Source organism: Spirillospora sp. NPDC047279 (assembly GCF_040643285.1).
In the GTDB taxonomy this organism is placed as follows: Bacteria; Actinomycetota; Actinomycetes; order Streptosporangiales; family Streptosporangiaceae; genus Spirillospora.
Genome location: NZ_JBEYUA010000001.1, coordinates 209,829 through 265,468, shown reverse-complemented (window position 1 = coordinate 265,468; position 55,640 = coordinate 209,829). Strand labels below are relative to the sequence as shown.

Here is a 55,640-nt window from a genome sequence, read left to right as displayed (position 1 = left end):
TCAGGTCCCGCGCCGGCGACCGGCTGGTGCTCATCTCCGTGGGCGGCATCGAGACCGCCGACGACGTCTGGGAACGCCTCCGCGCCGGCGCCACCCTCGTCCAGGGCTACACCGGCCTGATCTACGGCGGCCCGTTCTGGCCCCGCACGATCCACCGGGACCTCTCCCGCCGCCTCCGCGGCAGCGCCTACCGCACCCTCGGCGACCTCGCCCCCGGCCCCGACGCCTCCCCCTGACGCCGGGTCCGTCACGCGTGGCCCCCGTGAGCCCCCGGCCCGGCACGCGTGACGGATCGGGCGGTCAGCCGGCCAGCCGGGCCTGGTAGCCGATCACGGCCACCTGGACGCGGTTGCTGGCCTTGAACGTCGAGATGAGGCCGCTGACGTACCCCTTGACGGTGCCTTCGCTCATGTAGAGCTCACCGCCGATCTCGGCGTTCGACCTGCCCGCGGCGAGGAGGTCCAGGACGGCGCGCTCCTTGTCGTTCAGCCGCTGGAGCCGTTCCGAATGGACCTCGTCCAGAATTCCGCCGGCCTGGCGGATATAGGCGTCCGCGAGTTCGCGCGCGGCCATCGGGGCCAGCACGACACCGCCATCGACAATGGAATGGATCGCCCCGTTCAGAACGTCCGGCGGCGAACCCTTGAAAAGGAATCCGGAGGCGCCCCGGCGCAACGATCCGCAGACGCGGCCCGCCGCGGCGGGCGAGGTGAGGACGAGCACGCGCGGGCCCCGGCCGAGGAGATCGGCGGCCCCCGGCAGGCGGACGTCGACCAGCATCATGTCCGGCGAGAGCTCCCTCATCATGGATTTCGCGGTCCGCGCGTCCCGCGCCGCGCCGGTCACCTGGATCCCCGGATCCCCTTCCAGGGCGGTGGCCAGCCCGCTGCGAGCGGCTTCCTCGCCGTCGACGATCAGTACTTCGATCACGCTTTCCCCCGTTCCGGAGTTCCGGCCGAACGAAGGAACTTCTACCAGTCCTCGCCAAACCGGCCAATTTTCCGAAATTCATGCAAGCCCGTGCGGAAACGGGAGGCCGCCGCGTTTCTTTGCCCACCGGCGACGGCGATTATGGAGTCGGCAGACCCGGACGGCGGCACGGTGCAGGTATGCCCGAGCAGTCGATCTCACGCGGGACCCTGGCCACCCGGGTCGCCGTCACGCTGGCCCTCGCCCTGCCCGCGGTCGTCCTGCGGCTGACGGGCACGCATCCGGCACCGGTCGCGGGCATGATCATCTTCGGGGCCGGGGTGCTGGCCGCCGCCGTGCTGCTGATGTGGGCGGCCGAGACGGCGCGCCGGGACATCTCCGGCGCCCTCGCGCTGGCCCTGCTGGCTCTGATCGCCGTCCTGCCCGAGTACGCGGTCGACCTCTACTACGCCTACCGCGCCGGGTCGAAGCCGGAGTACACCGCCTACGCCGCGGCCAACATGACCGGTGCCAACCGGCTGCTGGTCGGCGTCGGCTGGGCGCTGGTGGTGCTGGCGTTCACGCTCGGGGTGCGGCAGCGGGCCAGGCGCGGCGAGCCGGTGCCGGACCGGCGCGACGTGCACCTGAGCGTGCACCACCGGATCGAGCTGGGCTTCCTGGCGCTCGCCGCGGTCGTCGCCTTCATCCCCGCGCTGGTCGGCGAGATCGGCTGGTACATGTCGATCGTGCTCATCGCGATCTACATCGCCTACATCGTGCGGATCGCCCGCATCGGCGGCGACGACGTCGAGCAGCTGGTCGGCGTCCCGGCGGTGCTGGCCGAGCTGCCCACGGTGCCGCGCCGGGTGGCCACCTGGGGCGGCTTCGCACTGGGCGCCGTGATCGTCTTCGTCTCGGCCGAGCCGTTCGCCGAATCGCTGGTCGAGGCCGGATCCAGCCTGGGCATCGACGAGTTCCTCCTCGTGCAGTGGCTGGCGCCGCTCGCCTCGGAGGCGCCGGAACTGATCGTGGCCGTGGTCTTCGCCTGGCGGCTGCGCGACAACGACGCGATCGGGGCGCTGCTGTCCAGCAAGGTCAACCAGTGGACGCTGCTGGTCGGCACCCTGCCGCTGGCGTACAAGGCGGGCGGCGGCGGCTGGTCGCTCCCGCTCGACTCCCGCCAGGCCGAAGAGGTGCTGCTGACCGCCGCCCAGACCGTCCTGGGCCTGGCGTTCCTGATCGACCTGTACTTCAGGCGGTGGGAGGCGGCGCTGCTGTTCTGCCTGTTCGCGGTGCAGTTCGTGCTGCCGGACGAGACGGCCAGGTTGTGGTTGTCGGGCGTCTACCTGGCGATCGGCTTCTCGGTGCTGATCGCGCGCTACCGCGACCTCGGCCGGGCCATGGCCATGGTCGTCATCCCGCGGCCGCACCGCGGCTGAACGCCAGCCGCGCGGCGCCCCGCACCGCGGCGTACACCGGGTCGGCCGCCACCCGGACCGGCATCCCGGTCTCCGCCGCGACGAACTCGGCGAGGCCCGGCATCCTGGCGGCGCCGCCGGTGAGCGTGAGCCCGGACGCGAGCAGGCCGCCGGCCAGGTCGGGCGGGCACGTCGCGAGAACGTCGACGATCGTGTCCACCACGGCCGTCAGCGGAGCGGCGACCGCCCGCCGGACGTCGCCGGAGGTCAGCAGCACCTCCTGCGTCCGGCCCGGCCCCGGCCGCGCCTCGGGCCGCAGGCAGGGCACCCGGACGCGGGTCGCGCGGCCCGCGTCGCCGGGCGGCACCACGCCGACCGTACGGCGGGCCCGCTCGGCGGCGGCGGGCGAGAGCGCGACGTCGTAGCGGCGCAGCGCGTACGCCGCGATCGCCTCGTCCAGCCGGATCCCGCCGACGCGGACCACCCGCGCGCTCACCACGGTGCCGCGGCCGGTCACGCCGACGTCGGTCAGCCGCGCGCCGATGTCGGCCACAAGCGCGAGGCCCTCGGCCCGGCTCGGCAGGACCCCGGCCCCGACCGCGGCGGCGAACGGCTTGGGCACCAGGTCGACGCGCCTGGCCCCCGCCTGGAACGCCACCTCGCGCACGGCCCGGCTCTGCACCTGGGTGAGGGAGCTCGGCACCACGACCGCGATCCTCGGCTTGGCCATCACGCGAAGCCGATGGTGGGCGTGGATCATGCGCCGCAGCAGGATCTCGGCCTCCACGGCCTCGGCGGGCACGCCGTCGCTGATCGGACGGACGAGGGCGACGTCCCCGCGGCGCGCGGCGAGCTCCAGCGCGCGCACCCCGAACGCCAGGACGCGGTCGTTGCCGACGGACCTGGCCAGGACGGCCGGTTCGCTGGCCACGACGCCACGCCCGCGCACATGCATGCGGACGGTGCGACCGCCCAGGTCGATCGCGGTATCACGGCAGAGAAGCCTCATCGCACCCGCTCGTTCGGGCAGACGGGATCGGGTGATGGCCGCCGGACCTCGACCGGACGTCGCGACCACCACCCGGTGACGGGTTGGAGCTGCCTCAGCCTCCGGAGCTGCCGTCCATGGATCCCCCCTGATTCGTCGGCGGCGACCGATCGTCACCGCTACGGGGAGGATTCCCACGATCACCCACGGTCGAATCCCGACTTTCGGCCGGATCAGGCGAGCGCGAAGAAACCGTCCGCGATCAGTTCGGGCAGGACGGCCTCCGCGTGCGCGCGCACCTGGGCGGGATCCATCCCGGTGAGCTGCGCGATCGCGTCCAGCAGGGGGCCCAATGGCAACGTTCCGTCGCAGACTCCCGCCAGGCCCGCCTCGACCGTGCCGACGCCGGCCGCCCGGCGCAGGCCCGTCGACTGCCGCAGCAGGATGCGCTCCGGGTCCTCGGCTCCGGGCGGCCCGATCTGCTCCTGGACGAGCCCGGCGGCGGCCCGGACGCGGAGGCCGGCCGGCGCGCCGTCCTTGGCGCAGGCCGTCGAGAAGTCCTCGGCCTGGACGGCCCCGGTCAGGATCTCGTCGACGTAGGCCCCGACGGGCTGGTCGACGGCATGCCGGAGCTCCTCGATCCGGACCGCGGGCCGGGCGTCACCACGCCGCAGGGTGATCCAGCCGAACCCGATCCCGGTCACCCGCTGCTGCTCGAAGTAGGCCAGCCACGCGTCGTACCGCGCCGCGTACTCGGGCGTGCCGGCCTCCACCGAGTCGCGCAGCCACAACTCGGCGTACTCGGCCGGATCCTGGACGTCGCGCTGCACCACCCAGGCGTCACACCCCGCCTCGCGGATCCAGGCGCCGACGCGGTCCTCCCACGGCACGCCGTCGACGTGCAGCCAGTTCGCCAGCAGCTGGCAGGTGCCGCCCTCGTTGAGCCGCGCGGGCGCCCCGGTCACCAGCCGGCGGCAGAACTCGTCCCCGTGCAGCCCCGACTCCCGGTAGACCAGGCCGCCCCGGGGCGGCGCGATCACGAACGGCGGGTTGGAGACGATGAGATCGAACCGCCGGTCCCGCACCGGCTCCAGCAGCGACCCTTCGAGCGACTCGACGCCCTCGAGGCCCGAGAGCTCGAAGCTCATCCTCGCCAGGCGCAGCGCCCGCGGGTTGACGTCCGTCACCGTGATCCTGCGGGCCCGTCCGGCCAGGTGCAGCGCCTGCACCCCGCACCCGGTGCCGAGGTCGAGCGCGTCGCCCACGTCCCGGTGGACGACCAGCTGGGCCAGGTTCGCCGACGCGCCGCCCGCGCCCACCACATGGTCGGGCCGCAGCGTCACCCCGGCCCCCGGCCGCGCCTTGAGATCGGACACCGCGTACCCGGCGTGCCCGGCCGCCTCCAGCGGCTCGACGTGCAGCAAAGCCCGGAGCTCGCCGGCGGAACGTTCGGCCAGGCCCCTGGCGACGAGATCATCGGCGCAGTCGCGCAGGCCCGCCTCGTCCACGGGCACCTGCAACCAGAACAGCCGGGTCAGCGCCTCCAGCGGCGACCCGCCGCCCGTCGCCCGCAGCGCGGGGACGATCTCGTCGCGCGCCAGCGCCCCGCCGGCCACCGGGCCGAGCAGTTCCCGCACCGCCGCGACGGTGTAGCCGGCCCGATCGAACGGATTCACCCGCCCATCCTGCCCGATCAGCCGAAGTAGGTGGTCAGCCCCGCCACGAACGACTCGGCGATGCGCTGCCGGAAGGCCCCGCTGGACAGCTTGGCGGCGTCACCCCGATGGCGCATGTTGCCGGTCTCCACGAAGATCTTCGGCACCGTCGAGAGGTTGAGCCCGCCCAGATCGTCACGCGCGTCCAGGGCGTTCTTGCCGATGTAGTTGGAGTACGGCATCCCGGTGCCGCTCCTGTAGGCGTCCCGGATGGCCCGCCCGAGCTTCCGCGAGGCCGGCACCATCGTGGAGTTCTGCCCCTTCACCGGCAGCGGCTCGATGATGTGGAACCCGTGCCCGCTCGACGGCGCGCCGTCCGCGTGCACCGAGATCGCCGCGTCGGCCTTCGCCTTGTTGCCGATCGCGGCACGCTCGGTGATGCAGGGCCCGACGCCCGAGTTGCCGGTGCGCGTGAGGACCACCTTGGCGCCCTTGGCCCGCAGCAGCTTGGTCAGGCGCTCCGACACGTCCCACGTGAACGCGGCCTCGGAGTAGCCGGCGTTCGTCGCGGTCCCGGTCGTGTCGCACTCCTTGCGCCCGTTGCCGATGTCGACCTGCCGGTTGATGATCTCCGGATGCCTGGCGTTGCCCCCGTTGTGCCCCGGATCGATCAGGATCACCTTGCCCCGCAGTGACCCCTCGACCCGCTGCGGCGCCGCGGCGGCCGACGAGGACACCGCGACGGGCGGCGGGGCGTTCTCCCCACCCGCCGTCTTACCGGACGAATCCCCGTCGCAAGCCGAGAGACCGCCGAGGCAGAGGGCAAGGCCCACGGCCGTCGTGCCGCTTCGGTGGAATCGCAAGATCCGTCCCCCTGTGATGACTTCGTTACCGACCCTGCCAGTCTGCACACCGGCTGGAGTTCGTCAAACGATGTCACCAAAATGCAGCCGCGGCCGTGCCCTCCCCTGTGAGGTCACACGGCCGCGGCTACGTCCCCTGGAAAACGGTCAGCGGAACGGGTCCTCCTTGCCGAGGAGCGCGGCGAGAGCGCGCGCCTCGTCCGCGTCGAGGCCCAGCACCACGCGGGGTCGCCCCCACGGATGATCGATCGAGTGGGCCACGTAGCTGGCGACGGACTCCGAGACCTGTTCGGCCAGTCCGCGTGCGTGACGCCATTCGGTCCACGCACGCTCCAACTCACTAGCCGCGCGCTGTGCGCACGACACCAATTCCGGATCACGCACGGAATGAAACCCCCCTGGGTGAACATGATCCTTCTCCGTGTCCACTCGGCGGAGTCCCCAGCCGGGCCGTCTCCCCCGAGACCGGCCCGATCATGCGGTTCCCCCGACCCGCCGAACGGTGGAACCATTAACGCCCCGCGCACGCCCCGGGGCCCGCCAATTGCGGCAGGCTTGGCCAGCCCCTTACCCGAGCCCCACCTCTCCAGGGCATTGATCGACCTCGTCTCGACCCGGAGATCGACCAACCACCACCGCGAGCCCCACCGACCGCCGCGCGGAGCGGCAGGACGCAAAGACGCGCAGGAGGCGGGCGCGAGCGCGGGAGGCGTGGGACTGCGGGCGCGCGTGCGGAGACGCGCGTGCGGAGGCGTGGAGGCGCGCTGGAAGCGTGGGGCGCACCGGGAGGCTCGGTGCGACGTGCCTGACTCGAGTGGCGGGGGGACGCGGCGGAGGCGCGGCGGGGCGCGGGTCAGGGCTTGGGGGCCGGGCCGGTGGTGGAGCGGACGACCAGGTGGGGGACGACCAGGTTCTGGCGGGCGGCGCGGGCGGGGTCGTCGATGCGCGCGGTGAGGAGCTCGGCGGCCACCCGGCCCATGTCGCGGCGGGGCTGGTCGACGCTGGTCAGGGAGATGTGGCGGATCGCGGCCAGGTGGGTGTTGTCGTAGCCGACGATCGACAGGCTCTCGGGAACGGAGAGCTCCAGCTCGTCTGCGGCGGACAGGGCACCGGTGGCGACCAGGTCGTTGGGCGCGAAGATCGCGGTGGGACGGCGGCCGCGGTTGAGGAGGGCGCGGGCGGCGCGGTAGCCGCCCTCCTCGGTGAAGTCGCCGGGCTCGCAGACGACCTCGTCGGCCAGGCCGTGGCGTTCCATGGCCTTCTCGTAGCCGGCGCGGCGGTAGCGGGCGGTGGTGGAGGGTGCGCCCTCGATGTGGGCGATGCGGCGGTGGCCCAGCTCGACCAGGTGGTCGACGGCCAGGCTGGCGCCGAGCTCGTCGTCGTCCACCACGATGTCGACGCCGGAGACGTCGCGTTCGCCGACCACGACCACCGGGACGCTGGCCGCCGCCTCCTTGAGGGAGTCGGGGACGACGCTCAGGAGGACGAGGCCGTCCACGCGCATCTCCAGGAAGGCCTCGACCGCCTCGGCCTCGAAGAGGGGGTCCCAGCGGCCGCTGCCGACCAGCATGCGGAGGCCCTCGCCGTGCAGGCTCTCCTGGAGGCCGTCCAGGAACTCGGCGAAGAAGGGGTTGTGCAGGTCGGCGACGATCGCGCCGATGAGTCTGGTGCGGCCCTCGACGAGGCTGCGCGCCACCGCGTTGGGGCGGTAGCCCAGCTCGCGAGCCGCCTGGAGCACCGCCTGCCGGCGGCGTTCGCTGACGTGCGGCGACCCGCGCATGACGAGCGAGACCAGGGATTTGGACACCCCCGCACGTTCGGCGACATTGCGGATCGTGGGCTTGGGGGGCCTTACGTCACCAGCTGACATGGCACTCCGTCCGAGGGGCCTTCGGGACTTGCCGCCAGGGCGTTCCGAAACCGTCTGGTACGGGATGGAACGCCTTCCCCACTCGGGGGGAGATGCCATGATGCCTCGCCTTCACCCCATATCGTCGCAACAGTGAGTAACGGGCAGCCGCCAATGCCAGTTCGGGCCTGTGGTGTCCTGGATCACAGGGTCGATCACGGCATAAAACGCCGCTCCCGGGACACCGCCCGCGCCGATCCGGCGCGCGGGCTCGGATACGCTGCCCACGTGGGAGATCGTGCAGTGGCAGGCGGCAAGGCGCGGAGCGCCCCGGCGGGACCCGGCGGGCGAGGCCAGCGCGGCCGGCGCCGGCTGAGCGTCGACGAGCGCCGGGACGAACTGATCGAGGCCGCGCTGGAGCTGTTCAGCACCAGGTCACCCGAGGACGTGTCGATCGATGACGTGGCGGCGGCGGCCGGTGCCTCTCGCGCGCTCGTCTATCACTACTTCGGCGGGAAGTACGAGCTCTACATCGCGGCGCTGGGCAGCGCGGCCAAGCAGCTGTCGGTCCTGCTCGAACCGCCCACCGAGGGTTCGCCGATCGAACGCCTGAGGATCTCGCTCGAGCGTTACTTCGACTTCGTGGAGAGCCACGCGCCCGGGTTCACGGCGCTGCTGAGGGGCGGGCCCGCGGACCGTTCGGGCGAGGTCGGCGAGATCGTCGACGGCATCCGGCAGCTGCTGCTGGGCCGGATCCTGCACGCGATGGACGTCGAGACGCCGACGCCGGTGCTGCGCATCACGTTGCGCTCGTGGATGGCGTCGGTCGAGACGGCCGGTCTGGACTGGCTGGAGAATCGCGACGTCACCCGCGAGGAGCTGGAACGCCTGCTGGTGGATCACCTGGTCGTGCTGCTGCACGTGGCGGGCCAGCACGAGCCCGCCATCGCGGCGCTGTTCGACCGGCTGGCCCAGGAGGAGCTGCCTCCCGAGGCCTGAAAGAGCACAATGTCCCGCTCGCCGGTTCGCGAGCGGGACATCCGTTGCACGGTGCTCGGCCCAGGGCGGTGATTCTCGGATGATCACAGCCCTGGACCTTCGTCCAGGGGACCTCTGAACAGGACTTCCACCCACTGCCGGGTGCGAGGTTGTTCAGCGGCCTCCTGGTCGCCCCCCTATATTTCGCTATGTGCGTCCGGCGAGCTCCCTTACCTGCCCGCCGGCCGGAGTCTGCTACTCCGAGCGCTGCTGCGGGATACCCGCCAGCAGCGCACGGACCTCAGCCTCGCGGTAGCGCCGGTGACCCCCCAGGGTGCGGATGGACGTGAGCTTTCCGGCCTTCGCCCACCGCGTGACGGTCTTGGGGTCGACGCGGAACATCGTCGCCACCTCTGCCGGCGTCAGCAGGGGCTCAGCCTCTGGCGTACGTGCTGACATTTGTGCGGCCTCTCCTCCGTGGACCGATGACAGCGATCCTGCGATTGATCCTCGCGCGGTCACTGATGTCCCCTATGGCCCGAAAGAGCCACTATGACATCACAACGTGTAACCTTGCCACCACTCAACGCAACAAGCAAGTCCCTGAGCGTAGTTGCGTGTTCAGTGGTGACTGGGTCACGCTGCGTGATTCTAGCGACACGTATAGTCGTATCGCGCGCGGATTCGGGAAATTTGTTCAGTTCGCCGATTCAAGGGCCCGTACGGGCCGCCAGCGGGCGAGGAGACGCTTGTACATCGCGACCGCGAGCTCGGCTTCACCGCGTTCCATCGCGGCCAGGGCGACGCCGACCTCTTTCACCGACTCGTCGGCCCGCAGCGTCCGGTCGTCCAGCAGATGAACCAGCCCGCCGTAGTCGAGCTCGACCAGCGCCCGGGGATGGAACTCGCCGAGCCAGAGCCCGAGCGACTCCACCCGCCCGGCCGAGAGCACGGTCGTCTCACCGGTGCCCTCGCCGAGGTTGTCGCGGACGACGCGGAGGGCCGCGGCGACCCTGCGCCGCGCCTCGGCCATCGCCGTGACGTAGATGAGGGTACGCGTCACCGCCGCCGTCGCAGGCACCCGACCTGGGTTTTCCCCGATACAGGGGGTGGATTTACGTTCCGCCGTCGCCGGCCGGCCCAGCAGCAGGCATCGCTCCGCCGGGCCGAACGCCACGAACCACGCCAGCGGCACGTGCCAGGTGCTCGACAGGATGTGCGGCCGCAACGTGCGCCCGGTGGCCTTCCAGCGCCCGAAGTCGTCCTCGACCCGGTCGGCGACCGACGCCGGCATGAACGCGTCCGCCACGCCGGCCGGCAGCGTGGCCTGGAACCGGTCGAACGCCAGCCACGACCGCAGCCGCGTCTCCCACGGGCACACGTAGATCATGTCCGCGGAGCGCCGGACGTAGGCGTCCCGGCTCTCGTGCTCGGGCACCGGCCGCGGCGGCGACTCCGCGAGCCGCCTCGTGGCCTCCCGCTGCTCGGCGCCGAGCGCGTGGATCCGCCGGGGGCGCCGCCGGGAGTCGGCGTAGGCCGTCCACAGGGTGCGTGCCGGTTCCGGAAAGGCGGTCACCGGTTCGTAGACCCGCAGGTACGCCGCGTACGGAAGCACCACCGCATCGTGACATGGGACAGGCCGGGACAACGTGGTGACGACCCCACCGAGATCCCCGTGTTACCTGCAGACCCGCCCGTGCCGCCCAGACCGGTTCTAGTCTGATCCTTAAGACTGAGAGGAGGGCACTACCGTGCCTAACGTCTTCGGGTCGCCCCACAAGGGCACAGAACCCCGACACGAGCAGGTCGTCTTCTGCCAGGACGAGGCGAGCGGCCTGCGAGCGATCATCGCGCTCTACTCGACCGCGCTCGGCCCCGGGCTGGGCGGCACCCGTTTCTACCCCTACGGGTCCGAGGAAGAGGCGCTCACCGACGTCCTGAACCTGTCCCGCGGCATGGCGTACAAGAACGCCCTCGCCGGGCTGGACCTGGGCGGCGGCAAGGCCGTGATCATCGGTGATCCGGCCACCGACAAGTCCGAGGCGCTGCTGCGCGCGTACGGGCGCTTCGTCCAGTCCCTCAACGGCCGCTACTACACCGCCTGCGACGTCGGCACGTTCAGCGAGGACATGGACGTCGTCGCCCGCGAGTGCCGCTTCGTGACCGGCCGGACGGTCGCCCACGGCGGTGCCGGCGACTCGTCCATCCTGACGTCGTTCGGCGTCTACCAGGGCATGCGCGCCGCCGCCGAGCACGTCTGGGGCGGCCCCTCGCTGCGCGGCCGCCGGGTCGGCGTCGAGGGCGTCGGCAAGGTGGGCCACCGGCTGGTCGAGCTGCTGCGCGAGGACGGCGCGGAGGTCGTGATCTGCGACGTCAGCGAGGCCGCCGTCGAACGTGTCGCCGAACGGCACCCGGGCGTGGAGGTCGTCGCCGACAACGCCGCGCTGATCCGCACCGAGCTGGACGTCTACGCGCCCTGCGCGCTGGGCGGCTCCCTCGACGACGACACCGTCCCCGCCCTGACCTCCAAGATCGTCTGTGGCGCGGCCAACAACCAGCTGGCCCACCCCGGCATCGAGAAGCAGCTGGCCGACCGCGGCGTGCTCTACGCCCCCGACTACGTGGTCAACTCCGGCGGAGTGATCCAGGTCGCGGACGAGATCGAGGGATTCGACTTCGAGCGCGCCAAGGCCCGGGCCACCAAGATCTTCGACACCACCCTGAAGATCTTCGCGCTGGCGGACGACGAGGGCGTCCCGCCCGCCGTGGCCGCCGACCGCCTCGCCGAGCAGCGCATGTCCGAAGTGGGCCGGCTCCGGAGCATCTGGCTCTGAGGCCTTCTCCCGTCGAGGGCCGCCGGGCTCGGAACCCCTGCCCGGCGGCCCTCGGCCGTACGTCCGGAATCGGGCCGCCCGGCGCGTGTCGCCCCAGGTCGGTGAACTCACAATCACCCGATACACTGGGGTTCTCCGCAACGAACGCGCCATCACCGTACTGACGATGTACCGAGCCGGGCGCAAAACGGGTACGGTTGTATCCGTGACTGAACCATGGCTCATCAGGCACCGGTTCGTGTGGACGACGCGCGCGTTGATGGGCCCACGAAAGCCCTGACCATCGAGGGGGTCGAGCCAATGGGTCGCGGCCGAGCCAAGGCCAAGCAGGTGAAGGTTGCCCGCCAGCTCAAATACAACAGCGGCGGCACGGACCTCGACCGCCTGAAGAGTGAGCTGGGTGTCCCCGACTCGACGGAGACAGACCCGTACGACGAGCTCGCCGACAAGTACGCCGACTACGCCGAGGAGTACGGCTCCTCCGAGGACGACCGAAAAGACGGAACGTCCGGCTGACGCTCGAGGAGAATGACGCCCGCAGACCTCGTCTGCGGGCCTTCTCTTGTCTGAGGGTCACCGACCGTCCCGGGGCACGACCGTCTCAACGGCGCGGTCCGATCACGGTCCGGCGAGGGCCCGGCGCACGCTGGGCTCCACCGGGCCCAGGTGAGTCGGGTCGGGCTTAACCACGACATCCGTCATGGCCTTGAGCATCGCCACCGGCTCGCGGACATAGCCCTTGACCGTGACCCCGATCCTGACGCCCATGCTGTCGTCGCCGACGCCGTACGCGTCCAGGCCCGCCGCGCGGCAGAGCGCGACGGCCCGGGGCAGGTGGAACTTCTGGGTGACGACCGTCAGCCGGTCGACCTGGAAGACCCGCTTGGCACGGGCGCAGGAGTCCCAGGTGTCGAGCCCGGCGAAGTCGCGGACGATCTTGCGTGCCGGGACGCCGTGCGCCACGAGGTAGTCGCGCATCGCGGTGGGCTCGTCGTACCCCTTGATGCGGTTGTCCCCCGAGACCAGCAGCACCTTCACCTTGCCGCGCCGGTAGAGGTCGGCGGCGAGGTCCAGGCGGCGGGCCAGCAGGGTGGACGGGGAGTTGTCGCTCCAGATCCCGGCGCCCAGCACCAGGGCCACCGGCGTGGCCGGCACGTCCGCCGGGCCGGACCGGTAGGGGGCGGTGTTGGCGTACGCCCCGCCCAGCGGCGCCACCAGCAGGTATCCGCCCAGGCACACCAGCCCCGTCAGCGCCGGCGCCAGCCTTCGCAGCCTGCGCCGCCACGAGCCGCCCAGCCCCGACAGCCCGCTCCGCCAACTGCTTAACGTTCGAGTCACGATCGCGATCACGATTACTGTGACGCGTGAGTCTTATGCGAGGTTCGCCTGCCCGGCACCCTCGATGATCTCGCCCAGGATCCAGGCGGGGACGTCGCGCTCGCACAGCAGGCGGACCGCGGCGTCGGCGGCCTCCGGGGCCACGATGGCGGCCATGCCCACGCCGAGGTTGAACGTCCTGTCCATCTCGGCCTGCGGCACCCGCCCGTACGCCGCCAGCGCCTTGAAGAGCTGCGGGACGTCCCAGGACGACCGCTGCAACAGCGCGTCCGCGGTGGGCGGCAACGAGCGCGCCAGGTTGGCCGCCAGGCCGCCGCCGGTGATGTGGGCGAACGCACGGACGCCGCCCGCGTCCCGCAGGGCGAGGCAGTCCTTGGCGTAGATGCGGGTGGGGGTGAGCAGCTCCTCGCCCAGCGGGCGCTTCAGGTCGGCGAGCTGGGTCTCCAGCGTGAGGTCGGTCGTGGCCAGGATGTGCCGGACGAGCGAGTAGCCGTTGGAGTGCACGCCCGAGGACGCCATGCCGATCACCACGTCGCCAGGACGCACCCGGTCGGGGCCGAGGATCTCGTCGGCCTCGACGACGCCCGTCCCGGCGCCGGCGATGTCGAACTCGTCGGGCTCCAGCAGCCCGGGGTGCTCGGCGGTCTCGCCCCCGATCAGGGCGCAGCCGGCCAGCGCGCACGCGTCGGCGATGCCGCCCACGATGTCGGCGACGCGTTCGGGGACGACCTTGCCGCACGCGATGTAGTCGGTCATGAAGAGCGGCTCGGCGCCGCACACGGCCAGGTCGTCGATGACCATGCCGACGAGGTCGTGCCCGACGGTGTCGTAGATCCCCAGGCGCCGGGCCAGGTCGACCTTGGTGCCCACGCCGTCGGTGGACGTCGCAAGCAGGGGCCGCCGGTACTTGAGGAACGCCGAGGCGTCGAAGAGCCCGGCGAACCCGCTCACGTCGTCGACGACCTCGGGGCGCCGGGACCGCGCCACCCGCGACTTCATCAGCTCGACGGCGCGCTCGCCGGCGGCGATGTCGACGCCCGCGGCCTCGTACGAGGTCATGCGGTCTCCTCGGTCGGCCCCGTGCCCGGGGTGACGTGCTCGCCGGGCCCGGTCACTTCGCGACGCCTTCCAGCAGGTGCTTGCCCCGGGAGTCCTCCTCGACCGGGATCGGGTAGACCCCGTCGAAGCAGGCGCGGCACAGCCGGTCCTTGGCGATCTGGGAGGCGGCGATCAGCTCGTCCAGCGAGATGTAGCCCAGCGAGTCGGCGCCGATCGAGTCGCGGATCTCCTCCACCGAGAGGTTGCCGGCGATCAGCTCGGCCCGGCTGGCGAAGTCGATCCCGTAGAAGCAGGGCCACGCCACCGGCGGGCTGGAGATCCGCACGTGCACCGCTGCGGCGCCCGCGTCCCGCAACATGCCGACGATGGCCCGCTGGGTGTTGCCGCGGACGATCGAGTCGTCCACGACGACCAGGCGCTTGCCCTCGATCGCCTCGCGCAGCGGGTTGAGCTTGAGCCGGATGCCCAGCTGCCGGATGGTCTGCGACGGCTGGATGAACGTCCGGCCGACGTAGGAGTTCTTGACCAGGCCCTGCCCGTACGGGATGCCGGAGGACTCGGCGTAGCCGATGGCCGCCGGCGTCCCCGACTCGGGCGTCGGGATGACCAGGTCGGCCTCGACCGGGTGCTCGCGGGCGAGCCGCCGCCCGACCTCGACCCGCGTGGCCTGGACGCTGCGCCCGGCGATCGCGGTGTCGGGCCGCGCCAGGTAGACGTACTCGAACAGGCAGCCCTTGGGCCGGGGCTCGGCGAACCGCTCGGACCGCACGCCGTCGGCGTCGATCGCGATCAGCTCGCCCGGCTCGATCTCCCGGACGAGGACGGCGCCGACGATGTCGAGCCCGGCGCTCTCCGAGGCGACCACCCAGCCGCGTTCGCCGAGCTTGCCGAGCACCAGCGGGCGGATCCCCTCGGGGTCGCGCGCCGCGTAGAGCGTGCTCTCGTTCATGAAGACCAGCGAGTAGGCGCCGCGGGTGACCGGGAGGATCTCGCGCGCGGCCGACAGCGGCCCGCCCTCGCGGGTCGCCAGCAGCGCCGTCAGGACCTCGGTGTCGCTGGTGGCCGTGAGCACCCCCGGCGGGAGCTTGGCCGCCAGCTCGGGCGTGTTGATCAGGTTGCCGTTGTGCGTGAGCGCCAGGCCGCCCGCGCCCGTCGACCTGAACGTGGGCTGGGCGTTCTCCCACGTCGGCGAGCCGGTGGTCGAGTAGCGGCAGTGGCCCACGGCGATGTGGCCGCGCAGGGTGTTGAGGATCGACTCGTCGAAGACCTGGGCGACCAGGCCCATGTCCTTGAACACGACGATGCGGGAGCCGTCGCTCACCGCGATGCCGGCCGATTCCTGCCCGCGGTGCTGAAGCGCGTAGAGGCCGTAGTAGGCGAGCTTGCTCACCTCGGCCCTGCTCGCTTCGCCCGGCGGCACCCAGACGCCGAAGACCCCGCAGGCGTCCTGCGGGGGGCGGTCGGAGGGGTCGATGTCGTGGCTCAGACGTCCGTCACGGAGAGGCACATCCGTCAGTGTAGATGCCCTCCTCACCTGGTCCGATCAGCGGATCTCCTGAACCGCCCTTTACCCGCCCCCACCGCCCCGCCCGCGCGGCGTGCTCCCGGCGGAATCCCGGCCCGGCTTTGGGCGACCTTTACTTCGCCGGACGGCGGGCGGAAGGGTCGGCGCGGGAGTGTGAGGGAGGACACCGGGGAGGGATTCCATGACGATGCCGGGCTACCAGACCTACTCGCCGCCGGCTCCCCCCGAGCGCAAGGGGCTGGCGGTGACCTCCCTGGTGCTCGGGCTCGCCGGCCTGCCCGCCCTGCTGCTGTGCGGCCTCGGGCTGGTGCTGGCCGTCGCGGGGCTCGTGCTGGGCGTCATCGCGGCGGTGCGCGGGGCCGGGCGGTCGCTGGCGGTCGCCGGCATCGTGGCGTCGGCCGTGACCCTCGTGATCGGCGGGATCGGGATCTTCTTCCTGCTGAGCAAGGCCGCCGAGTGCGCGGACACCGCGCGGTACCCGGACGAGACCGCGCGGCGGTTGTGCGTCGAGCGGGAGTTCCCGTTCGCGCAGAACGCCGAGACCCCCTGACGCCCGCCGCCCCCGTCCGACGTCCCGGTCACTCGGCGAGGGCCCGGACGGCCTCCTGGTCGAGGGCCGAGGCGTAGACGCGGACGTCCTCCATCAGCCCGGTGAGACCGGGCTTGCCCGGCTCGCTGCCGAGGTGCAGGGGGCCGGCCGGGGTCACCACGGCGTGCTCCAGCGGGACGGCCACATCGAGCTTGCCGTTGATGTAGAGGAACATGCCCTCGGTGTCGACGACGAAGGCGACGTGCGCCCATTCGCCGAGGGTGAGGACCGCCCTGCTGTCCGCGTACTCCGGGCCCTTGACCGTGAAGAGCTGCACGCGCACCCGCAGCGCGTCCGGGTAGAGCCACAGCCCGAGCGAACGTGCGTCCTCGTCGGTGACCGGCTTGTAGAGCAGGCCCCGCCACTCGCCGGTCGGGTCTCCGGTGACGTTGACGAAGAAGGCCAGGCTGAAGCCGAAGACCTGGCTCAGGACGAGCTGGGGGGCGGCCGGGACGACGGCCTGGCCGGCTCCGCCCAGGGACAGCGCCTCTCCGTCGCGGCCCGGAACGATCTCGGCGCCCTCGTCGAGGGTGGCCGTCAGTCCCCCGCCCGTGGCGTCGGCGACCCGGTGGCCGTCGACGTTCTCGACGTCGAACGTCCAGTGCGCGATGAGCATGGCGGCACCTCCATGCCGTGCCCCGAGCCCGGTGTGATCCCTCAACGCTTTCAGTACCGCGAGGGAGAGACAAGGCCCGAAATCAGCCGAGCGGCAGCGGCAGGTAGGCCGAGAGGTCCGCGCGCGATCCGCTGGCCCGAACACGATGATCTTGCATGGCGTCGTCCCAGGTGAGACGTCCGGTCGCGAGGGAAATCCAGGTGATCGCGTCCATCTCCACCACATTGGGCGGTGTTCCCCGGGTATGGTGCGGGCCGTCGACACACTGCACGGCGGCGTGTGGCGGGACCCGGACCTCCACCGACCGGCCCGGCGCGATCTCGGCGAGCCGGTCGAGCAGGAACCGCACGGCGCCCTTCACGACGGGTCTGGCGACCTGGTCGGGCCCGGCGGCCGCCAGGACGGTGTCGAACGCGGCCCGGCGAAGGGTGCCGGGCTCGTCGTCACCGTCGTGGGGTTCGAGGCCGAGTGCGGCGCGCTGCTCGTCCAGCACGGCTCGGGTGAGACGGGTACGCGACATCGGGACCGAGGCTATCGCGTGACTTTCGGTGGTCGCCCGACCACCTGACCCGCCACGATCGTGCTCCACCCGGTAAAAAGGGACCGGCGCCGGACGGGGGCGAACGACGCAGAAGGAATCGGGGGGCCGGCCGGGTCCACGGCCCGGCGGGACGACACGGAGGTTCGAATAGATGGCCGAGGCTCTGCCCCTGCAGCCCGGTGATCCGCAGCAGCTCGGCGACTACGAGATCACCGGCCGGCTCGGCGTGGGAGAACAGGGCGCCGTCTTTCTCGGCCGCAGCCCGGCCGGCGGCACCGTCGCGGTGAAGCTGCTGCACCTGCGGCTGAGCGGCGAACCCGCCGCCCGTTCACGGTTCGCCGGCGCGTTCGCGGCGGCGCGGCGGGTCAGCGGCTTCTGCACGGCCGCGATCATCGACGCGGACGTGGAGAGCGACCGCCCGTACGTGGTGAGCGAGTTCGTCGCCGGGCCGTCCCTGCTCCAGCTGGTCGCCGAGGAGGGCCCGCGCGGCAGCGCGGTGGCCGAACGGCTCGCGGCCGGCACCGCGATCGCCCTGGCGGCGGCGCACCGCGCCGGTGCCGTGCACCACGACTTCAAGCCCGGCAACGTGCTGCTGGGCCGGGACGGGCCCCGGGTCACCGACCTCGGCGTCGCCCGCGCCCTGGAGGCGGTGACCGCGACCCCGACCGGCCGCGTCGCCGACGACCCGTCCTACAAGGCGCCCGAGCAGCTCCGCGGCTCGGGCATCGGGCCCGCCACAGACGTCTTCGCGTGGGGCGCCACCCTGCTGTTCGCGGTGAACGGCACGGCCCCCTTCGGGGACGGCTCGCAGTCGGAGGTGATGCAGCGCATCGTCTACGACGAGCCCGACCTGTCCGCGCTGCCCGAGTCGCTCCGCGAGGTGGTCGCCGACGCTCTGGCCAAGGAGCCGTCCGGCAGGCCCGCCGCGCGCGACGTCCTCGACCGGCTGCTCGGCGCCGGCGGCTCCCTGGCCGAACGGCTGCCGGAGAGCCTGATCGCCGAGGGCCGCGCCCTGGCCGACGGGTCGGCCCCCGTGGCCGGCATCGCGCCGGCCGGTGCGCCTCCCGTGCCCGCCATCGCGGTCCGGCCGCCCATCTCCGTTCCGCCGTCCGTGCGCAACGAGCTGAGCGAGCTGGAGCCGACCAGGCCCGAACGCAGCCCGGCGATGCCGCCGCAGGCGGCGTCCGCGCCGATGCCCGCGCCGGTGCGCGCCGAGCCGACCCGCGTGGAGTCGACCGACCAGGCCACCGAGGCGATGCCCGCGATCGACCCGGACCTTCCCGCGCCCGGCGACCCCCTGGCCCGGCCCCTGCACCTCATCCCGGGCATGGACACCGGCGCGCAGCAGATCCGCGACGAGCAGCGGTACCGGCCGGAGGAGGAGGCGCCGCAGCACCACACCGCCGTGCTGGCGGCCCCCACGCCCTCCCGCAAGCCGCGGATGCCGCAGTTCCGCCGTCCCGGCAACCACGTCCTCGGCGTCGCGGCCTCGCTGACCATCGGCGTCCTCGTCGGCATCGCGATCATCGCGCTGGTGTTGTGGCCCCAGCTGAAGGGCGGCTCCGACGACGACCCGCCGCAGACCGGCCCGGCCAACGAGGACCGTCCCGTCTCGACGATCCCGGAGACGTTCGCCGGCACCTGGAAGGGCACCGCGGTCAACGCCAGGAGCGCGGCCTCGTTCCCCATCGAGGTCACCTTCAAGGCGGGCGACAAGACCGCGCAGGCCCGCTTCAACCGCAACTGCGTCGGCACCCTCGCGCTGACCAGCGGCACCACCCAGCGTCTCGAGATGTCCCTCCAGGTCGCCAAGCCGTGCACGAGCGGCAACGTGCGGGTGGTCCGCCAGCAGGACGGCACCCTGCAATACGCGTGGATGCACCAGCCCGGCGCCACCCCCGGCTACCAGGGAAAACTCAGCAAGAGCTGAGCGGCCGACTCGCACCGTTTGCCCGTTCTCGCTGCAGATTTCGGGAGGAATCCAATAAGGTACCGCTCTGTCGGTTCACCTGATCATGGTCGCCGCGCCCGAGACCCCCGGCGTGGCCGCGACTGAAGGAGTCCTCCCCGTGCGGGCTGTCCCCCGAAGGCTGCTGATCACCGGCACCGCCGCGGCGTGTGTCGCCGGTGCGGCCGCGTTCCCCGTCCTGGCCGGCGGCTCCGACCCCGCACTGGTCCAGGTGACGGCCGCCGAAGGCACGCCGATCCCGGGCAAGTACATCGTCACCCTCAAGGACGGCGCCTCCACCGCGTCCGCCGTGCGGAACGCGAGGGCCGCCGCGGCGGAGCGGTTCGACGGCGTCCTCAACGGCTTCGCCGCCAGGCTCGACGCCGGCCAGCTCGACCGGCTGCGCCGCGACCGCAACGTCGCCGCGATCGAGCACGACCAGCTCGTCTCGATCAGCGGAACGCAGCGCCTCGGGCTGCCCTGGGGTCTCGACCGCGTCGACGAGCGCGCGCTGCCGCTGAGCAGGTCGTACACCTACCGGGCGACCGGCCGCGGCGTGAACGCCTACGTCGTCGACACGGGCCTGGACGTGAAGCACCCGCAGTTCCAGGGGCGCGCGTCGATCGCATGGAAGGCGCCCGGCTTCTCCAGCGGCGCCGACTGCAACGGCCACGGCACCCATGTCGCCGGCACCATCGGCTCCCAGCGCTACGGCGTCGCCAAGCAGGTCAGGATCCGTGCGCTCCGCGTGCTGGGCTGCGACGGCACCGGCCCGATGTCGAACGTCGTCGCCGCGGTCAACTGGCTGCGCAAGAACGCGGCCAAGCCCGCCGTGGCCAACATCTCGATCGGCGGCCCCAAGTCGGCCGCCCTCAACACGGCTGTGGCCAATCTCTCCAAGTCCGGCGTCGTCGTCGCGGTGGCGGCCGGCAACGACGGCAAGAACGCCTGCAACACCTCGCCCGCCGGCGCCGCCGGCGCGGTGACCGTCGGCGCGAGCGACTCGCGCGACCGCAGGGCCGGCTTCTCCAACTGGGGCACGTGCGTCGACATCCACGCCCCGGGCGTCGGAGTGACCTCCACCTGGCCCGGAAAGGGCCGTGAGGTCCTCGACGGCACCTCGATGGCGAGCCCCCATGTGGCGGGCGTCGCGGCGCTCTACCTGACCACGCACCGCAGGGCGGGCTTCGCGGAGGTCGAGAAGTGGCTCAAGGCCAACGCCACGTCCGGCCGGCTGAAGGGTCTGCCCAGTGGCACGCCCAACAAGCTGCTCTACAAGGCCAAGCTGTGAAACCAGTCACATAGGATGGCCCGGTTTCCAGGCGGCGCCCCTGGTTCCGGGACTCGCTGGCGGCACACCCGCCCCAGGGGTTTAATCTTGGCGAAGTAACGAACGTTTCCTTGCAGTTCATTGGCATTCGGTCGGTGACTCGCCACGGCCCACCGGGCAGTCTGGCCGAACCTGCCGAGTCCCGCGCCATGCCGCGCGGGAACCGGGGACCCACATGCCGGAGCGTCACCGCGCTTCCGGCCGGGGTGAATTCGGGACCGCAACCAGCGGATCCGATAGGGCTGACTCCCGGCCCGAACCCGTCAGCTAACCCGGTAGGCGAATGAGGAGAGGAGAAGCGTGGAGACCCCCACCTCCACTCGCTGGCGTCGTGCCCGGCGCGCCGTCGTCGCCGTCGCCGGCCTCGTGCCGTTGGTGGCGAGCGCGACCGTCACCGGCCCGGCCGCCCAGGCCGACCCGGGTGACGCCGGGCGGGTCAGCAAGCTGAACGCCCAGATCGAGAGGCTCGACAAGGCGTACGGCGGCGACCTCGCGAGGTTGCGCGACTCGCAGCACGACGTCAAGCAGGCCCTGCAGCGCGCTCAGGACCTCAAGGAGGACCTGGCCCAGGCCCGCGGGCTGGTGGCCCAGATCGCGGCCTCGCAGTACATGACGGGCGGCACCGACCCCTCCGTGGCCGTGCTGGCGAACGACGACCCCTCCACGTACCTCAACAACGCGTCGCTGGTCAGCCATGTGGCCCAGAACCAGGCCGGCAAGGTCCAGCAGATCCAGCAGCTGGTCGCCCAGCAGGAGAAGGCCCGCGCCGAGGCGCAGAACAAGATCAAGCAGCTCGAGAAGCAGATCAAGGACCTGGTCAAGCAGAAGGCCCGGGTCAAGGTGCTGCTCAAGAAGTACAAGCCGGAGTCCCCGAGCGTCGGCATGGCCGGGGTCACGCCCCGCATGAAGAAGGTCCACGACGTCCTGGACACCGAGTTCGGCCCGTTCCCGACCATCGGGTGCGTACGTTCCGGCGGCGACCCGCAGGACCACGCCACCGGCCAGGCCTGCGACTTCATGGTCACCACCGGCGGCCAGATGGCGACGGGCAGCGCGCAGCAGCAGGGCGACCGCGCCGCCGCCTACGCGATCGCCAACGCCGACAGGCTGGGCGTCAAGTACGTGATCTGGCGGCAGCGCATCTACGACATGCGCAGCCCCGGCTGGTCGTCCATGAGCAACCGCGGCGGCGTGACCGCCAACCACTACGACCACGTCCACGTCTCGGTCTTCTAGGACCCGCCCGGCTGTCGTTGGGCCTGGCGGGCTCCACGACGGCCGTTGACGCGCGAACGCCCGGTCACCCTCGCGGGGTGGCCGGGCGTTCGCGGTCGTGGCTCAGTCGGCGTAGCTGGGCAGGGTCCGCTCGTGGGCCTCGCCCAGCTCGGCGAGCGGGATCGAGAAGAGCTCCTCCTCGCGGCTGGAGACCGTGAGGGCGTCGCCGCCGGTGACGCCGATCTGGGCGACCGGGACGCCGGCCTGCTCGCACAGGGCGGCCAGGCGGGCCTCGCCGCCGGGCCGGATCGCGACCACGGCGCGGGCGACGGACTCGCTGAACAGGGACACGAACGCGTCGCCGGGCAGCGTGATCTGGGCGCCCAGGCCGCCGCGCAGGCACGACTCGACGAGGGTCTGGGACAGCCCGCCGTCGGAGACGTCGTGCGAGGCGGTCAGCAGGCCCTCGCGGGCGGCGGTGACCAGGACGGAGGCCAGCGCGGCCTCGGCGGCCAGGTCGACCAGCGGCGGGAGGCCGCCCAGGTGGCCGTAGACCACGTGCGCCCATTCCGAGCCGCCGAACTCCTCGCGGGTCTCGCCGAGCAGGGCGATGGTCGCGCCCTCGGAGGTGAACGACATGTTGGCCCGGCGCCGGACGTCGTCGTGCACGCCCAGCACGCCGATGACCGGCGTCGGGTTGATCGGCGTGGTGCCGGTCTGGTTGTAGAACGAGACGTTGCCGCCGGTGACCGGGATGCCGAGGTACTGGCAGGCGTCGGCCAGGCCCTCGACCGCGCGGGCGAACTGCCACATGACCCCCGGGTCCTCCGGGGAGCCGAAGTTGAGGCAGTTGGTCACCGCCAGCGGGCGGGCGCCGGTGGAGGCCACGTTGCGGTAGGCCTCCGACAGCGCCAGCTGGGCGCCGGCGTACGGGTCGAGGCGGGTGTAGCGGCCGTTGCCGTCGAGGGACAGCGCGATGCCCAGGCCGCTCTCCTCGTCGATGCGGACCACTCCGGCGTCCTCGGGCATGGCCAGGACGGTGTTGCCGAGCACGTAGCGGTCGTACTGCGAGGTGACCCACGTCTTGCTGGCCAGGTTGGGCGAGCCGGTGAGCCACAGGACCGTGTTGCGCAGGTCGTCGGCGTTGGCCGGGCGGACCAGGCGGCCCGGGGTGTCGGCCTGGAGCGAGCCGAGGTCGGCGGGCGGCGCGTAGGGCCGCTCGTAGACCGGGCCCTCGTCGGCGGCGGTGCCCGGCGGGATGTCGACGATGGTCTCGCCGTTCCAGGTCATCACCAGGCGGCCGGTGTCGGTGACCGAACCGATGACGGTGGCCGGGATCTCCCAGCGGGCGCAGATCTCCATGAACCGGTCGACCTTGCCGGGCGACACGACCGCCATCATGCGCTCCTGCGACTCGCTCATGAGGATCTCCTCAGGGCGCAGCGTCGCGTCGCGCAGCGGAACCGAGTCGAGCTCGACGTGCATGCCGCCGGTGCCGGCCGCGGCCAGCTCGGTGGTCGCGCAGGAGACGCCCGCCGCGCCGAGGTCCTGGATGCCGACCACGAGGTCCTCGCGGAACAGCTCCAGGCAGCACTCGATCAGCAGCTTCTCCATGAACGGGTCGCCGACCTGCACCGAGGGCCGCTTGGCCTGTGACTCCTCGTCGAACGTCGCGGAGGCGAGGACCGAGGCGCCGCCGATGCCGTCCGGGCCGGTGCCGGCACCGAAAAGGATCACCCGGTTGCCCGGGCCGGGCGCGATCGCACGCTTGATCTCGTCGTGCTTGAGCACGCCCACGCAGAGCGCGTTGACCAGCGGGTTCTGCGCGTAGCAGGCGTCGAAGACGGTCTCGCCGCCGATGTTGGGCAGGCCGAGCGAGTTGCCGTAGCCGCCCACGCCCGCCACGACCCCGGGCAGCACGCGCTGGGTGTCGGCGGCGTCGGCCGGGCCGAACCGCAGCGAGTCCATCACCGCGACCGGCCGGGCGCCCATCGACATGATGTCGCGGACGATCCCGCCGACGCCCGTGGCCGCGCCCTGGTAGGGCTCCACGTACGACGGGTGGTTGTGCGACTCGACCTTGAAGGTGACCGCCCAGCCCTGGCCGACGTCGACCACGCCGGCGTTCTCGCCCATGCCGACCAGCAGCGCGTCGGTCTTGGGCGCCTTGTCGCCGAACTGGCGCAGGTGCACCTTGGAGCTCTTGTAGGAGCAGTGCTCGCTCCACATCACCGAGTAGATCGCCAGCTCGGCGGACGTGGGACGGCGCCCCAGGATCTGCCGGACCCGCTGGTACTCCTCGTCGTTCATCCCCAGCTCGGCGAACGGCTGGGGCCGGTCGGGGGTGACCCGGGCCGTGGCGACGGTGTCGGTCTCGTAGACGACCGGCGGGGTCATCGCGGACGGCGCGACCGGAACGACCGGCTGAGGGCCGGTGCCGGCGGGCACGACGGCCTGCGGGCCGGTACCCCTGGACACCGCCGGCTGCGGGCCGGTGCCGGAAGGCATGACCGGCTGCGGGCCCGTGCCCGTGGGCGTGACCGGCTGCGGGCCCGTGCCCGTGGGCGTGACCGGCTGCGGGCCCGTGCCCGTGGGCGTGACCGGCTGCGGACCGGTGCCCGTGGGAGTGACCGGCTGCGGGCCTGTGCCCGTGGGCGTGACCGGCTGCGGGCCGGTGCCGGTCGGCACCTCCTGGGAGATCGCCGGGCCGGTCGCGGCAGGCTCGGCGAGCGTGCGCGGCTCGGTGGGCACGGGCGGCTCGCCGAGCGTGGGCTGCACGCCCGCCACCGGCGGCTCGGCGAGCATGGGCTGCTCGGAGTTGGCCAGCCCGGTCAGCGCCGCGAGCGCCTCGTCACCGGACGTGGGGCCGGGCACGGCCGGAGCCGTGCCACGGGGGTCCTCGGCGGGCTCAGCGGCCTTCTCCGGCCCCTGAGCGCCCGCCGTGGCGGCCGGGGCGGGCGCGGGCCCGCCCGGCGCGTCGCTGCGGCTCTCCTCGGCGAAGGCGCGCGAGAACGTGGCGGCGGCCTCGTCGGTCGGCGCCACGGTGGGCGTCACCGCCGGGATCGGAATGCCCTCGGCCTGCCCGGCGGGCGGCCCGGCCGGCGGAGCGGGCGGGACGGCCGGGAGGGGGCCGGTGCCCGCCTTGGCCTCCGCCTCGGCCTCCTCGGCGACGGCCTCGTAGGCCTGGCCGACCGACGGGTCGACGGGCTGTAGCTCCGGGTCGTCCGCGTCCGACTTGAGGTCGGCCAGCCACTCCAGGCTCGGCTCGTCCTCGCGGGACCGCGCCCGCCCCGGGGCGCCAGGCGTGTTGGGCGGCTGCTCGCTCATTCGGTACTTCCCGTCCGCGTCCGCGGCGCCTCGCGGCGCCGCCTTCCCTCGTCACTCCGGTCGCTTCGCTCCCGGCGTTCCCCCGTCCGGGCGACGCCGTGCCGCTGCCCCTCACTCACGCGCTGACCAGCCTCTTGACGATCGAGGTGAAGAATCCGAGCCCGTCGGTGGACGGGCCGGTCAGGGACTCGACGGCGTGCTCGGGGTGGGGCATGAGGCCGACCACGTTGCCGGCCTCGTTGGCGATGCCGGCGATGTCACCGAGCGAGCCGTTGGGGTTGAGGTCGAGGTAGCGGGCCACGATCCGGCCGCTCTCCTCCAGCTCGGTGATGGTGGCCGGGTCGGCGGTGAAGCGGCCGTCGGCGTTCTTGATCGGGATGACCAGCTCCTGGCCCTCGCGGTATTCGGAGGTCCAGGAGGTGTCGGCGTTCTCCACGCGCAGGCGCTGGTCTCGGCAGACGAAGTGCAGGCCCGCGTTGGGCAGCAGCGCGCCGGGCAGCAGGTGCGACTCGCACAGCACCTGGAAGCCGTTGCAGATGCCCAGCACCGGCAGCCCGTCACCGGCGGCGGCGACCAGCTCGGTCATGATCGGCGCGAACCGCGAGATCGCCCCGGCCCGCAGGTAGTCCCCGTACGAGAACCCCCCGGGGAGGACGACGGCGTCGACGCCCTTGAGGTCGTGGTCGGCGTGCCAGAGCGCGACGGGCTCGGCTCCGGCGAGTCGTACGGCCCGTGCGGCGTCCCGGTCGTCAAGCGAACCAGGGAAGGTGATGACCCCTACCCGGGCAGCGTCCATCTCTACTGTTCCTCCGAAAGAAGGGCGGCCAGGACAGGCGGGCGTGCACTCTCCGCCGGCTCCGGCCCCCTGGCGGAGCCTCGCCCCGCCACGCGATGCGCGTCTGGATCCCCCCGCGCGCGTACCAATCTACCCGGCGCTGTGGATGAGCCGGCTCTCGAGGCGGCGGATGAGCGCCTCATCGCGCCAGGTCAGGCGCTTTTGCAGATGAACGACCGTACCCGCGTCGGGAACCGACTCGATGCTGATTTCGTCCACCAGCGCCCGCATGATCTTAATGCCGCGACCCGATTCGCTCAAAATCCCGCGATCGGCGCCTGACGTGGCGTTTCGGAGCCCCCGGCCCCAATCCATGATCTTCAGATCGCAGGCGTCTTCATCGACACGGCCGACCACTTCGTAATTGCCGTTGGAGCGCGAGTGCTGGATCACATTCGTGCACGCTTCGGAAGTGGCGACGAGGATATCCCCGATGCAGTCTTCGTTGACGCCGAGCCCGCGGAGCGCGTCGCCGAGCACGCGCCGGATCACCGGGATGCTGAGCGTCTCGCGGGGTAGCGCGAGCGAGAACCTCATGTCCACCGGCCACCTCGTGTCATTTTCAGACTCCCCATGGGCCGGCCCCGGACGGGCCGTTCTCGCCGACTCGACGCAGCTAAGACTTCCCCCGTAGAAACTTCCGTAATCGTTACACTGCAGGGTCTTTTGCAAGTTGCAGGTTAACCGCTTAAGGTCTAGACCTTTTGGAACGAACCAAGCATGTGGTAATCGTCACAGTGACCACATCGCGCCGAATTCTTGACGGACCTTCAGAGAACCCGGACCTCGTAGCTCTCGATGACCGGATTGGCCAGCAGCGTTTCAGCGATCTTGTTGGCCTGCTCCAGCGCGGCCTCGTCCGCGGGCCCGTCGAGCTCCAGTTCGAACCGCTTGCCCTGCCGGACGCCGACCACGCCGTCGAACCCCATCTGCGGGAGCTTCCTGGCGATCGCCTGCCCCTGGGGGTCGAGGATTTCCGGCTTGAGCATGACGTCGACGACGACGCGCGCCACGACCGCCCCCTCACTGATCTGCGCTTTTCCGTACGGCTTGAAGCGTACGGCACCATGGCCTCTGACAGCCCATCGCCCCGGCCCGACGCACCGCCGCACTCCCCGCCGCACGCCCCGCCGTCTACGCTCTTACCTCCCCTTCCCCCACGGAGTTCGGCCCGATGAACATCGAGGATCTCTCACCGCCGGAACGCCGCCTCTGGGAGGCGTTCCCGCGCGGTGAGTCCGTCGACCTGTCCAGCAGCGACCAGACGCAGAACGACCCGGCGTTCGCCGAACGCTGGGGACAGGACCGGGTGGTGCGCGCCGAGGTCCTGGTCGCGCTGCTGGCCGGGGCCGTCGCCCCCGAGCCGGGCCAGGTCGCGGCGCTGCGGCTGACCGGGGCTCGGATCACCGGGGGGCTCAACCTGGGGCACGCCGAGGTGACGGTGCCGCTGGCGCTGACCGGCTGCTCGTTCGACGAGGCGCCGCACCTCTACTGGGCCAACATGAACAGCGTCCACATGATGCGCTGCCGCCTGCCGGGGCTGGTCGCCTCCGGCACCCGCGTCGGCGGTCACCTGTGGCTGGAGGGCAGCCGCATCTCCGGCGGCCTCTGGCTGGACGGGGCGCACATCACCGGCATCCTCAACATGTCCGGGGTCCATCTGATCAACCCCGGCGGGGACGCGCTGCTGGCCGACCGGCTCACCGTCGACGCCAACGTCTACTGCGACCGCGACTTCGTGGCCAACGGCGAGGTGCGGCTGCCGGGCGCGCACGTCGGCGGCCAGCTGATCTTCCGGCAGGCCCGGCTGCACAACCCCTCCGGCGCCGCGCTGTACGCGAGCCGGCTGGACGTGGCCGCCAACGTGTTCTGCGACGGCGGCTTCTCCGCCCAGGGCGAGATCCGGCTGCGCGGCGCGCGGGTCGGCGGCTACCTGTCGTTCGTCGGCGCCGACCTCTCCCACCCTGGACGCACGGCGCTCAACGCCGACGACCTCACGGTGGAGACCGACGTCTACTGCTCCGACTCGTTCTCCTCCGACGGCGCCGTGAGCTTCGCCGGGGCGCACATCTCCGGCCAGCTCAGCCTGCGCGGCGCACGGCTCAAGCATTCCGAGGGCACCGCGCTCAGCCTGCAGCGCCTGCAGGCCGAGGAGGTGCTGCTGACCCCGGCCGAGCCGATCGACGGCGTCGCCGACCTGTCGTACGCCAAGATCGGCCTGCTCCGCGACGACAAGATGACCTGGCCGTCCCGGCTCCAGCTGGACGGGCTCCAGTACGAGGCGCTCGACCCGCCGATGACCGCGCGCGAACGGCTCGACTGGATCCGCCGCGACACCGACGGTTACGCGCCGCAGCCGTACGAGCGGCTGGCGCACGCCTACCGCACCCTCGGCCTGGACGCCGACGGCCGCTACGTCCTGCTGGCCAAGGCCCGCGACCGGCGCAAGACACAGAGTCCGTCACGCAAGGTGGTCGGGTTCGCGCAGGACGTCCTGGTCGGTTACGGCTACCGGCCGTTCCGCGCCGCGAGCTGGCTGGGCGGGCTGCTGGCGTTCGGCACGATCGTCTTCTCGTTCCACAAGCCGGCGATCCTCAACGCCGACGACACCCCGCACTTCAACCCGTTCTTCTACACGCTCGACCTGATGCTGCCGATCGGCGACCTGGGCCAGGAGCGGGTTTTCTCGCCCGAGGGCGTCTACCAGTGGATCGCCAACTTCCTGGTGGTCTCGGGCTTCATCCTCGGCCTGACCGTGGCGGCGGGCGCCACCCGGGCCCTCTCCCGAGAGTGATCCTCTCGAGAGTGATCGGAGCCCTCCTGGAGCCGCCGCCGCGCGCTCGGTGACCGCGCTCGCCGGTCGCCGCGTTCGCGAAGAGCTGATTCGGCCGTTCAGGGGCCTCCGCGCGGCCGGATCTGGCGCCCGAGGGCCCAAACCGCGCGGCGGATGCGGTGGATAGGCCGCTCAGGCGGGGTAGAGATCCCGTATTCGGGGACTTGCGTCCCTGGGTGTGATGTCTGCCACGATGGCATTAGCGGCATTCGTCCCTTTACCCAGGGGCGGGTGTCACTGACGCCGGTCGGACCGCGGCGATCCCGCGTGCCGGCCCCGAACGAGGAGTGTCATCGATGACGATCGACTCCGTGCGCGGCGAGCCCGACACCCACCAGCCCGCCCCGTCCGAGCGAGAGACGACCGAGCTCATCCAGCTGCTCACCCCCGAGGGCGAGCGCGTCGAACATCCGGACTACCCCCTGGACCTCACCCCGGACGAGGTCCGCGGCCTCTACCGCGATCTGGTGATCACACGGAAGATCGACCTGGAGGCGGTGGCGCTCACCCGCCAGGGCGAGCTGGGCATCTGGGCCTCGCTGCTGGGCCAGGAGGCCGCGCAGATCGGCTCCGGCCGGGCGCTCGGCCGCAACGACATGGTCTTCCCCACCTACCGCGAGCACGGCGTCGCCTGGTGCCGTGACGTGGAGCCCCTCAACCTGCTGGGCCTCTTCCGCGGGGTCAACCACGGCGGCTGGGACCCCGCCGAGCACGGTTTCCACCTCTACACCATCGTGATCGGCAGCCAGACGCTGCACGCCACCGGCTACGCGATGGGCATCCAGCGCGACGGCGTCCTCGGCAGCGAGAACGCCGGCGCCACCATCGCCTACTTCGGCGACGGCGCGACCTCCCAGGGCGACGTGAACGAGTCGTTCGTCTTCGCCTCGGTGTTCAACGCCCCGGTCGTGTTCTTCTGCCAGAACAACCAGTGGGCCATCTCCGAGCCCCTGGAGAAGCAGTCCCGCATCCCGCTCTACAAGCGCGCGCAGGGCTACGGCTTCCCCGGGCTCCGGGTGGACGGCAACGACGTGTTCGCCTGCCTGGCGGTCACCCGCAAGGCGCTGGAGGCCGCCCGCACCGGTCAGGGCCCGACGCTCGTCGAGGCCTACACGTACCGGATGGGCGCCCACACCACCACCGACGACCCGACGCGCTACCGCCTCAAGGCCGAAGAGGAGGCCTGGAAGCTCAAGGACCCGATCGAGCGCGTCAAGGCGTACCTCGTCCGCGGCGACATGGCCGACACCGCCTACTTCGACGAGATCGACGCCGAGGCCAAGGAGTACGCCACGCGGCTGCGCAAGGCCTGCCTGGCGCTGCCCGACCCGCAGCCACTGGCGATCTTCGAGCACGTGTACGCCGAGAAGCACCCGCTGATGACCGAAGAGCAAGAGCAGTTCGCCGCCTACCTGGCGTCCTTTGAGGAGGTGTCCTCGTGACCGAGTCGACGGAGACCGCGGCCGCGAAGGCCTCGACGCTGACGATGGCCAAGGCCCTCAACGAGGGCATGCGCAAGGCCATGGAGAACGACCCCAAGGTCCTGGTCATGGGCGAGGACGTCGGCAAGCTCGGCGGGGTGTTCCGGGTGACCGACGGCCTGCAGAAGGACTTCGGCGAGGAGCGGGTCATCGACACCCCGCTGGCCGAGTCGGGCATCGTCGGCACCGCGATCGGCCTCGCCCTGCGCGGCTACCGTCCGGTCGTGGAGATCCAGTTCGACGGCTTCGTGTTCCCGGCCGCCGACCAGATCATCACCCAGCTCGCCAAGATGCACATGCGGTCGCTGGGCGCGCTCCAACTGCCCGTCGTCATCCGCATCCCGTGCGGCGGCGGCATCGGCGCGGTCGAGCACCACTCGGAGTCGCCGGAGAACTACTTCACCCACACCGCCGGGCTGCGCGTGGTGGCCTGCTCCAACCCGGCCGACGCGTACACGATGATCCAGCAGTCGATCAGCTCCCCGGACCCGGTGATCTTCTTCGAGCCCAAGCGCCGCTACTGGGACAAGGCGCCCGTCGACACCGAGGCCTCCTCCGCCGACTGGCGCCCGCTGCACGACGCGCACGTGGTGCAGCCCGGCGAGCACGTGACCGTCCTGGCCTACGGCCCGGCGGTGAAGACCTGCCTGGAGGCCGCCGGAGCGGCCGCCGAGGAGGGGCGTTCGCTGGAGGTCATCGACCTGCGTTCGCTCAACCCGCTCGACATCGCCGCCGTCACCGAGTCGGTCGACCGCACCGGCCGCTGCGTGGTCGTGCACGAGGCGCCGGTCTTCTCCGGCTACGGCGCCGAGCTGGCGGCGCGCATCACCGAGCGGTGCTTCTACCGCCTGGAGGCGCCGGTGTTGCGGGTCGGCGGGTTTTCCACCCCCTACCCGCCGTCCCGCCTCGAGGACGCCTACCTGCCCGATCTCGACCGCATCCTGGACGCCGTCGACAGAACTTTCGGATGGTGATCATGACTCTGGAAGTCGATCCGACCGCTGTGCCGCTGAACGCGGTCGACCGGACCTTCGCCTGGTGACGCCGATGACGGACCGCAAGCAGTTCAAGCTGCCCGACGTGGGCGAGGGCCTGACCGAGGCCGAGATCGTCAAGTGGCACGTGCAGCCGGGCGACCAGGTCGAGGTCAACCAGACCATCGTCGAGATCGAGACCGCCAAGGCGATCGTCGAGCTGCCCTGCCCGTTCGAGGGCGTGGTGGCCGAGCTCCTGGCCACCGAGGGCGACACGGTGGACGTGGGCGTGCCGATCATCTCGGTGGACGTGGCCGCCGAGGGCGATGAACCCCCGTCGTCGGCCGCCGCCACCCCCGTCTCCGAGCCGCCGGCGCAGGCCGCCGCGCTCAAGGAGGACATGGTCCCGGCGGTGAACGAGCCGGGCATGGTCGCTCCCGAGGAGCCCAAACGGCAGCCGGTGCTGGTGGGCTACGGGGTGAAGCCCGGGGCCACCAAGCGCCGTGCGCGCAAGGGGCCGCAGCCCGCGGCCGCCTCGGCCGCGGCCGCACCGGCGCAGGCTCCCGCCGTTCCGGCCCAGGCCGCCGTCCCCAGCCCTGTGGAAGGTGGACGCGAGGAGGCGGCGCGTCATCCACAGCCTGTGGACAAGCGCACGCTCGCCAAGCCGCCGGTCCGCAAGATGGCCAAGGACCTCGGGGTCGACCTGACCTCGCTCACCGGCTCGGGGCCCAACGGCTCCATCACCCGTGAGGACGTCCAGGCGGCCCGCGACGGCACCGCCACGGCCCCGGCGGCCCCCGCCGCTCCGCCGATGCCCGCCACCGCTCCCCCGGCCACCACCGCGGCCTCCGGCGAGCGCGAGGAGCGCGTCCCGGTCAAGGGCGTGCGCAAGAGCACCGCGGCGGCGATGGTCGGCTCGGCGTTCACCGCGCCGCACGTCACCGAGTTCCTCCAGGTCGACGTGACCCGCACGATGGAGACCGTACGCCGCCTCCGCGATCTTCCCGAGTTCGCCGAGGTAAAGGTCTCCCCGCTGCTGCTCGTGGCCAAGGCCGTGCTGACCGCGCTGCGCCGCAACCCGGGCGCCAACGCGTCCTGGTCCGACGGCGACGGCACCGGCGGCGCCGAGATCGTGGTCAAGCACTACGTCAACCTCGGCATCGCGGCCGCGACACCGCGCGGGCTCCTGGTGCCCAACGTCAAGGACGCCCACGCCCTGTCGCTGCCCGGCCTGGCCACGGCGCTGGCCGCGCTGACCGAGACGGCGCGGGCGGGCAAGGCGTCGCCCGCCGACCTGTCCGGCGGCACGTTCACCATCTCCAACGTCGGCGTCTTCGGCGTCGACACCGGGACCCCGATCCTCACCCCGGGCGAGGCCGCCATCCTCGCGTTCGGGCAGGTCAGGGACATGCCCTGGGTACACGAGGGCGAGCTGGCGATCCGCAAGGTCACCACGCTCGCGCTGTCGTTCGACCACCGCGTCATCGACGGCGAGCTCGGCTCGAAGGTGCTGCGCGACATCGGCGACATGCTCGAGGACCCGCTGCGCATGCTCGCCTGGAACTGAGCGTCCGCCCTGCACCGGCGTGGCCGAGGGCCGTCCCGCCCGGCGGGACGGCCCTCGGCCGTGTCCAGCAGCCGGCCTGTCTAGAAGTCCCTGCGGGTGAGGACGAGAGCGCCGAGCAGCAGAGCGGCGCCGGCGTAGAGGGCCAGCACGCCCAGGCCGGCCCAGGGCCCGATCGGCTGGCGGTCGAGACCGGCGGTGGCCTGGATGCTGAGACCCGCGGTCATCGGGGCCCACTTCTCGATCCGTTCCTGCCAGTGCGGGTCGGTGACGAACACGGCGACGACCGGCGAGACGAACAGCAGCGCGAAGACGGCGGTGAGGGCGGCGGCCGTCTCCCGCACGGCGGTCGCGACGCCCAGCGCCAGCAGCCCGATCAGCACCAGGTACAGGACGGTGCCGAGGAAGGCGCGCGCCGTCGTGCCGTCCAGCGGCGACAGCGGCGGATAGCCGTGCGCCGCGGTGAAGCCGCCGCCCGGCAGCAGGAAACGGCCGACGGCCAGGCAGAGCAGGACGGTGACCAGCCCGGCCGCGACCACGAGCGCGGTCACGACGACGGCCTTGGCCGCCAGGACGGCCGTCCGCCGCGGGATCGCCGTCAGCGTCGGCAGGATCGTGCCGGTCCCGTACTCGGCGGCGACCGTCAGCACCGCCAGGATCACCACGAGGACCTGCCCCAGCCGGATCCCGGTGAGCGCCAGCTTCGAGGTGTCCTCGTGGCACTCGGCGGGGGTCGGGCAGCGCGTGATGTCGACCGAGCCGGTGGCGGTCGCGCTCACCACGACGGTGAGCACGACCACGCCGGCCAGCAGGAGGCCGGTGCTGCGCAGCGTGCGGAGCTTGGTCCACTCCGCGTGCAGCGCGTGCCTCATGCGTCCCGCCTCGTCAGGAACCGCGCCGCCAGGGCCAGGCCGACGACCGCGTACAGGGTGAGCACGGCCAGCCCCGCCCAGGGCCCCATCGCCGAGTCGTAGCGCTGGAAGGTCTGCTGCACCTCGAACCCGGCCGCGGGCGTCAGCCGCGTCAGCCAGCGCGACGCCTCCAGCGGCAGGCCGGTGGCGACGATCCTGGGGACGAGCAGCGCCACGAGCACCACGGTGACCGCGGCCGCGGTGTTCCGGAACAGCGTCGCCACGGCCATGCTGAACACCGCGACCAGGCCCGCCAGCAACGCGGTGCCGAGCACGGCCCGCAGCACGACCGGATCGGTGAGCGCGAGGTCGCCGCGCTGGCTCTCCCGCACGAACGGCCGCGCCAGGACGAGGGAGAGCACCGCGGCCATCGCCCCGGCCAGGAAGGTCACCCCGCCGAGCACCAGCGTCCGGGCGGCCAGCACCCGTCCCCGGTGCGGCGTGACCGTGAAGGTCGTCCCCGCCATGCCGCGCCGGTACTCGGAGGTGACGAACAGGACGGTGACGCCGACGACGCAGATCAGCCCGAGCAGGATCCCGGTGAGCGTCATCCTGGTGAGGTCGTCGTCGTAGAGGTCGGGCCCGACGTCCCCCGAGCCGGTCAGGGTGGCCCGCGCGCCGTCCCAGGTGAACGCCTCGTCGCCGGGCGGTTCGCCGGGCGGGGCGGGCACGCCGCCGCGCACCCGCCAGCCCTCCGGCCGCGGCTCGACCCGGTCGAAGACGGCCTGGGTCCGGGACGGCAAAGAGTCGATGCTCTCGCCGCCGAACTGCCGGACCACCTTCGTCGTCGCGGGCGTGGCCACGAACAGCCCGAGGTGCGCGGTCCCGCCGAGCCGGTAGGTGCCGAGCCTGCGCCAGTCCGCCCCGTCCGTGGAGGAGTACCCGGTGACCGTCGTCCCGGTGCGCGTCAGCTTCAGCCACGTGCCGTCGCCGCTCGCCTTGTCGTCGAAGTCGGCCTGCATCCGCACGCCGTGCCCGGGAGTGAGCATGACGGCCGCGTACCGGGCTCCGGGCTCCGAACCGGCGCGGATCATCAGCCCGGCCTTGGCCCAGGATTCGTCGGCCTTCTGGGAGGCGATGCGGGTGACCAGGCTCCCGTCGCCGGTCAGCTCCCGGTAGGCGAACGTGCCACCGTCCTGATGCCCGCGCGGCGGCTTGGCGCCGGCCCCTCCCCCTCCCCCTCCGCCGTCGCCCACGCTCTGCGACCCCGCGGTGGTCAGCAGCGCGACCACGGCGGTCAGCCCGATCGCGGCCCCCAGGGTGATCATCCAGCGCGGCACCGACCGCAGCTTGGTCCACTCCGAGCGGACCAGCCGTCCGAACCCGTTCACGCGCTCCCCTCCTTGAAGTCCACGGCGTGACGGGTGAGCTCCATGTACGCCTCCTCCAGCGAGGCCCGGTGCCCGGCGAGGCCGGAGAACGGGACGCCCTCCGCGGCCAGGACCGCCGCGATCCGGTCGGCGGCCAGCCCCGACACGGTCACCTGGTCGGAGTCCCCGCTCGCGACGGTCGCCCCGGCTCTCGACAACGCCGCCATCGCCTCGCCGCGCCGGTCCGTCCGCACCTCCACCCGGTCGTCGGAGGCGCCCGCGAGCAGCGCCTTGACGTCGGTGTCGGCGATGAGCCGGCCGCGGCCGATGACCAGGAGGTGGTCGGCGGTGTCCTCGAGCTCGCTCATCAGATGGCTGGAGATCAGCACGGCCCGTCCCCCGGCGGCCAGCGAGCGCAGCAGCTCGCGGATCCAGCGCACCCCGTCGGGGTCCAGGCCGTTCACCGGCTCGTCGAAGATGAGCATCGGCGGGTCGCCGAGCAGCGCCCCCGCGATGCCGAGCCGCTGGCGCATGCCGAGCGAGTAGCCGCCCACGGCCTTGCGCGCCACCGACGCCAGGCCGACGCGGTCGAGCACCTCGTCCACCCGGCCGGCGGGCAGCCCGGCCGCGTGCGCCATCCACAGCAGGTGGTCGCGGGCCTTCCGGGCCGGGTGGACGGCGGAGGCGTCCAGCATCGCGCCGAGGTGCCGCAGCGGGTCGCGCAGGCTCCGGTAGGGATGGCCGCCGACCAGGGCGGTTCCGGCGTCGGGCCGGTCCAGCCCGAGGACGAGGCGCAGCGTGGTGGTCTTGCCGGCGCCGTTGGGCCCGACGAAGCCGGTGACCCGCCCGGGGGCGACGGTGAACGTCAGGTCGTCGACGGCGACGGCGGAGCCGTAGGTCTTGCGCAGGCCCCGTACTTCGATGGTCGTCTCCATGGCACCGGACGCTACGAGGCGGGGCCCGGTCCGGGCGTCCCGCGCCGGAGCCGTCTTCGCCGTCCCCGGACCGGGGGACCGGCCGGGCGGGGTCCCTCCGCAGGGGGACACCGGGTACCCGGCCGCGAGGGACGCCCCGGCGGGCGACTGGGGCGAGAATGTCCCGTATGAGACGTGCGGACCGGTGGGCCGCGGCCGCACTGGTGGCCGCCGCCGTGACCGAGGCGGTGATCCGGTCGGACGGGTCACTGGCCCTGGTGCTGCTCCTCGCCGCCGCGACGACCGTCCCGCTCTTCCTGCACGGCGGCTGGCGCACCGCCCTGACCGTGACGGTCGCGGCCGTGCTGCTGTCGGCCGCCTACCGGTCGCCGAGCGTCGCGGGAGCGCTGGCCACCGCGGCGGCCTGGCTGCCGGTGATCCAGCGGCACAGGAGCACGAACCGCGCGGTGGCCGCCGCCCGCGACGCCGACCGGCGGGCCTTCGAGGCGTCCCTCGTCGAGCTCACCGCGCGGGGCGAACGTGCCCGCATCGCCCGCGAGCTGCACGACGTCGTCGCGCACCACATCTCGATGATCTCCGTGCAGGCCGACACCGCCCGGCTGGCCGTGCCCGGCATGCCGCCCGACGGCGTCAAGCACCTGGTCGCCATCGGCGAGACGGCCCGCACCGCGCTCACCGAGATGCGCCGCCTCCTCGGCGTGCTCCGCGAGGACGCCGAGGACGCCGAGGACGCGGACACCGCGGTGAGCCGCCGTCCGCAACCGGGGCTGCGCGACCTGCTCGAACTGATCGACGAGGCTCGCGCGTCCGGCGTCGGACCGGCCCGCCTGATCATCAGCGGCCCGGTCGCGCCGCTCGACTCCGGCATCGAGCTCACCGCCTACCGCATCGTCCAGGAGGCGCTGACCAACGCCCGCAGGCACGCGCCCGGCGCGGCCGTCGACGTCGAGGTCGCCTACGCCGCCGACGGGCTCCGGCTGCGCATCCGCGACAACGGCCCCGGCCCGCCCCCCGGGCACCGGCCGGCGGGGCACGGCCTGCTCGGCATGCGCGAGCGCGCCGCCACCGTCGGCGGCACGCTCCGCACCGGCCCGACCTCCCCCACCGGCTTCCTCGTCGAGGCCGTCCTTCCCACCGGAGTCGCTTCATGATCCGTCTCGTCGTGGTCGACGACCTGGAGGTCGTGCGCGCCGGCTTCGCGGCCCTGCTGGCCACCCAGGACGACTTCACCGTGGCGGGAACGGCCGCCGACGGCGCGGCGGCCCTGGACACGTGCCGCGAGGAGCGGCCCGACGTGGTGCTGATGGACGTCCGCATGCCGGTCATGGACGGCATCGAGGCGACCCGGCTGATCACCGGCGAGGCCGACCCGCCGCGCGTCGTCATGCTCACCACGTTCGACCTGGACCAGCACGTCTACGACGCGCTCGCCGCGGGCGCGAGCGGCTTCCTGCTGAAGGACGTGTCGGCCGAGCGCCTCTTCGACGCCGTCCGCGTCGTGGCGGCGGGCGACGCGCTCATCGCGCCGGCCATCACGCGCCGGCTGATCGCCGAGTTCGCGCGCAACCGGCCGCCCTCCGCTCCGCCCGCGCCGCACGCCGTGAACGCCCTCACCCCGCGCGAGGTGGACGTGCTGCGCCTGGTCGCCGAGGGCCTGTCGAACGCCGACATCGCCACGCGGCTGGTGCTCGGCGAGGAGACGGTCAAGACGCACGTCAGCCGCGTCCTGCGCAAGCTCGGCCTGCGCGACCGCGCGCAGGCCGTGGTCATCGCGTACGAGTCCGGCCTGGTCGTGCCGCGCCGCCCGCGCTGAGGCGATCAGACCGGCGGCGGGTTGTTGTCCCCGTTGTAGAGGCGGTCGCGGTCGTTGTCGGGATGACGTGGGCCGCGTTGCTGCTGCATCCTGGTCATGAGCAGGATCTGCAACGCGAACGAGACTCCCCCGACGATGATCAGGATCACGCCGATCACGTGGATGTCGACCGGATCCGTCATCGCGTCCTCGCGGATCGCGAACTTGAGGATCAGCCCGAGGGTGATCGTGAAAACACTGACGCCGACACCCATGTGACCTCCGCCAGACGATCCGTTGCCGTGCTCTTTAAGTATCCGCTCCGCTCGGTCATCACACCCGAGTTGATCGTCACATCGTGGCCAACCCGCCGCGGCGTTACGGAATCCCCGTCCCGGACCGCCTCACCCCATCACTGCACCGGGACGTTGTCGACCTTTCCGAAGGGGCCGCCGTCGAAGACGACGGAGGTGGGCTTGCCCGGCGGCGCCGGGATGTAGGCGAAGGCGCGGCTCGGCTCGTTCTGGTTGCCGCGGAACGTGCCGCGGCCGGGGTCGACGTAGACGGTGGCGTCGCCGGCCGGCTGGCCGACGCGCACCGCGCGGTAGACGTCCTTGCCGACGACGATGGAGAACGAGGTGAACGCGCCGCCCGGGTAGTCCTTGTGCGGGTAGGCGGCGTTGGCGGGCGTGCTGCCCGGCCCTTCGCTCACCAGGTCGAACACCGCGACGATGTAGGCGCCGTCACGGTAGAACGCCTTGACGTCCAGGCGCCGCTTCTCCTGCCCGAACCGGCCGTAGCGGCTGGCCACCGTCTTCCCGTCCTGGGCGCGGAACGCCGCGGGCCCGGCCGCCGCGCCGCTGCCGCCCGACGCCGGCGCTGTCGACGCGGACGTGGTGCCGACCGTCTGCCGCCGGACCACGTAGGAGATCTCCACCCGCCGGTTGCGGGACCGGGCCTGCGCGTCGTCGGCGCCGCCCTCCTTGGCGATGAGCCGGGTCTCGCCCTTGCCGGTGGTCGTGTAGCGATAGGTGCCGCCGAGGCGGGCCTTCAGCTCCTTGGTGACCGCTTCGGCACGTTCGGTCGACAGTTCGAGGTTGGCGTCGGTCTCGCCCTCGCTGTCGGTGTGCCCGTCGATGGTGAGCGGCTTGCCGGCCGGGTCGGCCTTGGCCTTGATCTCCTGGGCCGCCTGGTCGAGCACCGCCTTGGCCCGGCCGGAGAGCTCCGCCGAGTCGACCGCGAAGAGCACGTCGGCGCGCAGGTTGACCTTGACGTCCGAGCCGCTGGACGTGACGTCCCTGATCTCGCCCTCGGTGATGTCGTAGAGATCGACCGGGTTGGCCTGGTCGGCCTGGTCGGCGTCCGCTCCGGTGGCGGGGCGCGCGGCGGTGCCGGTGACGGGCACCCCGGTGAACTCTCCGGCCGTGCCGGGGGTGAGGGCGGTGACCCGGCCGACGCCCGCCGGGATCTCCGGGTATTCGGCGGTCACCTCGCGGGCGACGTTCGGCTGGAACTGCTGGGCGGTGTTGGGGCTGGTCGGCCGGTAGAGCCGGCGCCCCACCGGGTCGATCAGCGGGACCGGGAACGCCATCGACTTCGCGACGCCGTCCAGCGAGGTGACGCTGAACCTGAGCACCGACCTGCCGCCCTGCCGTTCGACACCGCTGATCGCCACCCGCGCGTGCAGCGTGTTGCCGCCGCCGAACCAGCCCTCCTTGACCAGGGCGCCGGCCGGCTGCGAGGGGGTCGGCGAGGGGGCGCCCGCCGTGGCGGTCGGCGGGTCGGCCTTGGCCGGCGGGCCGTTGTCCGCGCAGGCCGCGGTCGCCAGCAGAATCCCGGCGAGCGGGAGAACGAGCGGGAGGCGGCGGTCCGGCATGATCTCTCCGGGTTGGTGGGGGCGCGCCGACCGTACCGGCAAAGCGTCGGCCCCCGCCACCACGAGGGCGACGGGGGCCGTTCCAGACCGCGGGAGACGGTCAGACGGGAAGGATCGGAGGGACCGGAGGGGTCAGAAGGCCTCTTCGGGGAGGTCCATCACGTCCAGCGTGGTGGTCTCGGTGATGACCCGCTCGGCGGCGATCCTCGGCAGGACGGTCTGCGCGAAGAACTGCGCGGCGGTGACCTTGCCGGTGTAGAAGGCCTTGTCGGAGTCGGAGACGTCACCGCCGGCCAGCTTGCCGAGGGCGATCTCGGCCTGGCGCAGCAGCAGCCAGCCCACGACCACGTCGCCGAGGGAGAGCAGGAAGCGGCTGGTGTTGAGGCCGACCCGGTAGAGCTCCTTCGGGTTCTCCATCGAGCCGAGGGCCCAGCCGACCATCGGGTCGAGGATGCCCTGCAGGTCCTCCAGGGCCTTGCCCAGCAGTGCCCGCTCGTTCTTGAGGCGGCCGTTGCCGGCGTCACCGGAGGCGAACGCCTGCATTTCGCCGACCAGGTGCTTCAGGGCCTCGCCGTTGTCCCGGAGGATCTTCCGGAAGAACATGTCCATGCCCTGGATGGCGGTGGTGCCCTCGTACAGAGTGTCGATCTTGGCGTCCCGGATGTACTGCTCGATCGGGTACTCCTGGAGGAAGCCCGAGCCGCCCAGGGTCTGCAGCGACTCGCTGCCCAGCAGCGCGTAGGCCCGCTCCGAGCCGAAGCCCTTGACGATCGGGAGCAGCAGGTCGTTGATCTTCTCGGCGAGCTCGTCCCGGCGGCCCTCGTGCTCGGCGATCTGCACCGCGTCCTGGTAGGAGGCGGTCAGCAGGACCAGCGCCCGCATGCCCTCGGCGTAGGCCTTCTGGGTCAGCAGGCTGCGCCGCACGTCCGGGTGGTGGGTGATGGTCACCCGCGGCGCGGTCTTGTCGGTCATCTGGGTGAGGTCGGCGCCCTGCACCCGCTCCTTGGCGTACTCGAGCGCGTTGAGGTAGCCGGTGGAGAGGGTGGCGATGGCCTTGGTGCCCACCATCATCCGGGCGTACTCGATGACCATGAACATCTGCTTGATGCCCTCGTGGACGTCGCCCACGAGGTAGCCGATGGCCGGGTGCTTCTCGCCGAAGGTGAGCTCGCAGGTCGTGGAGACCTTGAGGCCCATCTTCTTCTCGACGTTGGTGACGTAGGCGCCGTTGCGGTCGCCCAGCTCACCGGTCTCCAGGTCGACCAGGTACTTGGGCACCAGGAACATCGACAGGCCCTTGGTGCCGGGGCCCGCGCCCTCGGGGCGGGCCAGCACCAGGTGGAAGATGTTCTCGGACATGTCGTGCTCGGCCGAGGTGATGAAACGCTTGACGCCCTCGATGTGCCAGGTGCCGTCGGGCTGCTCGACCGCCTTGGCGCGGCCGGCGCCGACGTCCGAACCGGCGTCCGGCTCGGTCAGCACCATGGTGGCGCCCCACTGGCGCTCCAGCGCCATCTCGGCGAATTTCCTCTGCTCGGGGGTCCCGATGTTCCACAGGATGTGGGCGAAGCCGGGGCCCGAGGAGAACATGTAGACGGCCGGGTTGGCGCCCAGCACCTGCTCGGCGATGGCCCAGGTGAGGCTGCGGGGCGCACCGGTGCCGCCGAACTCGGGCGCCAGGTCCACGCGGTACCACTCGGCGTCCATCCACGCCTTGTAGGACTTCTTGAAGCTCTCCGGCATCGCCACCTCACCGGTGGCCGGGTCGAACTTCGGCGGGTTGCGGTCCGCGTCCTCGAAAGATTCGGCGAGCGGGCCCTCGGCGAGGCGGTTGACCTCGTCCAGGATGCTGCGCACGGTGTCCTCGTCCAGCTCCGCGTACGGGCCGCTGCCGAGAAGGTCCTGGCGGTTGAACACCTCGAAGAGGTTGAACTCCAGGTCCCGGAGGTTGCTCTTGTAGTGCCCCATCCTCGAACACTCCGTCAGATCCGGCGGCGGCTCGCGGGCCCCGCGAAACGTACTGGTCGGTAACTCACCATCATGCTACCCGCTGGTAACCAGTGGCAACCCATACCGAACACCCGATTCCGCCCCTGCCGGGTCACACCTGCACCACTGCCGGCACAAAGCATGACGTAAATCACAACGGAATGCCCACGTACAGGCTGGGGTTATCGTGAGGTGAGGGACCTTTCAGGCCCTTCCGGACGAGGAGTACGCGCCGTACCCGGCAAGCCAAGACGACGCGTGGCAGTTGTCAGCACGCGTGCGGCGCACGCGTCACCGTCCGGGAGTGATCTTTCATGGCGTGGTTCCTCGTCATCGTCGCCGGCCTCTTCGAAGTGGCCATGGCGCTCTGCCTCAAGGCCAGCGACGGCTTCTCCGACCCGCTGCCCTCGGCGGGCTTCCTGGTCTTCGCCGCCATCAGCTTCGGCCTGCTCAACCTCGGGCTGAAGTCGCTCGACGTGGGCAGCGCGTACGCGGTCTGGGTGGGCATCGGCGCCGTCGGCACGGCCGTCCTCGGCATGCTCGTGATGGGCGACCAGGCGTCCCCGCTCAAGATCGGCGCGCTGGCGCTCATCATCGTGGGCGTCGTCGGCCTCAACCTCGCGGGTGCGCACTAGCGGAAACCGCGCGGCCGCGCACTAGCGGATCACGCGGCCGCGCGCAGGCCTTTGACCAGTCCTGATGCCCTGCCGCATCCGGCCGCCGGAACCTACTGCGATCGAGACCTGCTGGAACGTAACCTCCCGTACGGGCGTCTAGGTGGACGAGGGTGTCATCGTGCCCGCGACGGGAGGATTCCAGTGGTCTTCAAGAAGCTGATGCAGGCGGCCGGTGTCGGCGGCCCCGAGATCGAGACGGTGCTGCACGACCCCAACACCACGCCGGGTGGCACGGTCACCGGCGAGGTCACCGTCCTGGGCGGCAAGCACGACTCCGACATCATCGCGATCAACCTGGCGCTGAAGACCCGCGTCGAGATCGAGTCGGGCGACAACGAGTACACCTCCAACCTGGAGTACGCCAAGCTGCCCATCGCGGGGAGCTTCCGGCTGGACGACGGCGCGCGGCACACGATCCCGTTCCAGTTCCCCATCCCGTGGGAGGCGCCCCTCACCCACTTCTACGGCCAGCAGCTGCGCGGCACGACCGTCGGCCTCGCCACCGAGCTCGAGGTCGCGCGCGCCGTCGACGCGACCGACCTCGACCCGATCGCGGTGCACCCGCTGCCGGCGCAGGAGCGCATCCTCACGGCCTTCAACAACCTCGGCTTCCAGTTCCGCAACGCCGACTGCGAGAAGGGCCGCATCTGGGGCGTGCACCAGGAGCTGCCGTTCTACCAGGAGATCGAGTTCTACCCGCCGGCCCAGTACGCGCGCGGCGTCAAGCAGCTCGAGGTGACGTTCGTGTCCTACCCGCAGTCGATGGAGGTCGTGCTGGAGCTCGACAAGCGCGGCGGCGTCCTCACCGAGGGGCACGACTCGTTCGCCCGCTTCACCGTGGACTACGCGTCCGTGCAGAACACCAACTGGGAGCAGCAGCTCGACGGGTTCCTCCAGCAGGCCGCCCGGCGCCGCGGCTTCTTCTAGGACGCGCCCACCCTTGATCATTGGGGGGATCCACCGTAGAAAGTGAGCCCGTGGCCGAACCCCCCGGACTGAGCGCCGCCGAACGCCGCCTCTGGCGCGCGTTCCCGATCGGCGCCGAGGTGACCCTCGGCACCGAGGTCCCCACCGGACCCGACCCCGACCGGATCGTGCGGGCCGAGATCATCACCCAGTTGCTGCTGGGCGCGTGCGAGACGCGCGATGGTTTCGTGCCCGCCGTCCGGTTGCGCGGCGCGTACGTCACCGGCCGCATCGACGTCACCGGCGGGACGATCGAGCACGAGCTGCGGCTGGAGCACTGCCGGCTCGTCCAGGCGCCCAAGTTCTCCAACTGCCGCACCCGCCAGCTGCGGCTGTCCGACTGCCGCATGCCCGGCTTCGACGGCGGCGGCCTGCTCGCCGACGGCTACCTCAGCCTGTCGCGGTCGGAGATCGAGGGTCAGGTGCGGCTGCCGCGCGCCCACCTGACCGGCGGCTTCCGGATGAACGGCACGAAGGTCACCGAGACCGACCCGAGCCGGTGGGCGCTGTTCAGCGGCGGCACCGTCATCGACGTCGGCTTCTTCGCGCAGGAGGCCGAGATCACCGGCGGCGTCCGGCTGGTCGGCGCGCGCATGGGCGGCGGCGTCTTCATGCAGGGCGCCACGTTGCGCAATCCGGGCCGGCTCGCCATGGACGCGGAGAACATGATCGTGGACGACGCCGCGGAGTTCTCCCGCGGTTTCCGGTCCGAGGGCACGATGCGGCTGCGCGGCATGCGCGTCAACGGCACCCTCTCGTTCTCCCGCGGCGTCCTCGACTCCTGCGACCCCGACCGCATGGCGCTGCACGGCAGCCACATGCAGGTGGACGAGCTCATCCTGTGGCCCGCGGAGCGCATCAAGGGCACGGTGAGCCTCGCCGACTCCCGGATCGGCGTCATCCAGGACTCCCCGGAGATCTATCCCGACCGGGTGTGGCTGCACGGGCTGGTCTACAACTCCTTGCAGGACGGCGACGTCAAGGACCGGCTCGACTGGGTGAGCCGCGACGACAAGTTCCACCTGCAGCCGTACGAGCAGCTCGCCGGCTGGTACCACGCCACCGGCCACGACTACCTGGCCCGCCGCGTCCAGCTGGCCAAGCTCCGCGCCCGGCGCCGCGGGCTCAACCCCGTCGGGAAGGCCTGGAACGTCCTGCTCGACTGGACCGTGGGCTACGGCTACCGCCCCTGGCTGGCGTTCGCCTGGTTCGGCATCCTGGTGGCCATCGGCACCGTCGTCTTCTCGATCGACCATCCGCGGGGCATCAAGCAGCCCGCCGAGCAGCCCACGTTCCACGCCTTCGTCTACACGCTCGACCTGCTGATCCCGATCGACACGTTCGGCCAGCAGCAGACGTTCGACCCGACGGGCTGGTCCCGCTGGGTCGCCTACACCCTCATCGCCATCGGCTGGGTCCTCGCCACCGCACTGATCGCCGGCGTCACCCGTGTCCTGCGGCCGAACTGATCCATCCGAGACCGATCCACGCCAGAATGGGGCCTCATGGGGACGTATCTGATCACGGGCGCGACCGGCGGCATCGGCAGGGCGAGCGCGGCGCTGCTCCACGAACGCGGCCACGACCTGATCCTGACCGGCCGTTCCGACGACCGCCTCACCGCACTCTCCAAGGAGCTGGGCGGCGGCCCGCGCACCCAGGTCATCAACATCCAGCAGCCGGTGACCGCGCCCGCCGGCGCGGTCCAGACGATCACCCTCGATCTGACCGAGCCGCGCCGGCTGGAGGCCGCGCTGGGCGAGACCGCGATGCCCGCCCGGCTCGACGGCGTCGTGCACAGCGCCGGGATGGTCGACCTCGGCCCGGTCGCCGAGCAGGACGCCGACCACTGGATCGACCAGCTCATGGTCAACCTGGTCTCCGCCGCCGAACTGACCCGGATCCTGCTGCCGGCCCTGCGCGCCGCCAAGGGGCACGTGGTGTTCGTCAACTCCACCGCCGGTCTCCAGGCCAACCCCAACTGGTCCGCGTACGCGGCGAGCAAGTTCGGCCTGCGCGCCCTCGCCGACTCGCTGCGCGCCGAGGAGTCGTCGCTGCGCGTCACCACCGTCTATCCGGGCCGCACGGCCACGGACATGCAGCAGAAGGTGCGGGCCCAGGAGGGCCGGCCCTACGACCCCGCCGACTTCGTCGCCCCCACGACCGTCGCCCGGATGCTGGTGGCCGCCCTGGAGGCCCCGCGCGACGCCGTGGTCTCCGAGATCACCATCCGTCCCAACCGCTAGGGCGTCCCGGCTCGCGGGTCAGCGGAGCCGGTACAGGCGGATCTCGTGCTCACTCCACCGTGGAGCGGCGGCGCAGGACCCAGGAGGCGAGCACGCCGCCGATGAGGCCGAAGAGGTGGCCCTGCCAGGAGATCCCCGGGTCGCTGGGCAGCACGCCCACGATGATCCCGCCGTAGAGGACCACGACGACGATGGCGATCGCGATGTCGAGCAGGCGGCGCTCGAAGAGGCCGCGGCCGAGCAGGTAGCCGAAGTAGCCGAAGATCAGGATGCTGGAGCCGAGCGTGTTGGCCGAGCTGGTGAACCAGACGCCGAGGCCGCCCACCACGATGATCATCAGGTTGGCGACCAGGAACTTGCCGACGCCGCGGGCGGCGGCGAGGAAGCCCAGGATGACGAACGGCAGCGTGTTGCCGATGAGGTGCTCGAACCCGCCGTGCATGAACGGCGCGGTGAGGATGTCGGGCAGGTCGTTCACGTCGTGGGGCTGGATGCCGTACTGGTCGAGCGCCCCGTTCATCGTGTAGTCGGCGATCTCGAGCACCCACATGACGGCTGTCATCGCGCCCACCAGCGCGAGCGCGGAGACGGCCCGCACGCCGTGGGTCGCCAGGCCTTCGGAGCGATTCCGTTCGGGGACCGCCGGATAACTCATGTGTTCCGCCCGTGACTCGAATGACCCTGCCGTTGTTCAGATGAACGTGCGCCCGTATCGGTTGGTGCCCGTCGTGGTTTTCTTCATACCTGGACGCAGGTAGCGAATGGGATTCGGTTTCGGCCATATTGGGCCACATGCGTGCTGTGGTGTGTGAAGAGCTGGGCTCGGTCGTGGTGACGGAGACCAAGCCGGTCGAGCCGGGCCCCGGCCAGGTCGTGATCGCGGTCGAGGCGGCCGGGGTGAACTACGTGGACGGGCTGTTCGTCCAGGGGCGCTACCAGATCAAGCCGCCGCTCCCCTTCGTCCCCGGCTACGAGGTCGCGGGCACGGTCGCCGCGGCCGGGCCGGACGTCACGGCGCCCGCCGTCGGCACCCGCGTGCTGGCCACCTGCGGGCTCGGCGGCTTCGCGAGCCGGATCGTGGTGCCCGCGGCCGCCGCGGTGCCGATCCCGGACCGGCTCGACGCCGGGCGCGCGGCCACGTTCACCCAGAGCTACAGCACCGCGCTGTTCGCGCTGCGCGAGCGCGGCGCGCTGCGGGACGGCGAGAGCGTGCTGGTGCTGGGCGCGGGCGGCGGCGTCGGGCTGGCGGCCGTCCAGGTGGCGAAGGCACTGGGGGCGCGGGTGCTCGCCGGCGCGTCGTCGGAGGCCAAGCGGGACGCGGCCCTGGCCGCCGGGGCGGACGCGGTGCTGGACACCTCGGCGGACGACGTCAAGGCTGCGGCACGCGCGTGGTCGGACGGCGGCGTGGACCTGGTCTACGACCCGATCGGCGGGGACGTCGCGGACCCGGCGCTGCGGGCGCTGCGCGAGCAGGGCCGCTATCTGGTGATCGGGTTCGCCTCCGGGGCGATCCCGTCGCTGCCGCTCAACCAGGTGCTGCTGCGCAACCGGGCGGTCGTCGGCGTCGACTGGGGCGCATGGTCGATGGGCCACCCGCTGGAGCAGCGGGCCCTCCTCGACGAGCTGCTGGGCCTGGTCGAGAGCGGGCGCTTGGAGCCGGTGCCGCCGCGCACCGAGCCCTTGGAGAACGCCGCGGCCGTCCTGGACGACCTGCTCAACCGGCGGGTGGTCGGGAAGGTCGCCCTGCTGCCCTGACCGGCTTCGGACGCCGCCTGATTGGGGTCCCCTCCACAAGATCGTTCGGTCGTACGGTGTGGGCGAGTTCACTGACACCCTCAGGAGGCCGCCGGTGAAGCTCCGCCCCTCGGTCGTCCGCCGTCTCGCCTGCGTGACGGCCGCCGCGACCCTCGCCCTCGTTCCGCTGACGGCCGTGGCGGCCGACGCGCCGCCGCCGTCCAAGGTCCTGTCCAACTACGAGACGTCCACCGGCACCGCGGTGAGCCGCGACTGCGGTTACAGCACGCGCGCCCCCGGGAGCTCGACCCAGGCACTCTGGATCTTCTGTGACACGACCTGGAACGCGGGGTTCTGGCTCGGCGTCACCGCCGCGATCGGCCCGTTCACCGCGGGCCAGGTCCCGACCGGGCTGACCGAGATCCCGACGCCGACCGCGCCGATCAACGCGCCCAGCAACCGCGGACCGTCCGGCCTGCTGCCGGTGCCGTCCGGCATCGTCCTGCCGAACGGGCAGAACTGCCAGGTGCCGGGCTCCTCCTACCCGGCGTCCTGGGCGTCGGGGGTGGCCCGCCAGCCCTCCGGGTCCAGGGTGCTGATCCCCTACGCCGACGTCTGCGTGCACGGCGGCGGGATCACCACCGAGCGCTTCGGGCTCGTGGAGTACAACCCGTCCACCAACACCCTGAGCGGGCAGAGGCAGGTCTTCTCCTCGACCGCCCAGCTGCCGTTCCAGCGGATCCTCGGCTCACCGATCTTCTCGGGCGGGTACCTCTACCTCTTCGGCTTCGAGTGCACCTCGCAGGCGTTCGGCGCCTGCGGAGCCGGCAACGTGACGCTGGCCCGGGTGGCGGCGAACGCCACGGCCTGGGGCACGGCCTCCAGCTACCGCTACTGGACCGGCTCGGCCTGGTCGTCCAGTCACACGGCGGCGGCCTCGATCCTCAGCGGCGCCAAGCCGCTGGCGATCCACGCGGAAAACTTCGGCGCCCTCGGCAAGGGCTTCGTGATCGTCGAGCAGATCGACATCGCGGGCAACTTCCGCGTCTGGCGCTCGTCGTCCCTCACGAGCGGGTGGAGCGTCACCCGGACCGGGCAGGCGCCCTGCTCCGGCCAGGCGGGGCTCGACCTGTGCCGGGCGTACTTCGGCCACCCGGCACTCAGCACTTCGGCCAATCTTCTGATGTCCTACTACGACCCGGGCAACGACCACGTGAACGTGATGGCCGTGCCCTGGTGACGACGGCTCAGGCCGCCTGCTCGTGCTCGTCCCGTACGGTGATCACGGGCAGGCGGTGCCGCGACGGGGCGTCCGCGCGGCGGCGCAGGTGGCGGCGCTCCTCGGGAGTCGTCCCGCCCCAGATCCCGTCCGGCTCGCCGACCCGCAATGCCCACTCCAGGCAGTCCGTGGTCACCGGGCAGTTGCGGCAGATCGCCTTGGCGGCGCGCTGCTGCTCCTGGAGCACCTCGGCCGAGTAGCCGATGGGGAAGAAGAGGTCCGGATCGGCGCCACGGCAGATGGCGTGGTCCGTCCAGTGCTCCTCGTTGGTGGTCTTCATGACACGCCTCGCGGAGAGTCGGGGTGGTTGCCCACTCAACGTAGTACTACAAGGCGTAGTACTACAAGCCAGGGTGACGTTTGCTACACAACGTCCGGATAGCCTGTTGGCGTGCACCGTGATCAAGAAGTGACCTTCCGCGCGGCGACCAGGGACGACGTTCCCGAGATCGTGCGCCTGCTCGCCGACGACCCGCTCGGCGTCACCCGCGAGACCCCCGGCGAGCTGGTCCCCGACGCGTACTGGAAGGCCTTCGAGGCGATCGAGAGCGATCCCAACAACACCCTCGTCGTCGCCGTCATCGACGGCGGCATCGCGGGCACGATGCAGCTCACCTACATCCCCGGCATGACCTACACCGGCGGGGAGCGCGCCCAGATCGAGGGCGTCCGCGTCGCCGCCGACCACCGCGGCGGCGGCGTCGGCCAGGCCATGATCGGCTGGGCCATCGAGCAGGCCCGCGACCGCGGCTGCCGCGTCGTCCAGCTCACCACCGACCGCCAGCGTCCCGAGTCGATCCGCTTCTACCAGAAGATCGGCTTCCGCCCCTCGCACCAGGGCATGAAGTACCACCTCAAGGACGCGTGACGGCCGGCCGGACCGGTCGGCGGCGGGGCGGTCAGTCGGCGCGCACGTAGCGCAGGAGCACCACGCCCGATTCGAAGGCCCGGTGCTCCGCCAGCCGCAGGCCGATCTCGGCGCCGGGCGGGAAGCACGGCTTGCCGCCGCCCACCATGACGGGCATCACGAACACGCGGAACTCGTCGATGAGGTCGATGACCGAGGCGGCCAGCGAGGCGCCGCCGAGGCCGAGTTCCCCCTCGCCCTCCTTGAGCCGTGTGATCTCGGCCACGGCGTCCGCGCTGCGCACCACCCGCACGCCCTCCGGGACGTCCTCCAGCGTGTCGGAGAACACGATCCGCGGCGTGGCCAGATAGAGCCTGGCGAACTCCGCCACGGTCTCGGGCAGGTCGTCCCGCTCGGCGAACTCACGCCACGGCCCCTCCATGGCCTCGTACATCCGGCGTCCGAACAGCAGCCCCGACGACGCGCGCGTCTGCTCGTTCGCCATCTTGTGCACGGCCTCGTCAGGCGCCGAGAACTCGATGCTCCCCTTGGAATCCTCGATGTAGCCGTCCAGCGAGGCCATCATCGAATAGACCACCCGGCCCATGGGCCCTCCTCTCCCTGCTTCACGCGTGGACCTATGGAGACCAGGCCCGTCCCCGAAACTCATCGCCGCCGAGACCCCGCGCCACCACGGCGTGGAGCGGCTCCCCGACCTCACTCACACCGAACGGGTGATCCGCACGAACCTGCCTTTCTGGAGGCTTCTCATCAGCGCAGAGCCGCCGAATCCCGGAAACGACCTCAGGATCACCAGCCGACCCACCGTCACCCTGCGCGCACCGGACCGCACGCAAACCGGCAGGGACTGCGTGACCTGGTCTGTCGCCGTTCACCTGCCCGTGAAATGCTGGTCATCTGGACGTCACCACACGTACATCCGGGAGCCGCGAGCATGGCCGTGAAGCACCTCGAGATCGAACGGAAATACGACGCCGAAGCCGACTTCACGGTCCCCGAGCTGATGGGCCTGCCGGGTGTCTCGTCCATCAGCGGGCCGCGCACCCACCAGCTGGCCGCGACCTACTTCGACACCGACGACCTGCGGCTGGCCAGGCGTGGCATCACGCTGCGGCGGCGGCGCGGCGGCGAGGACGCCGGCTGGCACCTGAAGATCCCGGCCGGTCCCGACAGCAAGAACGAGCTGCGGGCCCCGCTGGGCCGGACCCAGGTCGTGCCCGCGCGACTGGCGTCGCTGATCGCCGCCCACACGCGCGGTGCGCCGGTGAAGCCGGTGGCCCAGCTCGACACGGTGCGCTCGGTCGTGCTCCTGCTGGACGCGGCGGGCCAGGTGCTGGCGGAGGTCGCCGACGACGCGGTGAGCGGACGGCCGGAAGGCGGCGCCGAGCTGGCCTGGCGCGAGATCGAGGTCGAGCTGGCCGGAGGCGGCGGCGATTTGCTGGAGGCGGCCGGCGAACGGATCGTCAAGGCCGGGGCGCGCAAGGGAGCGTCGTCCTCCAAGGTGCTGCGCGTCCTTGGCGTCGCGCCCGAGCGGCGTCCGGAGCCGGACGGTAAGACGGCCGGGGCCGCCGTCACCGGTTACCTGGCCGACCAGGTCGACGCCGTCCTCCGGTTCGACCCCAAGGCGCGGCTGGCCGAGCACGACGCCGTCCACCAGATGCGGGTCGCGACGCGGCGGCTGCGGAGCGCCCTGCAGAGCTACCGGGCGGTCATCGACCGCGAGCACACCGACCCGCTGCGGGTCGAGCTGAAGTGGCTGGCCGACGCCCTCGGCGAGGTCCGCGACCTGGAAGTGCTGCGGATGCGGTTCACCGACCGGCTCGAGGAGATCGGCGAGACCGGCGAGCACACCTGGCTGGACGCGCTCAGGACGCAGGAGGCGGCGGCCTACCGGCGGCTCAACGTCACGCTCAAGGAGCCCCGCTACTTCGCGCTGCTGGACGCGCTCGACGCGCTCGTGGCCGCGCCGCCGCTGACCGAACGGGCCGGGCGCAAGGCCGCCAAGGAGCTTCCCCTCCTGGTCACCAAGCAGTGGAAGCGCCTCGACCGGGCCTACAAGGAGATCGGCAAGGCCGACGACCCGGACATCGCCCGGCACGAGACCCGCAAGTCCGCCAAGCGGGCCCGCTACGCGGCCGACCTGGCGGTGCCGGTGCTCGGCAAGCCCGCCAAGCAGGTCTCGCGGAACGCCAAGAAGGTGCAGGAGGTCCTGGGCGGTTACCAGGACGGCGTCATCGCCGACGAGCACCTCAAGGCCGCCGCCGAGAAGGCCGACGACACGCACGAGGCGTTCGTCCTCGGGGTGCTCTACGGGCTCGAGCAGTGCGAGGCGAAGTCGACGCTCGCCACCCTGGAGGAGACCTGGAAGGGGCTGTCCAAGCCGTCGTTCTAGGGCGTCAGTGGCGCGAGCGGGTTGCCCGCGCCCGTCAGCGCGTCGACCTCGGCGTGCAGGGCCTTGACCACGTCCGCGAGGGCGATCGCGTCGCCACCGGTCGCGTAGAGCGTGTGGGCGCCGGGCCCGAGGCGTCCCAGGTGCTCGCCCAGGTCCGCGCGCACCGTGGTGTCGGCCACGCAGAACGTGTCGAAGACGCGCACGCTCACCACCAGGTAGACCTCGCTGCCCGGCCGGATCCCGAAGTGGTGCGCGAGCTTGACCTCCATACCGCCGCCCTCGACCGGCCCGATGAGGAACGAGTGGTCGAGCTCGACGTCGCCGGCGAAGTCCGACCAGACGAGCAGGTCGTTGGCGAAGTCGTAGAGACGCGACTGGCATTCGTGCAGCCCGTCCAACAACGCCAGGACAGCCCCGTATTCACTCACGGGCCGACTCTATGGCCTGGGCGACGCGCTCGACGTCACCGCGTTCGGCGGGTGGGAGGGGCACCCCGACGGAGGCGCGCCCGGCCGTGGCCTCGGCCAGCAGGCGCTCCGCCTCGCCGGGACGGCCGGCGAGGGCCTCGGCGCCCGCGAGGCCTTCGAGGGCGAGGGCCACGGCGCGCGGGTCGCCGTGCGCGCGGGCCACGGCCAGCCCTTCCTCGTGCAGGGCGCGTGCGGCGCCGGCGTCACCGCGCAACTCGGCGGTGAAACCGAGCTCGGTGAGGGCGAGGGCGATGCCGGGCAGGTAGTCGACCTCGCGTTCCCACTCCAGGGCGGCGCGCATGTAGGTCTCGGCGGCGCCGAGCCGCCCGGCGCGGCGCGCCGCCATCGCCAGGCCGGTCAGCGCGAACGCCTCGCCCGGCCGGTAGCCGTGCTCGGCGGCCAGCTCCCGGCCGCGCTCGTGCAGCCGTTCGGACTCGTCGTAGTCGCCCGCGAGCAGGGCGAGCCGGCCCTGCCCGGACGTCAGCAGCGACACCTGGAGCCACAGTCCGAGCTCCTCGGCGAGCCGCAGGCCCGCGCGGACGAGCTCGGCGGAGCGCCGGTGGTCGCCGGTGATCTCGGCGTGCTTGGCGAGCAGCTCGGTCGCACGGACCTGGCCCCAGCGTTCGCCCAGCTCGCGAAAGGTCTCGTCGCTCCGCACGGCGTTGTCGTGGAGCGTCGCGATGTCGCCGCGCACCAGGGCGAGGTTGGCCGCGGTGGCGAGCGCGGCGGCCTCGCCCCAGCGGTCGCCGGACGCGCGGAAGGCGGGCAGCGCGCGGTCGACGAGCCGCCGGCTGGTCGGCACGTCGCCCGCCCCGAGCAGGACCTCGCTGAGGAACCACTCCGCGCGGGCCCGGGCGCCGGGGTCGGCGATCTCGTCGAACGCGGCGGGCACCGCCCGGAGCGGCTCGACCGGCCCGTAGCCCCGGCAGCCGAGCAGGCGCAGCCCGGTCAGCCATGCCTCCGCGAGCGGGTCGCGGGCCAGGGTGAGGACACGTTCCAGCGAACGCCGCGCCTCGCCGATGCGGCCGCGCAGGAACCAGTACCAGGCCAGCGCGTTGACCAGCCGGACCGCGAGATCCGCGTGACCCGCGCGGACCGCCTCGTCCAGGGCCGCGTGCAGGTTGGCGTGCTCGGCGTCGAGGCGTTGTGACCAGAGACGCTGGTCGGAGCCGCGCAGCCGCGGTTCGGCACGTTCGGCCAGCTCGGTGTGGTGGCGGACGTGACGCCGCCTGATCTCGCCGGCCTCGCCCGCCTCGTCCAGCCGTGCCAGCGCGTAGGCCGAGACCGACTCCAGCAGCCGGTAGCGCACCCCGCCGGGCCCCTCGGTCATGACGACCATCGAACGGTCCACGAGCCGGGCGAGCACCCCGAGCACGTCGTCGAGCGGGCCGTCCCCGCCGTTCCCGCCGTCCCTGCCGTCCCTGCCGTCTTCGCCGTTCCCGCCGCAGACCTCTTCGGCGGCCTCCACCGTGCAGCCGTCCGCATGGACCGCCAGCCGGCGCAGGACCACCCGTTCGGGGCCGGTCAGCAGCTCCCAGCTCCAGTCGATCATCGCCCGGAGCGTCTGCTGGCGTGGCGGGCCGCCGCGGTGCCCGGCGGCGAGCAGCCGGAACCTGTCGTCCAGCCGCTCGGCCAGCTCATGGACGCCGAGCGCGCGGACGCGGGTGGCCGCGAGCTCCAGTGCCAGCGGGATGCCGTCGAGCCGCCGGCAGATCGCCGCCACCGCCCGCGCGTTGCCCTCGTCCAGTGCGAACCCGGGGGCGGCCGCGGCCGCGCGGGCCTCGAACAGCCGGACCGCGCTGTATTTGCGCAGCGCGGCGGGCTGGGTCTCGGCCGGCGAGTAGGGCGACTCCAGCGGCGGCACCGCCCACACCACTTCGCCGGGCAGCCCGAGCGGCTCCTGGCTGGTGGCGAGGATCTCGATGTCGGGCGCGGCGCGCAGCAGCAGCTCGGCCAGCCGCGCCACCGAGTCGATCACATGCTCGCAGTTGTCCAGGACGAGCAGCGCGGACCGGTCGCGCAGCGCCTCGGCGAGCCAGGCCGAGGCCTGGACGGACCGCGCGCCCTGCGGGAAGCCGGGCGCGGCGTCGTCGCGGATGTCGAGCGCGGCGGCGACCGCCTCGGCGACCCGGTCGACCGTGTGCGTCGCCGCGTCGAGCCCCGCCAGCTCGACCAGCCACACGCCCTCCATCTCCCCGCCGAGCCGTTCGCTCTCGAGCAGCTCGGCGGCGGTCTCGAGGGCGAGCCGGGTCTTGCCGACGCCGCCCGGCCCGGTCAGCGTCACCAGCCGCGCGATCGCCAACTGGTCGCTGACGCCGCGCATCGCCTCGTCGCGCCCGACCAGCTCGCTGAACGAGGACGGCAGGTTGGTGCGGACGCGCGGCGGCTCCGGCCCGGCGCCGTCGAGGCCCGGGTCCTGCCGCAGGATCGCCTGGTGCAGGGCGGTCACGTCGGGGCCGGGGTCGAGCCCCAGCTCGTCGCGCAGCCGGTCGCGCAGCTCGCCGAACGTCTCCAGTGCCTCGCTCTGGCGGCCCGCCCGGTAGAGGGCCCGCATGAACGCGGCGCGCAGCCGTTCGCGCAGCGGATGCCGGGCCACCAGGTCACCCAGCTCGCCGACCAGGGACCCGTCGTCACCGGCCTCCAGCCGCGCCTCGGCCCAGTTTTCGAAGGCGGTGAGGCGCCGCTCCTCCAGCTGCGCGATCCCGGCCCGCGCGAACTCCTCGTCGGCGAGGTCGGCCAGCGCGCCGCCCCGCCACAACTCCAGCCCCACGGCCAGCATGTCGGCCGCGGCGCCGGGGTCGGCCGCGGCCCGCGCGCCGGCCACCAGCGCGGCGAAGCGCGCCGCGTCGAGACCGTCCCGCGGCACCCGCAGCGCGTAGCCCACGCCCTCGGACACCACGAGGTCCCGGCCGCCGGGCTCCGCGTCCTCCAGGGCCTTGCGCAGTTGCGACACCTTGACCTGCAACGCCGCCGACGGATTGCGGGGCGGTTCGCCGCCCCACAGGTCGTCGATCAACCGGTCGGCCGACACCGCGCGGCCCTCGTGGAGCAGGAGGTCGGCGAGCAGCGCCCGCACCTTGGCGCCGGGAATCGGGACCGGGCGCCCGTCGGCCGTCCACACCGCCAGCGGCCCGAGCACCCCGAATCGCATGGCGCCACGATAACCGCCCGGCCTGACGTCCCGCCTGGACCGGCCCGCCGAAAGTGATCGGTAAGAGCCCGGTAAGCGGTGCCCCGCAGTCTCTGGATCACGGCTTCGAGCCGCGATCCGCGAAGGAGACAGACGATGCCCGACACCCGCCAGGTCCGCACCGCGATCATCATCGGCAGCACCCGGGACGGCCGGTTCGGCCCGACCGTGGCGGGCTGGTTCACCGCCCACGCCACCCGGCACGCCGGGGCCGGCCTCGACCTCGACGTCGTCGACCTGGCCGAGACCGCGCTCCCCGACCGGCTCGGCGCGATCGACGGTCCGGCGCCCCCGGCCGTCCGGGCGCTGGCGCCCCGGCTCGCCGCCGCCGACGCGTTC

General features: G+C 72.2%; 52 protein-coding genes and 2 riboswitches (2 of these 54 cut by a window edge). Of the genes, 24 read left to right on the top strand and 28 right to left on the bottom strand.

Annotated elements, in window-relative coordinates; genetic code table 11:
- Positions 1–236 carry the end of a quinone-dependent dihydroorotate dehydrogenase gene (locus ABZ810_RS01330; RefSeq protein ID WP_358397700.1) on the top strand. It extends 856 nt beyond the left edge of the window, so the window shows 236 of its 1,092 coding nt (coding positions 857–1,092); its start codon lies off the left edge, out of view; it ends in the stop codon at positions 234–236.
- Between the two features lie 64 nt (positions 237–300).
- Here ABZ810_RS01330 and ABZ810_RS01325 read toward each other — a convergent pair whose 3' ends face one another.
- The gene (locus tag ABZ810_RS01325; RefSeq protein ID WP_358397698.1) at positions 301–930 is read right to left on the bottom strand and encodes a response regulator transcription factor; all 630 of its coding nucleotides are present in this window, start codon (positions 928–930) and stop codon (positions 301–303) included.
- A gap of 179 nt (positions 931–1,109) precedes the next feature.
- Here ABZ810_RS01325 and ABZ810_RS01320 point away from each other — a divergent pair, with 179 nt between their 5' ends.
- Entirely contained in the window at positions 1,110–2,348 is a 1,239-nt protein-coding gene (locus ABZ810_RS01320) for a sodium:proton exchanger (RefSeq protein WP_358397696.1), read from the top strand.
- On the opposite strand, the gene ABZ810_RS01315 is transcribed toward ABZ810_RS01320, so the two are convergent.
- From ABZ810_RS01315 to ABZ810_RS01295, 5 genes are all read right to left on the bottom strand, one after another.
- Complete coding sequence (locus tag ABZ810_RS01315; protein WP_358397694.1) at positions 2,323–3,336, bottom strand: rod shape-determining protein; 1,014 nt, start codon at positions 3,334–3,336, stop codon at positions 2,323–2,325. The two genes, ABZ810_RS01320 and ABZ810_RS01315, sit on opposite strands and share 26 nt — an antisense overlap.
- Positions 3,337–3,548: 212 nt before the next feature.
- Positions 3,549–4,991 (bottom strand): methyltransferase, encoded by a 1,443-nt coding sequence (locus tag ABZ810_RS01310; protein WP_358397691.1) that lies wholly within the window; start codon positions 4,989–4,991, stop codon positions 3,549–3,551.
- A gap of 17 nt (positions 4,992–5,008) precedes the next feature.
- Entirely contained in the window at positions 5,009–5,707 is a 699-nt protein-coding gene (locus tag ABZ810_RS01305; protein WP_358397689.1) for an N-acetylmuramoyl-L-alanine amidase, read from the bottom strand.
- 273 nt (positions 5,708–5,980) lie between these two features.
- Complete coding sequence (locus ABZ810_RS01300; protein WP_358397686.1) at positions 5,981–6,217, bottom strand: hypothetical protein; 237 nt, start codon at positions 6,215–6,217, stop codon at positions 5,981–5,983.
- 469 nt (positions 6,218–6,686) lie between these two features.
- A complete protein-coding gene (locus ABZ810_RS01295; protein ID WP_358397684.1) occupies positions 6,687–7,703 on the bottom strand; it encodes a LacI family DNA-binding transcriptional regulator in 1,017 nt (338 codons plus the stop codon).
- Between the two features lie 267 nt (positions 7,704–7,970).
- Here ABZ810_RS01295 and ABZ810_RS01290 point away from each other — a divergent pair, with 267 nt between their 5' ends.
- Complete coding sequence (locus ABZ810_RS01290) at positions 7,971–8,681, top strand: TetR/AcrR family transcriptional regulator (RefSeq protein ID WP_358397682.1); 711 nt, start codon at positions 7,971–7,973, stop codon at positions 8,679–8,681.
- Positions 8,682–8,915: 234 nt separating this feature from the next.
- Here the strand turns inward: ABZ810_RS01290 and bldC are convergent, their stop codons facing one another.
- Complete coding sequence (gene bldC / locus ABZ810_RS01285) at positions 8,916–9,119, bottom strand: developmental transcriptional regulator BldC (protein ID WP_012850682.1); 204 nt, start codon at positions 9,117–9,119, stop codon at positions 8,916–8,918.
- A gap of 238 nt (positions 9,120–9,357) precedes the next feature.
- Positions 9,358–10,275, bottom strand: a complete 918-nt coding sequence (locus ABZ810_RS01280) for a hypothetical protein (protein ID WP_358397676.1) — start codon at positions 10,273–10,275, stop codon at positions 9,358–9,360.
- Positions 10,276–10,411: 136 nt separating this feature from the next.
- On the opposite strand from ABZ810_RS01280, the gene ABZ810_RS01275 reads away from it, so the two are divergent.
- Both ABZ810_RS01275 and ABZ810_RS01270 read left to right on the top strand, forming a co-directional pair.
- Positions 10,412–11,494, top strand: coding sequence for a Glu/Leu/Phe/Val dehydrogenase dimerization domain-containing protein (locus ABZ810_RS01275; RefSeq protein WP_358397673.1), 1,083 nt, complete (start codon positions 10,412–10,414; stop codon positions 11,492–11,494).
- A gap of 300 nt (positions 11,495–11,794) precedes the next feature.
- Complete coding sequence (locus tag ABZ810_RS01270; protein WP_358398933.1) at positions 11,795–12,010, top strand: DUF3073 domain-containing protein; 216 nt, start codon at positions 11,795–11,797, stop codon at positions 12,008–12,010.
- A gap of 102 nt (positions 12,011–12,112) precedes the next feature.
- Here ABZ810_RS01270 and ABZ810_RS01265 read toward each other — a convergent pair whose 3' ends face one another.
- The 3 genes from ABZ810_RS01265 to purF are packed head-to-tail and all read right to left on the bottom strand — an operon-like array spanning position 12,113 to position 15,398.
- Positions 12,113–12,832 (bottom strand): ElyC/SanA/YdcF family protein, encoded by a 720-nt coding sequence (locus ABZ810_RS01265; RefSeq protein WP_358397670.1) that lies wholly within the window; start codon positions 12,830–12,832, stop codon positions 12,113–12,115.
- A gap of 33 nt (positions 12,833–12,865) precedes the next feature.
- The gene (purM, locus tag ABZ810_RS01260) at positions 12,866–13,891 is read right to left on the bottom strand and encodes a phosphoribosylformylglycinamidine cyclo-ligase (RefSeq protein WP_358397667.1); all 1,026 of its coding nucleotides are present in this window, start codon (positions 13,889–13,891) and stop codon (positions 12,866–12,868) included.
- A 52-nt stretch (positions 13,892–13,943) separates the two neighbouring features.
- Positions 13,944–15,398, bottom strand: a complete 1,455-nt coding sequence (gene purF / locus ABZ810_RS01255; protein ID WP_358397665.1) for an amidophosphoribosyltransferase — start codon at positions 15,396–15,398, stop codon at positions 13,944–13,946.
- 199 nt (positions 15,399–15,597) lie between these two features.
- Between purF and ABZ810_RS01250 the strand changes: the two genes are divergently transcribed.
- Positions 15,598–15,966, top strand: a complete 369-nt coding sequence (locus ABZ810_RS01250) for a hypothetical protein (RefSeq protein ID WP_358397663.1) — start codon at positions 15,598–15,600, stop codon at positions 15,964–15,966.
- A gap of 28 nt (positions 15,967–15,994) precedes the next feature.
- Here the strand turns inward: ABZ810_RS01250 and ABZ810_RS01245 are convergent, their stop codons facing one another.
- On the bottom strand, positions 15,995–16,621 hold the full coding sequence (locus tag ABZ810_RS01245) for a LamG domain-containing protein (RefSeq protein WP_358397661.1): 627 nt from the start codon (positions 16,619–16,621) through the stop codon (positions 15,995–15,997).
- Between the two features lie 82 nt (positions 16,622–16,703).
- Complete coding sequence (locus tag ABZ810_RS01240) at positions 16,704–17,141, bottom strand: sterol carrier family protein (protein WP_358397659.1); 438 nt, start codon at positions 17,139–17,141, stop codon at positions 16,704–16,706.
- A 172-nt stretch (positions 17,142–17,313) separates the two neighbouring features.
- Here ABZ810_RS01240 and ABZ810_RS01235 point away from each other — a divergent pair, with 172 nt between their 5' ends.
- From ABZ810_RS01235 to ABZ810_RS01225, 3 genes are all read left to right on the top strand, one after another.
- Positions 17,314–19,092: a protein kinase gene (locus ABZ810_RS01235; protein WP_358397656.1), complete on the top strand. Its 1,779-nt coding sequence runs from the start codon at positions 17,314–17,316 to the stop codon at positions 19,090–19,092.
- 139 nt (positions 19,093–19,231) lie between these two features.
- On the top strand, positions 19,232–20,401 hold the full coding sequence (locus tag ABZ810_RS01230) for a S8 family peptidase (RefSeq protein WP_358397654.1): 1,170 nt from the start codon (positions 19,232–19,234) through the stop codon (positions 20,399–20,401).
- Positions 20,402–20,563: 162 nt separating this feature from the next.
- Positions 20,564–20,738, top strand: a riboswitch (cyclic di-AMP (ydaO/yuaA leader).
- A 2-nt stretch (positions 20,739–20,740) separates the two neighbouring features.
- Complete coding sequence (locus tag ABZ810_RS01225; protein ID WP_358397652.1) at positions 20,741–21,676, top strand: hypothetical protein; 936 nt, start codon at positions 20,741–20,743, stop codon at positions 21,674–21,676.
- 102 nt (positions 21,677–21,778) lie between these two features.
- On the opposite strand, the gene purL is transcribed toward ABZ810_RS01225, so the two are convergent.
- The 4 genes from purL to purS form a co-directional block, all read right to left on the bottom strand.
- Positions 21,779–24,052, bottom strand: a complete 2,274-nt coding sequence (gene purL, locus ABZ810_RS01220; RefSeq protein ID WP_358398930.1) for a phosphoribosylformylglycinamidine synthase subunit PurL — start codon at positions 24,050–24,052, stop codon at positions 21,779–21,781.
- 1,045 nt (positions 24,053–25,097) lie between these two features.
- Positions 25,098–25,778: a phosphoribosylformylglycinamidine synthase subunit PurQ gene (purQ, locus tag ABZ810_RS01215; protein ID WP_358397650.1), complete on the bottom strand. Its 681-nt coding sequence runs from the start codon at positions 25,776–25,778 to the stop codon at positions 25,098–25,100.
- A 129-nt stretch (positions 25,779–25,907) separates the two neighbouring features.
- On the bottom strand, positions 25,908–26,354 hold the full coding sequence (locus ABZ810_RS01210; RefSeq protein WP_358397648.1) for an ATP-binding protein: 447 nt from the start codon (positions 26,352–26,354) through the stop codon (positions 25,908–25,910).
- 233 nt (positions 26,355–26,587) lie between these two features.
- Positions 26,588–26,830: a phosphoribosylformylglycinamidine synthase subunit PurS gene (purS, locus tag ABZ810_RS01205; protein ID WP_151561117.1), complete on the bottom strand. Its 243-nt coding sequence runs from the start codon at positions 26,828–26,830 to the stop codon at positions 26,588–26,590.
- A 161-nt stretch (positions 26,831–26,991) separates the two neighbouring features.
- Here purS and ABZ810_RS01200 point away from each other — a divergent pair, with 161 nt between their 5' ends.
- The 4 genes from ABZ810_RS01200 (at position 26,992) to ABZ810_RS01185 (ending at position 32,672) form a co-directional block, all read left to right on the top strand.
- The gene (locus tag ABZ810_RS01200; RefSeq protein ID WP_358397645.1) at positions 26,992–28,611 is read left to right on the top strand and encodes a hypothetical protein; all 1,620 of its coding nucleotides are present in this window, start codon (positions 26,992–26,994) and stop codon (positions 28,609–28,611) included.
- 335 nt (positions 28,612–28,946) lie between these two features.
- The gene (gene pdhA, locus ABZ810_RS01195) at positions 28,947–30,092 is read left to right on the top strand and encodes a pyruvate dehydrogenase (acetyl-transferring) E1 component subunit alpha (RefSeq protein ID WP_358397643.1); all 1,146 of its coding nucleotides are present in this window, start codon (positions 28,947–28,949) and stop codon (positions 30,090–30,092) included.
- Positions 30,093–30,136: 44 nt separating this feature from the next.
- Entirely contained in the window at positions 30,137–31,105 is a 969-nt protein-coding gene (locus tag ABZ810_RS01190) for an alpha-ketoacid dehydrogenase subunit beta (protein ID WP_358398928.1), read from the top strand.
- A gap of 73 nt (positions 31,106–31,178) precedes the next feature.
- Complete coding sequence (locus tag ABZ810_RS01185; protein WP_358398926.1) at positions 31,179–32,672, top strand: dihydrolipoamide acetyltransferase family protein; 1,494 nt, start codon at positions 31,179–31,181, stop codon at positions 32,670–32,672.
- Positions 32,673–32,752: 80 nt separating this feature from the next.
- Here ABZ810_RS01185 and ABZ810_RS01180 read toward each other — a convergent pair whose 3' ends face one another.
- Genes ABZ810_RS01180 through ABZ810_RS01170 form a run of 3 tightly spaced genes read right to left on the bottom strand, consistent with a single transcriptional unit; the run spans position 32,753 to position 35,825 of the window.
- Entirely contained in the window at positions 32,753–33,541 is a 789-nt protein-coding gene (locus tag ABZ810_RS01180) for an ABC transporter permease (protein WP_358397641.1), read from the bottom strand.
- Entirely contained in the window at positions 33,538–34,911 is a 1,374-nt protein-coding gene (locus ABZ810_RS01175; RefSeq protein WP_358397638.1) for a hypothetical protein, read from the bottom strand. Before ABZ810_RS01175 ends, ABZ810_RS01180 begins: the two co-directional genes overlap by 4 nt.
- On the bottom strand, positions 34,908–35,825 hold the full coding sequence (locus tag ABZ810_RS01170; protein WP_358397635.1) for an ATP-binding cassette domain-containing protein: 918 nt from the start codon (positions 35,823–35,825) through the stop codon (positions 34,908–34,910). The genes ABZ810_RS01175 and ABZ810_RS01170 overlap by 4 nt, the downstream gene beginning before the upstream one ends.
- 167 nt (positions 35,826–35,992) lie before the next feature.
- On the opposite strand from ABZ810_RS01170, the gene ABZ810_RS01165 reads away from it, so the two are divergent.
- Together ABZ810_RS01165 and ABZ810_RS01160 are read left to right on the top strand one after the other, a co-directional pair.
- Entirely contained in the window at positions 35,993–36,976 is a 984-nt protein-coding gene (locus tag ABZ810_RS01165) for a histidine kinase (protein ID WP_358397633.1), read from the top strand.
- Positions 36,973–37,638, top strand: coding sequence for a response regulator transcription factor (locus ABZ810_RS01160; protein ID WP_358397630.1), 666 nt, complete (start codon positions 36,973–36,975; stop codon positions 37,636–37,638). The genes ABZ810_RS01165 and ABZ810_RS01160 overlap by 4 nt, the downstream gene beginning before the upstream one ends.
- A 5-nt stretch (positions 37,639–37,643) precedes the next feature.
- Here ABZ810_RS01160 and ABZ810_RS01155 read toward each other — a convergent pair whose 3' ends face one another.
- From ABZ810_RS01155 to ABZ810_RS01145, 3 genes are all read right to left on the bottom strand, one after another.
- On the bottom strand, positions 37,644–37,892 hold the full coding sequence (locus ABZ810_RS01155; protein WP_358397629.1) for a DUF6458 family protein: 249 nt from the start codon (positions 37,890–37,892) through the stop codon (positions 37,644–37,646).
- Positions 37,893–38,029: 137 nt separating this feature from the next.
- Complete coding sequence (locus ABZ810_RS01150; protein ID WP_358397627.1) at positions 38,030–39,493, bottom strand: OmpA family protein; 1,464 nt, start codon at positions 39,491–39,493, stop codon at positions 38,030–38,032.
- 132 nt (positions 39,494–39,625) lie between these two features.
- A complete protein-coding gene (locus tag ABZ810_RS01145) occupies positions 39,626–41,461 on the bottom strand; it encodes an acyl-CoA dehydrogenase (protein WP_358397625.1) in 1,836 nt (611 codons plus the stop codon).
- 213 nt (positions 41,462–41,674) lie between these two features.
- Positions 41,675–41,743: riboswitch (guanidine-III (ykkC-III) riboswitch) on the top strand.
- A 53-nt stretch (positions 41,744–41,796) separates the two neighbouring features.
- Here ABZ810_RS01145 and ABZ810_RS01140 point away from each other — a divergent pair.
- The 4 genes from ABZ810_RS01140 (at position 41,797) to ABZ810_RS01125 (ending at position 45,371) form a co-directional block, all read left to right on the top strand.
- Positions 41,797–42,117 (top strand): multidrug efflux SMR transporter, encoded by a 321-nt coding sequence (locus ABZ810_RS01140; protein WP_358397623.1) that lies wholly within the window; start codon positions 41,797–41,799, stop codon positions 42,115–42,117.
- 183 nt (positions 42,118–42,300) lie between these two features.
- Entirely contained in the window at positions 42,301–43,086 is a 786-nt protein-coding gene (locus tag ABZ810_RS01135; protein ID WP_358397621.1) for a sporulation protein, read from the top strand.
- Between the two features lie 50 nt (positions 43,087–43,136).
- Complete coding sequence (locus ABZ810_RS01130; protein WP_358397618.1) at positions 43,137–44,594, top strand: hypothetical protein; 1,458 nt, start codon at positions 43,137–43,139, stop codon at positions 44,592–44,594.
- A 36-nt stretch (positions 44,595–44,630) separates the two neighbouring features.
- Positions 44,631–45,371: an SDR family oxidoreductase gene (locus ABZ810_RS01125; RefSeq protein WP_358397616.1), complete on the top strand. Its 741-nt coding sequence runs from the start codon at positions 44,631–44,633 to the stop codon at positions 45,369–45,371.
- Between the two features lie 49 nt (positions 45,372–45,420).
- Here the strand turns inward: ABZ810_RS01125 and ABZ810_RS01120 are convergent, their stop codons facing one another.
- Complete coding sequence (locus ABZ810_RS01120; RefSeq protein WP_358397614.1) at positions 45,421–46,026, bottom strand: rhomboid family intramembrane serine protease; 606 nt, start codon at positions 46,024–46,026, stop codon at positions 45,421–45,423.
- A 137-nt stretch (positions 46,027–46,163) separates the two neighbouring features.
- On the opposite strand from ABZ810_RS01120, the gene ABZ810_RS01115 reads away from it, so the two are divergent.
- Positions 46,164–47,126, top strand: coding sequence for an NADPH:quinone oxidoreductase family protein (locus tag ABZ810_RS01115; RefSeq protein WP_358397612.1), 963 nt, complete (start codon positions 46,164–46,166; stop codon positions 47,124–47,126).
- A gap of 94 nt (positions 47,127–47,220) precedes the next feature.
- Positions 47,221–48,345: a hypothetical protein gene (locus ABZ810_RS01110; protein WP_358397610.1), complete on the top strand. Its 1,125-nt coding sequence runs from the start codon at positions 47,221–47,223 to the stop codon at positions 48,343–48,345.
- Positions 48,346–48,352: 7 nt separating this feature from the next.
- Here ABZ810_RS01110 and ABZ810_RS01105 read toward each other — a convergent pair whose 3' ends face one another.
- A complete protein-coding gene (locus ABZ810_RS01105) occupies positions 48,353–48,664 on the bottom strand; it encodes a WhiB family transcriptional regulator (protein WP_358397608.1) in 312 nt (103 codons plus the stop codon).
- Between the two features lie 129 nt (positions 48,665–48,793).
- On the opposite strand from ABZ810_RS01105, the gene ABZ810_RS01100 reads away from it, so the two are divergent.
- The gene (locus ABZ810_RS01100) at positions 48,794–49,252 is read left to right on the top strand and encodes a GNAT family N-acetyltransferase (protein WP_358398923.1); all 459 of its coding nucleotides are present in this window, start codon (positions 48,794–48,796) and stop codon (positions 49,250–49,252) included.
- Positions 49,253–49,283: 31 nt separating this feature from the next.
- Here ABZ810_RS01100 and ABZ810_RS01095 read toward each other — a convergent pair whose 3' ends face one another.
- Entirely contained in the window at positions 49,284–49,838 is a 555-nt protein-coding gene (locus tag ABZ810_RS01095; protein ID WP_358397605.1) for a dihydrofolate reductase family protein, read from the bottom strand.
- A gap of 348 nt (positions 49,839–50,186) precedes the next feature.
- On the opposite strand from ABZ810_RS01095, the gene ABZ810_RS01090 reads away from it, so the two are divergent.
- A complete protein-coding gene (locus ABZ810_RS01090; protein ID WP_358397603.1) occupies positions 50,187–51,644 on the top strand; it encodes a CYTH and CHAD domain-containing protein in 1,458 nt (485 codons plus the stop codon).
- On the opposite strand, the gene ABZ810_RS01085 is transcribed toward ABZ810_RS01090, so the two are convergent.
- Positions 51,641–52,072: a hypothetical protein gene (locus ABZ810_RS01085; RefSeq protein WP_358397601.1), complete on the bottom strand. Its 432-nt coding sequence runs from the start codon at positions 52,070–52,072 to the stop codon at positions 51,641–51,643. The genes ABZ810_RS01090 and ABZ810_RS01085 overlap by 4 nt on opposite strands.
- On the bottom strand, positions 52,065–55,262 hold the full coding sequence (locus ABZ810_RS01080; RefSeq protein ID WP_358397596.1) for a BTAD domain-containing putative transcriptional regulator: 3,198 nt from the start codon (positions 55,260–55,262) through the stop codon (positions 52,065–52,067). The genes ABZ810_RS01085 and ABZ810_RS01080 overlap by 8 nt, the downstream gene beginning before the upstream one ends.
- 135 nt (positions 55,263–55,397) lie before the next feature.
- Here ABZ810_RS01080 and ABZ810_RS01075 point away from each other — a divergent pair, with 135 nt between their 5' ends.
- Positions 55,398–55,640, top strand: partial view of an NAD(P)H-dependent oxidoreductase gene (locus ABZ810_RS01075; protein WP_358397594.1) — the 5' portion only. It continues 348 nt past the right edge of the window; 243 of the gene's 591 nt are visible here — the first part of the coding sequence; it begins with the start codon at positions 55,398–55,400; its stop codon lies beyond the right edge, outside the window.

What these genes read in the sequence shown, in the direction of transcription:
- ABZ810_RS01245 (WP_358397661.1), bottom strand. Translation starts at nt 16,621, where the DNA reads ATGCTCATCGCGCACTGGACGTTCGACGTCGAGAACGTCGACGGCCAC.
- purQ (WP_358397650.1), bottom strand. Translation starts at nt 25,778, where the DNA reads ATGGACGCTGCCCGGGTAGGGGTCATCACCTTCCCTGGTTCGCTTGAC.
- ABZ810_RS01270 (WP_358398933.1), top strand. Translation starts at nt 11,795, where the DNA reads ATGGGTCGCGGCCGAGCCAAGGCCAAGCAGGTGAAGGTTGCCCGCCAG.
- ABZ810_RS01320 (WP_358397696.1), top strand. Translation starts at nt 1,110, where the DNA reads ATGCCCGAGCAGTCGATCTCACGCGGGACCCTGGCCACCCGGGTCGCC.
- ABZ810_RS01125 (WP_358397616.1), top strand. Translation starts at nt 44,631, where the DNA reads ATGGGGACGTATCTGATCACGGGCGCGACCGGCGGCATCGGCAGGGCG.
- ABZ810_RS01095 (WP_358397605.1), bottom strand. Translation starts at nt 49,838, where the DNA reads ATGGGCCGGGTGGTCTATTCGATGATGGCCTCGCTGGACGGCTACATC.
- ABZ810_RS01240 (WP_358397659.1), bottom strand. Translation starts at nt 17,141, where the DNA reads ATGTCGCGTACCCGTCTCACCCGAGCCGTGCTGGACGAGCAGCGCGCC.
- ABZ810_RS01115 (WP_358397612.1), top strand. Translation starts at nt 46,164, where the DNA reads ATGCGTGCTGTGGTGTGTGAAGAGCTGGGCTCGGTCGTGGTGACGGAG.
- ABZ810_RS01190 (WP_358398928.1), top strand. Translation starts at nt 30,137, where the DNA reads ATGGCCAAGGCCCTCAACGAGGGCATGCGCAAGGCCATGGAGAACGAC.
- ABZ810_RS01185 (WP_358398926.1), top strand. Translation starts at nt 31,179, where the DNA reads ATGACGGACCGCAAGCAGTTCAAGCTGCCCGACGTGGGCGAGGGCCTG.
- ABZ810_RS01200 (WP_358397645.1), top strand. Translation starts at nt 26,992, where the DNA reads ATGAACATCGAGGATCTCTCACCGCCGGAACGCCGCCTCTGGGAGGCG.
- ABZ810_RS01180 (WP_358397641.1), bottom strand. Translation starts at nt 33,541, where the DNA reads ATGAGGCACGCGCTGCACGCGGAGTGGACCAAGCTCCGCACGCTGCGC.
- ABZ810_RS01145 (WP_358397625.1), bottom strand. Translation starts at nt 41,461, where the DNA reads ATGGGGCACTACAAGAGCAACCTCCGGGACCTGGAGTTCAACCTCTTC.
- purL (WP_358398930.1), bottom strand. Translation starts at nt 24,052, where the DNA reads ATGACCCCGCCGGTCGTCTACGAGACCGACACCGTCGCCACGGCCCGG.
- ABZ810_RS01150 (WP_358397627.1), bottom strand. Translation starts at nt 39,493, where the DNA reads ATGCCGGACCGCCGCCTCCCGCTCGTTCTCCCGCTCGCCGGGATTCTG.
- ABZ810_RS01160 (WP_358397630.1), top strand. Translation starts at nt 36,973, where the DNA reads ATGATCCGTCTCGTCGTGGTCGACGACCTGGAGGTCGTGCGCGCCGGC.
- ABZ810_RS01090 (WP_358397603.1), top strand. Translation starts at nt 50,187, where the DNA reads ATGGCCGTGAAGCACCTCGAGATCGAACGGAAATACGACGCCGAAGCC.
- ABZ810_RS01235 (WP_358397656.1), top strand. Translation starts at nt 17,314, where the DNA reads ATGGCCGAGGCTCTGCCCCTGCAGCCCGGTGATCCGCAGCAGCTCGGC.
- pdhA (WP_358397643.1), top strand. Translation starts at nt 28,947, where the DNA reads ATGACGATCGACTCCGTGCGCGGCGAGCCCGACACCCACCAGCCCGCC.
- ABZ810_RS01120 (WP_358397614.1), bottom strand. Translation starts at nt 46,026, where the DNA reads ATGAGTTATCCGGCGGTCCCCGAACGGAATCGCTCCGAAGGCCTGGCG.
- ABZ810_RS01210 (WP_358397648.1), bottom strand. Translation starts at nt 26,354, where the DNA reads ATGAGGTTCTCGCTCGCGCTACCCCGCGAGACGCTCAGCATCCCGGTG.
- ABZ810_RS01140 (WP_358397623.1), top strand. Translation starts at nt 41,797, where the DNA reads ATGGCGTGGTTCCTCGTCATCGTCGCCGGCCTCTTCGAAGTGGCCATG.
- ABZ810_RS01080 (WP_358397596.1), bottom strand. Translation starts at nt 55,262, where the DNA reads ATGCGATTCGGGGTGCTCGGGCCGCTGGCGGTGTGGACGGCCGACGGG.
- purM (WP_358397667.1), bottom strand. Translation starts at nt 13,891, where the DNA reads ATGACCTCGTACGAGGCCGCGGGCGTCGACATCGCCGCCGGCGAGCGC.
- ABZ810_RS01315 (WP_358397694.1), bottom strand. Translation starts at nt 3,336, where the DNA reads ATGAGGCTTCTCTGCCGTGATACCGCGATCGACCTGGGCGGTCGCACC.
- ABZ810_RS01170 (WP_358397635.1), bottom strand. Translation starts at nt 35,825, where the DNA reads ATGGAGACGACCATCGAAGTACGGGGCCTGCGCAAGACCTACGGCTCC.
- ABZ810_RS01250 (WP_358397663.1), top strand. Translation starts at nt 15,598, where the DNA reads ATGACGATGCCGGGCTACCAGACCTACTCGCCGCCGGCTCCCCCCGAG.
- ABZ810_RS01295 (WP_358397684.1), bottom strand. Translation starts at nt 7,703, where the DNA reads ATGTCAGCTGGTGACGTAAGGCCCCCCAAGCCCACGATCCGCAATGTC.
- bldC (WP_012850682.1), bottom strand. Translation starts at nt 9,119, where the DNA reads ATGTCAGCACGTACGCCAGAGGCTGAGCCCCTGCTGACGCCGGCAGAG.
- ABZ810_RS01105 (WP_358397608.1), bottom strand. Translation starts at nt 48,664, where the DNA reads ATGAAGACCACCAACGAGGAGCACTGGACGGACCACGCCATCTGCCGT.
- ABZ810_RS01165 (WP_358397633.1), top strand. Translation starts at nt 35,993, where the DNA reads ATGAGACGTGCGGACCGGTGGGCCGCGGCCGCACTGGTGGCCGCCGCC.
- ABZ810_RS01155 (WP_358397629.1), bottom strand. Translation starts at nt 37,892, where the DNA reads ATGGGTGTCGGCGTCAGTGTTTTCACGATCACCCTCGGGCTGATCCTC.